Source organism: Viridibacillus sp. d25.2 (genome assembly GCF_055456015.2).
This window is the reverse complement of sequence record NZ_CM196652.1, coordinates 3344531-3402201: the sequence shown is the minus strand read 5'-3', so window position 1 is coordinate 3402201 and position 57671 is coordinate 3344531. Positions and strand designations below refer to the sequence as shown.

The 57671-nt window shown below is 35.1% G+C and carries 60 protein-coding genes, 2 pseudogenes and 1 riboswitch (2 of these 63 running past the window's edge); of the genes and pseudogenes, 49 read left to right on the top strand and 13 right to left on the bottom strand.

The window, feature by feature from the left end; genetic code table 11:
• On the bottom strand, nucleotides 1-577 hold the 5' portion of the coding sequence (locus ACZLO7_RS16800; protein ID WP_464937457.1) for an aldo/keto reductase. Its footprint begins 320 nt before the window's first position; 577 of the gene's 897 nt are visible here — the first part of the coding sequence; it begins with the start codon at nucleotides 575-577; its stop codon lies off the left edge, out of view.
• Between the two features lie 69 nt (nucleotides 578-646).
• Here ACZLO7_RS16800 and ACZLO7_RS16795 point away from each other — a divergent pair, with 69 nt between their 5' ends.
• From ACZLO7_RS16795 to ACZLO7_RS16740, 12 genes are all read left to right on the top strand, one after another.
• Nucleotides 647-1186 carry an NUDIX domain-containing protein gene (locus ACZLO7_RS16795; RefSeq protein ID WP_464937458.1) on the top strand — a complete coding sequence of 180 codons (540 nt, stop codon included), beginning with the start codon at nucleotides 647-649 and terminating at the stop codon, nucleotides 1184-1186.
• A gap of 62 nt (nucleotides 1187-1248) precedes the next feature.
• On the top strand, nucleotides 1249-1767 hold the full coding sequence (locus tag ACZLO7_RS16790; RefSeq protein WP_464937459.1) for a hypothetical protein: 519 nt from the start codon (nucleotides 1249-1251) through the stop codon (nucleotides 1765-1767).
• Nucleotides 1768-1861: 94 nt separating this feature from the next.
• Nucleotides 1862-2329 carry a ferric iron uptake transcriptional regulator gene (gene fur / locus ACZLO7_RS16785; RefSeq protein WP_427748655.1) on the top strand — a complete coding sequence of 156 codons (468 nt, stop codon included), beginning with the start codon at nucleotides 1862-1864 and terminating at the stop codon, nucleotides 2327-2329.
• Between the two features lie 75 nt (nucleotides 2330-2404).
• Nucleotides 2405-3310, top strand: a complete 906-nt coding sequence (gene xerD, locus ACZLO7_RS16780) for a site-specific tyrosine recombinase XerD (RefSeq protein WP_464937460.1) — start codon at nucleotides 2405-2407, stop codon at nucleotides 3308-3310.
• A gap of 83 nt (nucleotides 3311-3393) precedes the next feature.
• Nucleotides 3394-4578: a phosphopentomutase gene (gene deoB / locus ACZLO7_RS16775; protein ID WP_464937461.1), complete on the top strand. Its 1185-nt coding sequence runs from the start codon at nucleotides 3394-3396 to the stop codon at nucleotides 4576-4578.
• A 16-nt stretch (nucleotides 4579-4594) separates the two neighbouring features.
• On the top strand, nucleotides 4595-5899 hold the full coding sequence (locus ACZLO7_RS16770) for a pyrimidine-nucleoside phosphorylase (protein WP_464937462.1): 1305 nt from the start codon (nucleotides 4595-4597) through the stop codon (nucleotides 5897-5899).
• Between the two features lie 388 nt (nucleotides 5900-6287).
• Entirely contained in the window at nucleotides 6288-6641 is a 354-nt protein-coding gene (locus ACZLO7_RS16765; RefSeq protein WP_464937463.1) for an STAS domain-containing protein, read from the top strand.
• The gene (gene spoIIAB / locus ACZLO7_RS16760; RefSeq protein ID WP_427748645.1) at nucleotides 6634-7080 is read left to right on the top strand and encodes an anti-sigma F factor; all 447 of its coding nucleotides are present in this window, start codon (nucleotides 6634-6636) and stop codon (nucleotides 7078-7080) included. Before ACZLO7_RS16765 ends, spoIIAB begins: the two co-directional genes overlap by 8 nt.
• Nucleotides 7081-7084: 4 nt before the next feature.
• Nucleotides 7085-7873 carry a type II toxin-antitoxin system RelB family anti-toxin gene (relB, locus tag ACZLO7_RS16755; RefSeq protein ID WP_464937526.1) on the top strand — a complete coding sequence of 263 codons (789 nt, stop codon included), beginning with the start codon at nucleotides 7085-7087 and terminating at the stop codon, nucleotides 7871-7873.
• Complete coding sequence (locus tag ACZLO7_RS16750) at nucleotides 7870-9330, top strand: spore germination protein (protein WP_464937464.1); 1461 nt, start codon at nucleotides 7870-7872, stop codon at nucleotides 9328-9330. The genes relB and ACZLO7_RS16750 overlap by 4 nt, the downstream gene beginning before the upstream one ends.
• 100 nt (nucleotides 9331-9430) lie before the next feature.
• The gene (lysA, locus tag ACZLO7_RS16745) at nucleotides 9431-10756 is read left to right on the top strand and encodes a diaminopimelate decarboxylase (protein WP_464937465.1); all 1326 of its coding nucleotides are present in this window, start codon (nucleotides 9431-9433) and stop codon (nucleotides 10754-10756) included.
• 185 nt (nucleotides 10757-10941) lie between these two features.
• Complete coding sequence (locus ACZLO7_RS16740; protein ID WP_464937466.1) at nucleotides 10942-11313, top strand: GNAT family N-acetyltransferase; 372 nt, start codon at nucleotides 10942-10944, stop codon at nucleotides 11311-11313.
• Here the strand turns inward: ACZLO7_RS16740 and ACZLO7_RS16735 are convergent.
• On the bottom strand, nucleotides 11310-11810 hold the full coding sequence (locus ACZLO7_RS16735) for a DUF309 domain-containing protein (protein WP_464937467.1): 501 nt from the start codon (nucleotides 11808-11810) through the stop codon (nucleotides 11310-11312). The two genes, ACZLO7_RS16740 and ACZLO7_RS16735, sit on opposite strands and share 4 nt — an antisense overlap.
• Before the next feature lie 56 nt (nucleotides 11811-11866).
• Here ACZLO7_RS16735 and ACZLO7_RS16730 point away from each other — a divergent pair, with 56 nt between their 5' ends.
• The 14 genes from ACZLO7_RS16730 to ACZLO7_RS16665 all read left to right on the top strand — a co-directional run bounded on the left by ACZLO7_RS16730 (nucleotide 11867) and on the right by ACZLO7_RS16665 (nucleotide 25450).
• Entirely contained in the window at nucleotides 11867-12652 is a 786-nt protein-coding gene (locus ACZLO7_RS16730) for a segregation/condensation protein A (RefSeq protein WP_464937468.1), read from the top strand.
• Entirely contained in the window at nucleotides 12618-13217 is a 600-nt protein-coding gene (scpB, locus tag ACZLO7_RS16725) for an SMC-Scp complex subunit ScpB (protein ID WP_464937469.1), read from the top strand. Before ACZLO7_RS16730 ends, scpB begins: the two co-directional genes overlap by 35 nt.
• Before the next feature lie 17 nt (nucleotides 13218-13234).
• Nucleotides 13235-14236 (top strand): D-alanyl-D-alanine carboxypeptidase family protein, encoded by a 1002-nt coding sequence (locus ACZLO7_RS16720; RefSeq protein WP_464937470.1) that lies wholly within the window; start codon nucleotides 13235-13237, stop codon nucleotides 14234-14236.
• Between the two features lie 197 nt (nucleotides 14237-14433).
• On the top strand, nucleotides 14434-15165 hold the full coding sequence (locus ACZLO7_RS16715; RefSeq protein WP_038190931.1) for a pseudouridine synthase: 732 nt from the start codon (nucleotides 14434-14436) through the stop codon (nucleotides 15163-15165).
• Between the two features lie 253 nt (nucleotides 15166-15418).
• Nucleotides 15419-15949: a thiol-disulfide oxidoreductase ResA gene (gene resA, locus ACZLO7_RS16710; protein ID WP_464937471.1), complete on the top strand. Its 531-nt coding sequence runs from the start codon at nucleotides 15419-15421 to the stop codon at nucleotides 15947-15949.
• A 14-nt stretch (nucleotides 15950-15963) separates the two neighbouring features.
• A complete protein-coding gene (gene resB / locus ACZLO7_RS16705; protein ID WP_464937472.1) occupies nucleotides 15964-17655 on the top strand; it encodes a cytochrome c biogenesis protein ResB in 1692 nt (563 codons plus the stop codon).
• On the top strand, nucleotides 17652-18842 hold the full coding sequence (ccsB, locus tag ACZLO7_RS16700; protein ID WP_464937473.1) for a c-type cytochrome biogenesis protein CcsB: 1191 nt from the start codon (nucleotides 17652-17654) through the stop codon (nucleotides 18840-18842). The genes resB and ccsB overlap by 4 nt, the downstream gene beginning before the upstream one ends.
• A gap of 119 nt (nucleotides 18843-18961) precedes the next feature.
• A complete protein-coding gene (locus ACZLO7_RS16695; protein WP_464937474.1) occupies nucleotides 18962-19678 on the top strand; it encodes a response regulator transcription factor in 717 nt (238 codons plus the stop codon).
• Complete coding sequence (locus ACZLO7_RS16690; protein ID WP_464937475.1) at nucleotides 19671-21452, top strand: ATP-binding protein; 1782 nt, start codon at nucleotides 19671-19673, stop codon at nucleotides 21450-21452. Before ACZLO7_RS16695 ends, ACZLO7_RS16690 begins: the two co-directional genes overlap by 8 nt.
• 90 nt (nucleotides 21453-21542) lie before the next feature.
• Nucleotides 21543-21680, top strand: a riboswitch (FMN riboswitch).
• Between the two features lie 160 nt (nucleotides 21681-21840).
• Nucleotides 21841-22422: an ECF transporter S component gene (locus ACZLO7_RS16685; RefSeq protein WP_464937476.1), complete on the top strand. Its 582-nt coding sequence runs from the start codon at nucleotides 21841-21843 to the stop codon at nucleotides 22420-22422.
• A 211-nt stretch (nucleotides 22423-22633) separates the two neighbouring features.
• Nucleotides 22634-23053 carry a hypothetical protein gene (locus ACZLO7_RS16680; protein WP_464937477.1) on the top strand — a complete coding sequence of 140 codons (420 nt, stop codon included), beginning with the start codon at nucleotides 22634-22636 and terminating at the stop codon, nucleotides 23051-23053.
• A gap of 129 nt (nucleotides 23054-23182) precedes the next feature.
• Nucleotides 23183-23698: a sigma-70 family RNA polymerase sigma factor gene (locus tag ACZLO7_RS16675; RefSeq protein WP_464937479.1), complete on the top strand. Its 516-nt coding sequence runs from the start codon at nucleotides 23183-23185 to the stop codon at nucleotides 23696-23698.
• Nucleotides 23691-24647: a hypothetical protein gene (locus tag ACZLO7_RS16670; protein WP_464937480.1), complete on the top strand. Its 957-nt coding sequence runs from the start codon at nucleotides 23691-23693 to the stop codon at nucleotides 24645-24647. Before ACZLO7_RS16675 ends, ACZLO7_RS16670 begins: the two co-directional genes overlap by 8 nt.
• On the top strand, nucleotides 24644-25450 hold the full coding sequence (locus ACZLO7_RS16665; protein WP_464937481.1) for a DUF4362 domain-containing protein: 807 nt from the start codon (nucleotides 24644-24646) through the stop codon (nucleotides 25448-25450). The genes ACZLO7_RS16670 and ACZLO7_RS16665 overlap by 4 nt, the downstream gene beginning before the upstream one ends.
• 242 nt (nucleotides 25451-25692) lie before the next feature.
• On the opposite strand, the gene ACZLO7_RS16660 is transcribed toward ACZLO7_RS16665, so the two are convergent.
• Together ACZLO7_RS16660 and ACZLO7_RS16655 are read right to left on the bottom strand one after the other, a co-directional pair.
• The gene (locus ACZLO7_RS16660) at nucleotides 25693-26619 is read right to left on the bottom strand and encodes a GHKL domain-containing protein (RefSeq protein ID WP_464937482.1); all 927 of its coding nucleotides are present in this window, start codon (nucleotides 26617-26619) and stop codon (nucleotides 25693-25695) included.
• 254 nt (nucleotides 26620-26873) lie between these two features.
• Nucleotides 26874-27590, bottom strand: coding sequence for a LytR/AlgR family response regulator transcription factor (locus tag ACZLO7_RS16655; protein ID WP_464937484.1), 717 nt, complete (start codon nucleotides 27588-27590; stop codon nucleotides 26874-26876).
• A 413-nt stretch (nucleotides 27591-28003) separates the two neighbouring features.
• On the opposite strand from ACZLO7_RS16655, the gene ACZLO7_RS16650 reads away from it, so the two are divergent.
• From ACZLO7_RS16650 to ACZLO7_RS16625, 6 genes are all read left to right on the top strand, one after another.
• On the top strand, nucleotides 28004-28741 hold the full coding sequence (locus ACZLO7_RS16650; protein WP_464937485.1) for an ABC transporter ATP-binding protein: 738 nt from the start codon (nucleotides 28004-28006) through the stop codon (nucleotides 28739-28741).
• Nucleotides 28725-29513: an ABC transporter permease gene (locus ACZLO7_RS16645; protein ID WP_464937486.1), complete on the top strand. Its 789-nt coding sequence runs from the start codon at nucleotides 28725-28727 to the stop codon at nucleotides 29511-29513. The genes ACZLO7_RS16650 and ACZLO7_RS16645 overlap by 17 nt, the downstream gene beginning before the upstream one ends.
• A complete protein-coding gene (locus ACZLO7_RS16640) occupies nucleotides 29513-30232 on the top strand; it encodes an ABC transporter permease (protein ID WP_464937487.1) in 720 nt (239 codons plus the stop codon). The genes ACZLO7_RS16645 and ACZLO7_RS16640 overlap by 1 nt, the downstream gene beginning before the upstream one ends.
• 330 nt (nucleotides 30233-30562) lie before the next feature.
• On the top strand, nucleotides 30563-31222 hold the full coding sequence (locus tag ACZLO7_RS16635) for a CPBP family intramembrane glutamic endopeptidase (protein ID WP_464937488.1): 660 nt from the start codon (nucleotides 30563-30565) through the stop codon (nucleotides 31220-31222).
• Between the two features lie 300 nt (nucleotides 31223-31522).
• Nucleotides 31523-32485 carry an oxygen-dependent tRNA uridine(34) hydroxylase TrhO gene (trhO, locus tag ACZLO7_RS16630; protein ID WP_464937489.1) on the top strand — a complete coding sequence of 321 codons (963 nt, stop codon included), beginning with the start codon at nucleotides 31523-31525 and terminating at the stop codon, nucleotides 32483-32485.
• A 100-nt stretch (nucleotides 32486-32585) separates the two neighbouring features.
• Nucleotides 32586-32894 (top strand): hypothetical protein, encoded by a 309-nt coding sequence (locus tag ACZLO7_RS16625; RefSeq protein ID WP_464937490.1) that lies wholly within the window; start codon nucleotides 32586-32588, stop codon nucleotides 32892-32894.
• 68 nt (nucleotides 32895-32962) lie between these two features.
• Here the strand turns inward: ACZLO7_RS16625 and ACZLO7_RS16620 are convergent, their stop codons facing one another.
• Nucleotides 32963-33868 (bottom strand): LysR family transcriptional regulator, encoded by a 906-nt coding sequence (locus ACZLO7_RS16620; protein ID WP_464937492.1) that lies wholly within the window; start codon nucleotides 33866-33868, stop codon nucleotides 32963-32965.
• 299 nt (nucleotides 33869-34167) lie between these two features.
• On the opposite strand from ACZLO7_RS16620, the gene ACZLO7_RS16615 reads away from it, so the two are divergent.
• A complete protein-coding gene (locus tag ACZLO7_RS16615) occupies nucleotides 34168-34920 on the top strand; it encodes an alpha/beta hydrolase (protein WP_464937493.1) in 753 nt (250 codons plus the stop codon).
• Nucleotides 34921-35391: 471 nt separating this feature from the next.
• Here the strand turns inward: ACZLO7_RS16615 and ACZLO7_RS16610 are convergent.
• Nucleotides 35392-35571 (bottom strand): annotated as a pseudogene (locus tag ACZLO7_RS16610) (IS3 family transposase); the annotation flags it as partial.
• Nucleotides 35572-36281: 710 nt separating this feature from the next.
• The gene (locus ACZLO7_RS16605) at nucleotides 36282-37223 is read right to left on the bottom strand and encodes an NAD-dependent epimerase/dehydratase family protein (protein ID WP_464937494.1); all 942 of its coding nucleotides are present in this window, start codon (nucleotides 37221-37223) and stop codon (nucleotides 36282-36284) included.
• A gap of 540 nt (nucleotides 37224-37763) precedes the next feature.
• Between ACZLO7_RS16605 and ACZLO7_RS16600 the strand changes: the two genes are divergently transcribed.
• Nucleotides 37764-39518: a type I polyketide synthase gene (locus tag ACZLO7_RS16600; RefSeq protein WP_511261356.1), complete on the top strand. Its 1755-nt coding sequence runs from the start codon at nucleotides 37764-37766 to the stop codon at nucleotides 39516-39518.
• On the opposite strand, the pseudogene ACZLO7_RS16595 reads toward ACZLO7_RS16600, so the two are convergent.
• Nucleotides 39412-40038: pseudogene (locus ACZLO7_RS16595) on the bottom strand (IS4 family transposase); the annotation flags it as partial. The gene ACZLO7_RS16600 and the pseudogene ACZLO7_RS16595 sit on opposite strands and share 107 nt — an antisense overlap.
• Before the next feature lie 192 nt (nucleotides 40039-40230).
• A complete protein-coding gene (locus ACZLO7_RS16590; RefSeq protein WP_464937496.1) occupies nucleotides 40231-40827 on the bottom strand; it encodes a metallophosphoesterase family protein in 597 nt (198 codons plus the stop codon).
• A 325-nt stretch (nucleotides 40828-41152) separates the two neighbouring features.
• Between ACZLO7_RS16590 and ACZLO7_RS16585 the strand changes: the two genes are divergently transcribed.
• Both ACZLO7_RS16585 and ACZLO7_RS16580 read left to right on the top strand, forming a co-directional pair.
• Nucleotides 41153-42316 carry a C40 family peptidase gene (locus ACZLO7_RS16585; RefSeq protein WP_464937527.1) on the top strand — a complete coding sequence of 388 codons (1164 nt, stop codon included), beginning with the start codon at nucleotides 41153-41155 and terminating at the stop codon, nucleotides 42314-42316.
• Nucleotides 42317-42500: 184 nt separating this feature from the next.
• Complete coding sequence (locus ACZLO7_RS16580; RefSeq protein WP_464937497.1) at nucleotides 42501-43670, top strand: MFS transporter; 1170 nt, start codon at nucleotides 42501-42503, stop codon at nucleotides 43668-43670.
• A 131-nt stretch (nucleotides 43671-43801) separates the two neighbouring features.
• Here ACZLO7_RS16580 and ACZLO7_RS16575 read toward each other — a convergent pair whose 3' ends face one another.
• Nucleotides 43802-44155, bottom strand: coding sequence for a hypothetical protein (locus ACZLO7_RS16575; protein ID WP_464937498.1), 354 nt, complete (start codon nucleotides 44153-44155; stop codon nucleotides 43802-43804).
• Nucleotides 44156-44232: 77 nt separating this feature from the next.
• Between ACZLO7_RS16575 and ACZLO7_RS16570 the strand changes: the two genes are divergently transcribed.
• Nucleotides 44233-44850, top strand: a complete 618-nt coding sequence (locus tag ACZLO7_RS16570; RefSeq protein ID WP_464937499.1) for a LysE family translocator — start codon at nucleotides 44233-44235, stop codon at nucleotides 44848-44850.
• Nucleotides 44851-45268: 418 nt separating this feature from the next.
• The gene (locus ACZLO7_RS16565) at nucleotides 45269-45715 is read left to right on the top strand and encodes an SRPBCC family protein (protein ID WP_464937500.1); all 447 of its coding nucleotides are present in this window, start codon (nucleotides 45269-45271) and stop codon (nucleotides 45713-45715) included.
• Nucleotides 45716-45771: 56 nt separating this feature from the next.
• Here ACZLO7_RS16565 and ACZLO7_RS16560 read toward each other — a convergent pair whose 3' ends face one another.
• On the bottom strand, nucleotides 45772-46476 hold the full coding sequence (locus ACZLO7_RS16560) for a class I SAM-dependent methyltransferase (protein ID WP_464937501.1): 705 nt from the start codon (nucleotides 46474-46476) through the stop codon (nucleotides 45772-45774).
• Between the two features lie 475 nt (nucleotides 46477-46951).
• Between ACZLO7_RS16560 and ACZLO7_RS16555 the strand changes: the two genes are divergently transcribed.
• Nucleotides 46952-48136 carry a M20 metallopeptidase family protein gene (locus ACZLO7_RS16555; protein WP_464937502.1) on the top strand — a complete coding sequence of 395 codons (1185 nt, stop codon included), beginning with the start codon at nucleotides 46952-46954 and terminating at the stop codon, nucleotides 48134-48136.
• Between the two features lie 350 nt (nucleotides 48137-48486).
• On the opposite strand, the gene ACZLO7_RS16550 is transcribed toward ACZLO7_RS16555, so the two are convergent.
• Together ACZLO7_RS16550 and ACZLO7_RS16545 are read right to left on the bottom strand one after the other, a co-directional pair.
• The gene (locus ACZLO7_RS16550; protein WP_464937503.1) at nucleotides 48487-48702 is read right to left on the bottom strand and encodes a DUF3006 domain-containing protein; all 216 of its coding nucleotides are present in this window, start codon (nucleotides 48700-48702) and stop codon (nucleotides 48487-48489) included.
• 125 nt (nucleotides 48703-48827) lie between these two features.
• Complete coding sequence (locus ACZLO7_RS16545; RefSeq protein WP_464937504.1) at nucleotides 48828-49601, bottom strand: GNAT family N-acetyltransferase; 774 nt, start codon at nucleotides 49599-49601, stop codon at nucleotides 48828-48830.
• Nucleotides 49602-49883: 282 nt separating this feature from the next.
• On the opposite strand from ACZLO7_RS16545, the gene ACZLO7_RS16540 reads away from it, so the two are divergent.
• The 10 genes from ACZLO7_RS16540 to ACZLO7_RS16495 form a co-directional block, all read left to right on the top strand.
• The gene (locus ACZLO7_RS16540) at nucleotides 49884-50045 is read left to right on the top strand and encodes a hypothetical protein (protein ID WP_464937505.1); all 162 of its coding nucleotides are present in this window, start codon (nucleotides 49884-49886) and stop codon (nucleotides 50043-50045) included.
• Between the two features lie 13 nt (nucleotides 50046-50058).
• A complete protein-coding gene (locus ACZLO7_RS16535) occupies nucleotides 50059-51087 on the top strand; it encodes an NAD(P)H-dependent flavin oxidoreductase (protein ID WP_464937506.1) in 1029 nt (342 codons plus the stop codon).
• A 262-nt stretch (nucleotides 51088-51349) separates the two neighbouring features.
• Nucleotides 51350-51739 (top strand): MerR family transcriptional regulator, encoded by a 390-nt coding sequence (locus ACZLO7_RS16530; protein WP_464937507.1) that lies wholly within the window; start codon nucleotides 51350-51352, stop codon nucleotides 51737-51739.
• Nucleotides 51732-53237, top strand: coding sequence for a class I adenylate-forming enzyme family protein (locus tag ACZLO7_RS16525; protein ID WP_464937508.1), 1506 nt, complete (start codon nucleotides 51732-51734; stop codon nucleotides 53235-53237). Before ACZLO7_RS16530 ends, ACZLO7_RS16525 begins: the two co-directional genes overlap by 8 nt.
• Complete coding sequence (locus ACZLO7_RS16520; RefSeq protein WP_464937509.1) at nucleotides 53234-54904, top strand: acyl-CoA dehydrogenase family protein; 1671 nt, start codon at nucleotides 53234-53236, stop codon at nucleotides 54902-54904. The genes ACZLO7_RS16525 and ACZLO7_RS16520 overlap by 4 nt, the downstream gene beginning before the upstream one ends.
• Before the next feature lie 264 nt (nucleotides 54905-55168).
• Nucleotides 55169-55417 carry a class I SAM-dependent methyltransferase gene (locus ACZLO7_RS16515; RefSeq protein ID WP_464937510.1) on the top strand — a complete coding sequence of 83 codons (249 nt, stop codon included), beginning with the start codon at nucleotides 55169-55171 and terminating at the stop codon, nucleotides 55415-55417.
• A 203-nt stretch (nucleotides 55418-55620) separates the two neighbouring features.
• Nucleotides 55621-55956, top strand: coding sequence for a hypothetical protein (locus ACZLO7_RS16510; protein WP_464937511.1), 336 nt, complete (start codon nucleotides 55621-55623; stop codon nucleotides 55954-55956).
• 47 nt (nucleotides 55957-56003) lie between these two features.
• Nucleotides 56004-56282 carry a hypothetical protein gene (locus ACZLO7_RS16505; RefSeq protein WP_464937512.1) on the top strand — a complete coding sequence of 93 codons (279 nt, stop codon included), beginning with the start codon at nucleotides 56004-56006 and terminating at the stop codon, nucleotides 56280-56282.
• Nucleotides 56283-56332: 50 nt separating this feature from the next.
• A complete protein-coding gene (locus ACZLO7_RS16500; RefSeq protein WP_464937513.1) occupies nucleotides 56333-56674 on the top strand; it encodes a cupin domain-containing protein in 342 nt (113 codons plus the stop codon).
• 351 nt (nucleotides 56675-57025) lie between these two features.
• Nucleotides 57026-57671, top strand: partial view of an IS1182 family transposase gene (locus tag ACZLO7_RS16495; RefSeq protein ID WP_511261355.1) — the start only. Its footprint extends 1124 nt past the window's final position; only the first 646 of its 1770 coding nucleotides appear in the window; it begins with the start codon at nucleotides 57026-57028; the stop codon falls past the right edge of the window.

Here is a 57671-nt window from a genome sequence, read left to right as displayed (position 1 = left end):
TGGATGCATTATTTTCTTCTAATACTTCAAACCATTCTTCTGGTCTGCGGTCTAATAAGCTATATTGCATCATGACAGAAACTGCATCACTATTTGGTAAGAATCCCCTAATTACATTTGGTCGGATTGATGAAATACCGTATGATCGAATGACCCCTTCATTTTTTAAGTTATCAAATGCATCAATTATTTCATCCCACGGGTCCTCAATTGTTCCACCATGTAGTTGGTATAAGTCAATATAATCTGTTTGTAAGCGACGTAAGCTTTCTTTTACTTGTCGTTCGATACTTTTCTTTGAAGGGTCCCAGTGCCAACTTTTTCCGTCCTTATTCCAAACATTTCCCACTTTAGTGGCCAATATTATATCTTGTCGTTTACTGCTAAGCGCTTTGCCAACAAGTTCTTCGTTAATGCCCTTATCATATAAGTCCGCTGTATCGAAATAGGTAATACCTTGATCCACAGCCGCATCTACCATCCATTTCGCAGTCTGTTCGTCAGTTGGCAGAGACATACAACCAAGGCCAATTTCTGAAACAATTAATTCGCTATTACCTAACTTTCTACTCTTCAAAAATATCACTCCTCATATGATAATGGTACAATGTTTAATAACAAAAGCACAACGGAGAGGATTGCTATCATGAAAAAATTTGAAGAAAAAACGATTAAATCTAAAAAGATTTTTGAAGGCCGCGTTATTTCAGTAAAAGTAGATGAAGTCACATTACCAAACGGTAACATATCAACTAGAGAATTAGTGAATCATCCAGGAGCAGTAGCTATTATTCCAATTACAAACGAAGGTAAAATTGTTCTTGTGGAGCAATATCGCAAACCTTTAGAGCGTAGTATTATCGAAATTCCAGCGGGTAAATTAGAAAAAGGCGAAAAGCCAGAATATACAGCTATCCGCGAGTTAGAAGAAGAAACAGGCTATGGCTCGAAAAATTTCACGTTTGTTCAATCTTTTGCCACATCTCCGGGCTTTGCAGATGAAGTTATTCATATATATGCGGCGAGAGATTTATATAGAATTGAGAATCCAGCTGGGCTAGATGAGGATGAATTTGTCGAATTATTAGAAGTTACGTTAGAAGAAGCTGAACAAATGATTCGTGAAGAAAGAATCTATGATGCTAAAACAGTGTTTGCAATTATGTGGATGAAAAATATCTTATAAAAGAAGTTATGAAATGGGTCGGGACGAGCATAGGTTGTACGAAGTAAAGGAAGGTGACCTATATGAACCGATCATTTCAAATTATTTACTTTTTCTTAGTTATTGCAATTGGCTTTATCGGAGGAATTTTACTGTTGCAACTTTCTACTGTTGAACAAGCAGAATGGCTCATTCGTAAAATGGATAGTAGAGTACTTCTACAAGGGAAGCCATCTATTTGGCGATCTTTAATGCCAGTTGTCATTCCATTTGCTATTGTTTCGTTGCTTGCATCTCATAATTATTTAAGACATGTGACAAGGGTTGTTGTTGTATTAAAATCGGCGTTTTTTGGATATAGCGCTGGTTATTTAATAGACACACAAAATGCATTTTGGTCATATGCTGCATGGTGGTTTCCTTTTCAATTGCTTTACAGTATAGTATTATTGGTGTTTTGTATAGTACTTGTACCTGAACCAGTTTATGCTGTCAGGAAGAAGTTACCGATTTTACCGCGTGTAATAGTAGTACTCATCGTCACTCTAGTAATTTTTGCGGGCGAATTACTTGCAATTCACTTTATTTATAAATTAAAATAATTCTCAAATTATAATTATTATAATTACAATTAATTCAATCTTGTAATGAGAATTGACTTTTTGGTATAATGTAAGAAGTTTAGGGGGGCGTCGTATGGAAAGCCGTATTGATCGAATAAAAAAACAATTACATGGTGCGAGCTACAAACTGACGCCGCAGCGTGAAGCGACGGTAAGAGTGCTTTTAGAGAATGAGGAAGATCACCTTAGTGCTGAGGATGTCTATTTACTTGTTAAAGAAAAAGCACCAGAAATTGGACTTGCAACTGTGTATCGAACATTAGAGCTTTTAACCGAGCTTAAGATTGTCGATAAAATTAATTTCGGTGATGGCGTATCTCGTTATGATTTACGTCAAGAAGGAGCTGCTCACTTCCATCATCACCTCGTGTGTATCGAATGTGGTGCTGTTGATGAAATTCAAGAGGATTTACTTGAAGATGTAGAAGCAGTCGTTGAAAAAAGATGGAATTTTATTGTTAAAGACCACAGGTTAACATTTCACGGTATTTGCTGGCGTTGTCATGATAAAGAATCAGAAAACAATAGTAATCAATCATAAGTTTATAGCTTACAAACAAAGGATGGCGGAGGTGCTGTCCTTTTTTATTTACCTATTTTTAAGGAGGTTACCAAAATGAACCAAGATATATTAGATGCTACTCAAGATTATTTACACTTTTTACGTGTTGAACGCCAGCTTTCTGACAACACATTACAATCATATAAAAGAGATATTATTGCATATACTAAGAATATTTTCGTAAGCCAAGGTGTAGAAAATTTTGATGAAATAGACAGATTAAATATACTTCATCATTTACAGACGCTAAAAACATCGGGTAAATCTGCTCGTACTATTTCAAGGCATATATCATCAATCCGCTCATTTCACCAATTTTTGTTAAGAGAAAAAAGAGCTAGTGGAGATCCGACAGTACATTTAGAAATGCCGAAGCTAGAGAAGAAATTACCGAAAATTTTATCGATTGCAGAAATTGATAACTTAATTGCTATGCCAAATCTTGCGAAGCCACAAGGAATTCGCGATCAAACGATGCTTGAATTGTTATATGCAAGTGGTATGCGAATTAGTGAATGTATTGCACTGAATTTAGAAGATGTTCATATTACGATGGGCTTCGTAAGGGTTTTTGGTAAAGGTGGTAAAGAACGTATTATTCCGCTTGGACGGACAGCTATAGAAGCATGCAAGGCATATTTAGAAAACGGTAGACCAATACTAGAAGATAAGTTACATAAATCAGAGGCCTTTTTTATCAGCCAAAGGGGAGATCGCTTAACACGACAATTTTGTTGGAAATTAATGAAGGATTATGCAGAGAAAGCGGGTATAGATAAAGAGATTACACCACATATTTTACGCCATTCTTTTGCGACGCATTTAATTGAAAATGGTGCTGATTTACGCGCGGTTCAAGAGCTGCTCGGACATGCTGATATCTCAACGACACAAATTTATACTCATATTAGTAAGACACGATTATCAGAAGTTTATAAGCAGTTTCATCCACGTGCATAAAAAAAATCCAAATGTCAGAGGTCTGACATTCATTTTTTCGTATAGTTTGGTAAAATGAGTGTAAAGATAGAGGAGGAACACAAATGAACATAAAACCATTTAAACGCATTCACTTAATAGTGCTAGACTCAGTAGGTATTGGAGAAGCACCTGATGCCGAAAAATTCGGTGATGTAGGTGCAGATACATTAGGTCATATAGCTGAAAAAATGAATGGCTTAACTATGCCTAATATGGGAAAATTAGGTTTATCGAATATCCGTGAGTTACCTGGGATTACTCCTGTAGAAAAACCTGTAGCTTATTTCGGTAAAATGCAGGAAGCATCAGTGGGTAAAGATACAATGACAGGTCATTGGGAAATTATGGGTTTGAATATTGATAAACCATTCAAAGTGTATCCTGAAGGCTTCCCACAAACATTAATAGGACAATTAGAAGAACGTATTGGACGCAAAGTACTTTGTAATATGCCAGCGAGTGGTACGCAAGTGATTGATGATTACGGTGAAGAGCATATGAAAACAGGCGCAATTATCGTTTATACATCTGCTGATCCAGTTTTACAAATCGCAGCACATGAAGAAATTGTTCCATTAGATGAGTTGTATAAAATTTGTGAAATCGCCCGTGAATTGACTTTGCAACCTGAATTTTTAGTAGGTCGTGTAATTGCTCGTCCTTTCATTGGAACTCCAGGTAACTTTGAACGTACATCGAATCGTCATGATTATGCGTTAAAACCATTTGGCCGTACGGTTATGAATGAATTAAAAGATGCTAATTTTGATGTCATCGCTCTAGGTAAAATCTCTGATATTTTTAATAATGAAGGTGTAACAGAAGCAATACGTACAAAAGATAATACAGATGGTATGGATAAGGTATCACAAGTGGTTCGTAAGGATTTCCATGGTTTATCTTTCTTAAATTTAGTGGATTTTGACGCAACCTATGGTCACCGCCGCGATCCAATTGGCTATGGTGAAGCTTTAGAAGAATTTGACCGTCGTTTACCAGAAGTTTTGGAAGCGCTAACGGAAGAAGATTTATTAATAATAACTGCAGACCACGGAAACGATCCAACTTTCCCAGGTAGTGACCATACTCGTGAATATGTACCATTAATTGCTTATTCACCACGCTTTAAAGAAGGTCATGAATTACCATTAAGACTTACATTTGCGGATATAGGTGCCACTGTCGCAGAAAACTTTAATGTAAAATTACCAGAGTTCGGCACAAGTTTTTTATCAAATATAAAGTAAGTGAGGGAGAAATAATATGAGAATTGTTGATATTATTGAAAAAAAACGTAATGGTGGAGAATTAACTACTGAAGAAATTCGTTTTTTCATTGAAGGTTATACAAATGGTTCTATTCCAGACTATCAAGCAAGTAGCTTATTAATGGCAATTTATTTTCAGGATATGAATGATCGTGAACGTGCAGATTTGACAATGGCAATGGTTGAGTCGGGAGATCAAATTGACCTTTCTAAAATCGAAGGTATTAAAGTGGATAAGCACTCCACAGGCGGTGTAGGTGATACAACGACATTAGTATTAGGTCCTCTAGTAGCGGCTGTAGGCGTTCCTGTTGCGAAGATGAGTGGACGCGGTTTAGGTCATACAGGAGGCACTATCGATAAATTAGAGGCAATTGAAGGATTCCATGTTGAATTGACGACAGAACAATTTATTGAGCAAGTAAATGACATTAAATTAGCAGTTATAGGTCAAACAGGAAACTTAACACCTGCCGACAAAAAATTATATGCGCTTAGAGACGTGACTGGGACAGTAAGTAGTATTCCATTAATCGCGAGCTCAATTATGAGCAAAAAAATTGCTGCTGGTGCAGAAGCTATTGTACTTGATGTGAAAACGGGTGAAGGTGCCTTCATGAAGACTGTAGAAGATGCTAAGAATTTAGCACACGCTATGGTCCAAATTGGTAATAATGTCGGTCGTAACACAATGGCTATTATTTCTGATATGAGTCAACCGCTTGGCTTTGCGATTGGTAATGCATTAGAAGTAAAAGAAGCAATAGAGACATTACGAGGAGAAGGTCCTGAAGATTTAACAGAGCTTTGCTTAACGCTTGGCAGTCAAATGGTCGTTCTAGGTGGACATGCGAAAACAATCGAAGAAGCTCGTGGACAGTTATTAGAAGTTATCGAAAATGGTAGCGCTTTAGAAATCTTCAAGCAGTTTATTAAAGGACAAGGTGGTAACCCAGCAGTTGTAGATGACACTTCATTGTTACCTCAAGCTAAATATACTTTTGAAGTACCTGCAAAAGAAGATGGTTTTGTATCATTCATTGAAGCTGATGAGGTTGGAACTGCGGCTATGCTATTAGGTGCGGGTCGTGCTACGAAAGAATCAACTATAGACTTAGCTGTTGGCTTAATGCTACGCAAAAAAGTCGGCGATAAAGTAAAGCAAGGTGACTCTCTCGTAACAATTTATGCTAACAGAGAAGACGTCTCAACAGTGATTGATAAGATCTATACACATATAAAAATTGCTAAAGAAGCACCTCAAGCACCGAAATTAATTGAGGCTATCATTACAAAATAATTTATTAAAAAGCTGTTACTCATTTTTATGAGTAACAGCTTTTTTTGTGGTTTATATGATAAAAAATATGCAATAGGTAACTTTGTAGAGACAACAAAAATTCTATTTAATGAAAGATAAGCAGAAGGGATGAGTAAATAGAGTATTTTCTCGAATAAAGAGACTATTATTTGATTTCTGCCATTCTTCTCCCATACTAAATTACTTTTTTTCGAATAGCTATTTTTAGTTGATTAAAAATACCTCGAATATCCAATACTTACGGATATAGATGACATCCATTTACTGTCGATTTAGTTCTAATTTTAGAAGGTTTCTTCTTAAATTGTCATGAGAGAGGATAACGCAAAACAAATGTGGAATATGCTTGTGAAAAGGAGGTATGACTATGCAACAATTAATTCAATTGACAGTGGATGGCATTGCCGTTATTCGTTTACAAGGTGATTTAGACCATCACGCTGCAAATCGTATTCGAGAAGAAATTTCACAAGCAATTTACCAAGGTAGCGTTCACGCAATTGTTTGGAACTTAGGTGACTTACAGTTTATGGATAGCGCTGGTATTGGTTTGATTTTAGGAAGAATGCGTGATTTGGCGCCAATCAACGGACAAACCGTCATCTTAAATCCTTCTGCTACAATGCAGAAAATTTTCCAGTTTTCAGGGTTGTCCAAATATATTTGGCAAGGTACAGAAGATCAAGTAATTCGAACTTTAGGGGGGATTTTGAATGGATAATGAAATGACTTTATCGTTTTTAGCGGTCAGTGAAAATGAAGCACTAGCGCGTATGGCGATGACAAGTTTCATGACAGTGCTAGATCCGACGATTGAGGAATTGTCTGAGGTGAAAACTGTCATTTCAGAAGCAGTTACAAATGCAATTATTCATGGCTATGAGGAAAATCGTACAGGCGTTGTAACTGTATATGCGACTCGTGTTGACCGCGAAGTGACTGTGACGATTTCTGATAAAGGATGCGGAATTGAAGACGTAGAGCAAGCAATGGAACCTTTATATACGACAAAGCAGCAAATGGATCGCTCTGGCATGGGCTTTACAATTATGGAAAGCTTCACGGATCAGTTATCTGTTAAATCCGAGCGCGGGAAAGGGACAACGGTCACCTTCAAGAAGCAATTTCAACCAGTAGGTACACCGTTTGCTACTAGGTGAGAAGATGACATCTAAACCACAAGCCTCTTCCACATTGCTAACACAGGAGAAAATGCGAGAGCTTATATTACAGTCTCAAGCTGGCGATGCTAGCGCTAGAAAAGAGATGGTAGAGGGTAATACTCGCCTTGTCTGGTCAATCGTACAGCGTTTTGCATCACGCGGGGCAGATTTAGAGGATCTTTTTCAAATAGGTTGTATTGGCTTGATGAAGTCAATCGATAAATTTGATCTGTCATATCAAGTGAAATTTTCAACATACGCAGTACCTATGATAATTGGTGAAATCCAGCGGTTTTTACGGGATGACGGTATGGTTAAAGTAAGCCGTTCTATTAGAGAGCTTAACTATAAAATTCGCCATGCCTCAGATGATTTTCTTAAAATCAATGAAAGACCCCCTACCATGAAGGAATTGGCTGATTTGTTGGAAGTTACAACTGATGAAATAGCAATGGCTTCAGATGCTTTAAGGGACCCAGCATCATTACATGAACAGTTATTTGAAAGTGATGGCGATCCAATTACATTAATGGACCAGATGAGAGATGCTACCTCTGAAAGGCCTTTTGAGCATATACCACTTCGAGATATTTTAACGCGACTTGGTAAAAGGGAACAATCTGTAATTTATTTACGCTATTACTTAGATTGTACTCAAAGTGAAATTGCTGAGAGACTTGGCATCTCACAAGTACAAGTATCGCGACTAGAAAAACGTATTTTATCACAATTGAAAGTTTGGCTAGCACCAGGCCAATTGAAAGGATTAGAAAAGGCGGCAAAAAAATGACTGAAGAACAGAAACCTATTTTCGCAAGTATAGAAGAAGCAGAAAAGTTTATGATTTCAAAATTTGGTGAAAGTGAGAGCTTTGATATAGGGATGAAGCATCTGCATTTATACAAAATGCCGGTGTTCTCTATTTATATTAATGGGCTCATCGATAGTGCCAACTTCACAGAAATTCTTGTGAATATCCAACCGACTCAAGAGATAGAAGGGTATACACCTGAAACAGAGCCAGAATTCTTTCAGTTCTGTTTTCCATACTTTGCATGGGAACCGATGGCGAATCAGCAACAGCTATTAACTGCGATATTAGGGGGCCAGGTGGCGTTTATCACACCATCTGGCTATGCTTTTATAGCAGATTTAAGGGCTTATCCTGGAAGACAACCTGAAGAACCTGATAATGAAAAAGTTATTAGGGGATCACGTGATGGTTTTACAGAAAATATTGTGCAGAACTCAGGCCTTATAAGAAGACGTATTCGTGATGCAACATTACGTTTTGAACTGCATCAAATTTCTGATAAAGGGAAAACCGATACAGCAATCGTTTTTATGAAAGGCATTGCGAATGAAAAACATCTAGATTATATTCGTCAGCGTATAAAGAAAATTCAACACGATGGTTTAACTATGGCGGATAAATCCCTAGAGGAATGGTTATTTAAACAAGGTTTCCATCCATTACCATTTGTACGTTATACCGAGCGACCTGATATCACTGCCGCTCATTTATTGGAAGGTCATATCGCAATTATAGTTGATACGTCACCTTCTGTTATTTTAGTACCAGTGACCTTTTTTCATCATTTACAACATGCAGAGGAATATCGCCAAGCTCCTTTTATTGGGACAGCTGTTCGATTCTTAAGGTTCTCTGGTACTTTTTTAAGCCTATTATTATTACCTTTTTGGTATCTGTTAATTAAGCATCATGAATTAATTCCAACATTTTTAGATTTCATTGGAATAGATAAGAAATCCGCCATACCGATACTACTCCAAATATTACTAGCAGATGCAGGGATAGAATATTTGCGGCTTGCCTCCATTCATACCCCAACCCCCCTATCAACTGCGATGGGATTAATCGCAGCTGTCGTTATCGGGCAAATTGCAATTGATGTTGGACTATTTTCGCCGGAAGTTGTGCTATATTCTGCTATTACCGCTATTTTCACATTTGCAATTCCTTCGTATGAATTGAGTATCACTATAAAAGTATTTAGGATAGTGTTACTACTCATCACCGCATGGCTCGGAGTTAATGGATTCTTCCTAGGTATATTAGGACTTTTCTTATATGTTTGCTCGTTAAGACCAATGAAAGTACCTTATATGTGGCCAGTTGTTCCGTTCTTCCCACAAGCATTTTTACGTATATTCATACGATTCCCTATGACGAGCGATGCTTTAAGACCGTATATTGTAGGTGCAAAACAGCGAAAACGTTCATGATATGCCATTGCATACTTTTCTCTTTCTATGATAAAGTTCAATTAGTTATAGAAAATTCCGTTAATTCTTTTAAGTGATGCGGGTAAAGGGAGAGATTTGAATGCATTTATATGGAACGCAAAACGTAACTGAAAATGGTCATTTATCAATTGGACAAGTAGACGCAATTGACTTAACAAAAAAATACGGTACACCTTTATTCGTATACGATACAGCGCTTTTCCGTGAGCGCGCGCAAGGTTTTATTAATACTTTTAAAAATGCAGATGTTCAAGCTCAAGTTGCTTATGCTAGTAAGGCGTTTTCAAGCGTAGCGATTTATCAATTAGCGGCTGAAGAAGGACTATCAGTCGATGTTGTTTCAGGTGGCGAGCTTTATACTGCTTTAAAAGCAGGTTTCCCAAGTGAACGTATCCATTTCCATGGTAATAATAAAAGCTTGGATGAACTAAATCTTGCATTCGATTCGAAAATTGGTTGCATTGTAATTGATAATTTTGATGAAATTGATGCCCTAAAACAATTATCTGTAGCACGTCAACAAAAAATGCATGTTCTAATCCGTGTAACCCCAGGAGTAGAGGCACATACGCATGACTTTATTACAACAGGTCAAGCAGACTCTAAATTTGGTTTTGATTTGAATAATGGACAAGCAGATCGTGCATTTGCACTATTGCAAAATCACGCATATTTAGAATTACAAGGGATGCATTGTCATATTGGATCACAAATCTTCGATACAGCCGCTTTTAGCTTAGCAGCAAAAAAAATTAGCGATAAAATGGGTGAATGGCATAAAGAATTCGGCTTCATAAGCCAAGTATTAAATCTAGGTGGAGGATTCGGAATTCGTTATACAGAAGAGGACACACCATTGCAACCTGCAGTTTATATAGATGATATGATACAAGCAGTACAACAAGAGATGGCTGCTTTTTCAATGCCGATGCCTGAAATTTGGATTGAACCAGGTCGTTCTTTAGTTGGAGACGCTGGTACTACACTTTATACAGTCGGTTCTCAAAAGGAAGTTCCTAATACGAGAAATTATCTTGCGGTTGATGGTGGAATGTCAGATAATATACGCCCAGCTCTTTATGACGCCAAATACGAAGCAGTCATTGCCAATAAAATGAATGACAAATTAGTTAACACTTATACAATTGCTGGTAAGTTATGCGAGTCTGGTGATAAACTAATTGAGGATATTGCGTTGCCAAAAGCAGAATCAGGGGACATTTTGGCTGTGTTCTGTACAGGAGCGTACGGTTATTCAATGGCGAGTAACTATAATCGTATACCAAGACCGGCTGTCGTCTTTGCGGAAAAAGGCGCGTATCAATTAGTTGTGAAGCGCGAAAGTTATGAAGATCTTGTGAAGCTTGACCTTCCTCTAACGATTGGGAAGGAGGTAAATCGTTAAGTGAAGAAAAGTAATATACTATTACTTCTGTTATTCCTAATATTAACAACTGCATGGGGCGTTATTTATTGGCTTTATTTTGCTCCACCTAGTCTAGGTAAATAATGACGAATCTATTTGCGTAATTTTTGCTTTTCGTGTAGGATGTTGAAAGATACTTAAAGGCAAAAAGAGGGATCATATAAATGTTATATCGTTATAAGAAAGCATGCGAAAAAATTGCGATGGGGCTCTTGTCATTTATGCCAGATCAAAAAGATCTGAAATTACTACAAGAAACGATTCGACAATATGATACAGATCCAAACTGGCAACTGTTTTTATGGAAACAAGAGGACGACTTTATTGGTTTAGTTGGCGTAGAAATTGCTGATGGCGAATGGATTGTTAGACATATATCGGTTGACCCTTCACATAGAGGTGAGGGACTCGGTAAAGAGATGGTTAAACAGCTTTCTAAAATGGATATGGATTGTGTGATTGCGGCTTGTGATCAAACTGCACCGTTCATACAGAAATGTAAAGCGATGCTAGAAGAAGCGGACAAAGAAATTTAATGTCTGCTTCTTCTTTTTTCGTCTCTCGCTAGGAGAATATCCGAGCGGTCACGAAGCATATGCTTATGTTGTAGGAAATGAGCATCTGTTTTTTTCAATAGGGCAATTGATGTGAGAACTTGCTTCTCTAAAGTCTCCGAGGTAATAGGTAGAATAAATTTTTGGAAAGGCTCTTTTTTTTCTACTGCATCTCGTGCTTGTTGTATAAGTTGTAAAATTGCTATACCGTCCATTTCTTCCATAAATGAAGAATTGACGGACTGCTCTAAAGTAATATATGCTTTTTTTAAGATTGTTTTGGCACCACTAAAATTTTCTCGGCGCCAATGGTATAGGCCAGTCGCTAGTTGAATCCAGCCCGTTAAGGGGTGTGTTTTATCTCTAGGAGCTATTTCTTTCCAATACTCCTCTAACACTTCATGACACTCAAAGTAATCTTGATTACCATTGAAATATGTTAGAAACTGGACAAATAATGGGTGGTACATCGGATGCATTTCGAACACCATTCCTCTATACTGAATTTTGAACATAAACTGTCAGGTGGTTGACTATGTCATATGAAGTTAAACTCGAGGCCTTTGAAGGACCTCTAGATCTATTATTGCATTTAATTCATCGCTTGGAAATTGATATATATGATATTCCAATGGCCGAGCTTACGGCTCAGTATATGGAGCATATTCGTGCAATGCAAGTACTTGAATTGAATGAAGCAAGTGAATATTTAGTTATGGCAGCATCTTTACTTGCGATCAAGAGTAAGATGCTATTACCAATCCATGAAGGGGAGTTAGATGAAACGGAATTCGACATGGATGAGCCCGATCCACGTGACGAGCTCGTTGCCCGCTTAATTGAATATAGAAAATTTAAAGATGCTGCAGTGAATTTAAAAGATTTAGAATCTTCTCGTGCGCAATATTTTACAAGGCCACCAGCGGATCTTTCAGCATTTGCACCAGCAGAACAATTAGCGTTATTTGAAACGTCTGTGAATGTGTTCGATATGGTTGGTGCTTTTCAGAAAATGCTTAGACGAAAACATCTAAAGGCGCCCTTAACAACTAAAATCACTAGGCACGATGTTTCCATAAAAGATCAAATGAAAGCTGTGATGGGGGTGCTTAAATTGGCAGGAGGACGCTCAAGCTTTTATAATCTATTTCCGTATGAAGATAGATCGACTTTGGTCATTACATTTTTATCATTACTAGAGTTGATGAAACGTCAAGTAATTGCTGTAGAGCAGAATAATAACTTTGAAGATTTAATGGTGATTTTACGGAAGGAAGATTTGAACGATGAACAACTTGAATCAATTGATGAGCAAAATTGAAAGCTTACTTTTCGTAATTGGTGAAGACGGTTTAACTGTCAGACAACTAAGCTTCTTAACAGAAGAGCAAGAAGAGGAAGTTGCAAAAGCATTAGAACAATTAGCTCATCATTACAACACAGAGGAAGGGCGTGGCATTACACTGAAGGAATTGGCTGGTACTTATCAGCTTACTTCAAAACCTGCCCTTGCAGATACGATTCAGCGACTTGTTGAAAACCCGCCAAGTCAATCACTATCACAAGCCTCACTAGAAGTACTGGCCATTGTGGCTTACAAACAACCCATTACTAGAGTAGAAATTGAAGATTTACGTGGTGTAAAAAGTGAACGACCGCTACATACTTTAAGTTCAAAAGGTTTAGTACAGGAAGTAGGTCGAGCTGAAGGAACTGGCCGAGCAATTTTATATGGTACTACAAAAGAGTTTTTAAACTACTTTGGCTTGAAAGACTTAAACGAATTACCAGATTTACCTTCGGGTGAAACTGATTCAACCGATGAAAATCCAGATTTATTCATGTCTAAGTTCCAAGAAGCTTTCCAAGATTCAGATTCAAAATAGAAGAAAGGTGTGGGCGATTGCTTCGCCGATATATAATCGGATTATTAATGTTAGTTTTACTACTAATTACTACGACGCCTAGTTCCGCTTCATCAAGTTCCTATGCTGTCATCGATGCAGAGACAGGGAGATTACTAGCGGGATCTAATGAGAATGTTCCATTGCCAATTGCTAGTTTGACGAAAATGTGGACTGCGCTTGTCGCGATAGAGAATATGGATTTAAAAACACCTGTTACAGTATCTCAACGAGCTGCAACTAGCGAAGGGTCTTCTATTTACTTAACTGCAGGAGAAGAGACGACGTTAGAAACATTGCTCTATGGACTCTTGTTACGTTCAGGTAATGATGCAGCCGCAGCAATTGCAGAAGCTGCAGGTGGTTCTCTAGAAGGTTTTTCTAAAATGATGAATGATACCGCACTCTTTTATGGCTTGGAAAATACGCATTTTGAAAATCCGTCCGGTCTGCATAATGAAAAACATTTAGCTTCTGCGTATGATACTGCTCAAATGTTACGAATTGCTATGCAAAATGAGAAGTTTAAGAAGATTGCCTCTACAAAATACTTTAAAGGTACTACTGAGAACGGCATACTATGGGAAAACAAACATAAACTCGTTCGTAATAACAAATTTGCGTTAGCTGGTAAAACGGGCTATACGAAAGTGGCTGGTCGAACGCTTGCAACTTATTTTGAAAAAGACGGCAAAAAGGTAATTGTAGTAACGATCAATGAAGGCAATGATTGGGTTGTGCATAGTAATTTTGCTGATTACGTGTTTAAACACTATACTAACGAAGTAATCGCTAAAGCCGGTACGTATTCGGTACAATCAGATGTTGATATCAAATTAACAGAGTCACAGCACTTGCTTCTAACGAAAAAAGAAGTGAAAAAAGTGAAACATGTCTTACAGTTGCCTAGGTCCAAAATAAAAGACTCGATAGGTAGATGGTCATTTTATATAGATGAACAACCAGTAAAGGATGCAATCGTTGATGTAAAGTGGAAATGAATAGTTAAGTAGAGAAAAGGCTGCTTATATTAGCAGCCTTTTTCGGTATTAGTAAAAAAAAGTGATATAGAAAGCGGATGAACTGTATAAAAACATATTAGTTAAGGACTTATTTAAGGTACTAATACTTTTCTTCTAGTAGAAAGTGTGCCATAATTTTGGACAGGCTAATAGTATTTAACTTATGAGGTGAACGAATGGAAAGACTACAAAAAGTAATAGCGTATGCAGGGATTGCATCACGTAGAAAAGCAGAAGAAATGATTAAGCAAGGCTTAGTAAAAGTCAATGGACAGGTAGTTAGAGAGCTTGGTACAAAAGTTTCTCCTTCTGATTCAGTAGAAGTAGAAGGAGTTAAATTAGAGAAGGAACGTAAAGTATATCATCTTCTATATAAACCAAGAGGTATTATTTCAGCTGTAACTGACGATAAAGGTCGTAAAACAGTAACAGATTTATTCCCCGAAGTTGAACAACGCATTTTCCCTGTTGGTCGTTTGGATTATGAAACTTCAGGCTTACTGTTATTAACAAATGACGGTGAATTTTCTTACCAACTTACACATCCAAAATTTAAAATTGATAAAACATATGTAGCTCGTGTAAAAGGAATCCCTACAAGAGAAGCATTGAGACAATTAGAGCGTGGCGTTATGCTAGAAGATGGCAAGACTGCTCCAGCGCGCGTGAGATTAATGTCTTCAGATAGCAAATCAGGCAAGGCAATTGTGGCAATCACAATTCATGAAGGTCGTAATCGTCAAGTTCGACGTATGTTTGAAGCAGTGGGTTACCCTGTACAAAAATTAAAACGTGAACAATTTGCCTTTTTAACTTTGCATGGATTAAATGCGGGTGAGTCAAGAGAATTGACACATCATGAAGTAAAACAATTAAGAGTATTAGCTGAGACAGGTAAAATAGGTTAAAGCATATGTATATTAATAATCGTTAACATTCCAAAATAGGTACAAGACGTTTAGAAAGCACTTTCTAAACGTCTTAACCAATTTTACATAGCAGAAAACAACACAAGATAGCCTGTTATAGGTGAAACAAAAAACACTATGTACGGAATGGAAACGTTCACAAACACTTCAAATATATAAAATTCCGTCATTCAAAACTTTGCTATAATTAGGTAGATTGTTTTGGATGTTTTTTAGGAGGTCTGATTTGAGTATGGATAAAAAGAAAAAAAGATTTTATGTACGAACACTAATTTTAGCAATACTTGTTGCAGCAATAGGATATACGATATATACAACAATTACAAAGGATGAGATTCCGTTATTGAAAGTTGGAGCAGAGGCACCGGATTTTTCTCTAGTCGATCTTGATGGCCAAACTCATCGCTTATCTGACTATAAAGGTAAAGGCGTCATGTTGAATTTCTGGGGTACTTGGTGTGAACCTTGTAAAAAAGAAATGCCAGCAATCAATGACCAATATAAGGTGTTTAAAGAACAGGGGATTGAAGTGATATCCATCAACCAAGCTCAAACAGTTTTTGAAGTGGAAAATTTCATTTCTGATTTCAATTTAGAGTTTCCGGTTGTAATTGATAAAACAAAAAGTGTGACAAGAGCTTACAATGTGAATAGATTACCTGCATCTGTCTTTATTGACCCGAAAGGAAAAGTTGTTCGAGTTTTTGAAGGTGAAATGACGAGAAAAATGTTAGCTGAATTCTTTTCAGATATCCAGCCATAGTAAGGAGTTCAAGGATGAAAAAAATTATTTGTGAATGCGGTCACGAGAACCCAGAAGGCACAACTCTATGCGAAAAATGTGGTAATCCCCTTACTGTAGAGGAAAAGAATAGAAACTTAGCTGATATGCGTTATGAAGGAACCGCAATTCGATCGAAAACGTATAACAAAACGATTATTGATAAAATTTGGAACTTCTTTTCAAGTGTAAAAGTTGGAGTTGCAATTATTATTATTACGTTAGTTGCAGCAGGTATTGGTACATTTTTACCTCAAGTTATTTATGTATCGCTTACAGAATTTGAGGACGCTGCTGAAGCATATAAGGCCGCTTACGGTACATTCGGATCAATTTACTATAAATTGGGATTAGCTGATATTTATAGCTCATGGTGGTTCCAAACATTAATTGGCATGCTAGGTATTTCAATTATTGTTGCCAGTCTAGACCGAGGTATTCCATTATACAAGTCTCTAAAAAATCAACGAGTAAAACGTCATGAAAACTTTTTGAAACGTCAACGTATTTTTGCTTCGGGAGAAATGTCAACGGTAGAAGTTGATAAAGCATTCGATCTTACAGAAGAGAAAATGAAAGAAATGAAATACAATGTTCGTCGTGAAGATGGCGCATTATTAGCTGAAAAAGGGCGTTTTGCTAGATGGGGTCCATATATTAACCATGTCGGTTTAATCATCTTCCTATTTGGTGTTATGCTCCGCCTAATGCCGGGTTTTTACATTGATAAAACACTTTGGATCCGCGAAGGTGAAACAATGGCTATTCCAGGAATGGAAGGCTTTTATTTAGAAAGTAAAAAATTCACTTTTGAAACATATTCAAAAGACGAACAAAAAGAAGAATTTAACGAATCTAAAAAAGCGGTTAACGCAGTTGCGAAAAACTATCAGACAGATGTTAAGCTATTTAAAGCACCAGACGACGCAGTTCCTGGTGACACATCTAATTTAACTCTAGTAAAAGAAATGCCGATTATTGTAAATAAGCCGTTAAAATATGATGGTTATGCACTTTATCAAATGGATTTCCGTCTGAATGAGTTAAAAACGATGCATTTCAATTTAACGGATAAAAAGACAGAGAAATCACTTGGTGCTATTGCAATTGATTTAACTAACCCTGAAAAAGAATATAAAGTTGGAAAAGATAGTAAAGTTGTTCTGAAAAGGTACTTCCCAGACTTTTCAGGCTTTGAAGACGGTGAACCACAAACGGCTTCACCTTTACCAAATAATCCAGCATTCATTTTTGATATGTACACACCTGAAACACCAAAAGGCGAAACTAGCTTTGTAGCTATTAAACAAACATATGAACCATTGGGTGAAACTAAATATGCAATGAAATTTAGTTCAGTTGATACACGTAATGTATCAGGTTTAACAGTTCGTAAAGATAAGACACTTATGATTTTAATGTTAGGTGGCATAATCTTTATGTTAGGTGTATCAATTGGTTCTTATTGGAGTCACCGCCGTTTATGGCTATTAAAAACAAAAGATGGTCGTTTATTAATGGCATCACATACAAACAAAAACTGGTTCAGTATGAAAAAAGACTTGGATGCAGTTACAGAATATGCGCATCTTCCGGCATATATAGATCAACATGATGAGGATCAAAGAGCAGAGGATGCCGAAAAGAAATTGAAAGACAGAGAAAAGGAAGGTGACAACACCTTATGAGTTTAATTGATTTAAGCGGAAATTTACTATTTGTGGCATTCGTCGCATACTTAGTAGCTACATTACTTTTTGGTGGTGCAGTTAAAGGTGGTTCAAAAGATGAATCCGCTGATGCAGGTAAAAAATGGGGTACATTAGCAATTATTATTACGCTTGTTGGATTTATTGCAAACCTAGGTTATTTCATTACTAGATGGATGTATGCTGGACATGCTCCCGTTAGTAATATGTTTGAATTTACGACAGCATTCGGAATGTTCGTTGTAGGAGCATTTATCTTAATTTACTTTATTTATAGAGTGCCGGCACTTGGACTCTTTGCTTTACCAATTGCAATTATTATCATTGCTTATGCTAGTATGTTCCCTCGTGAAGTAAACCCATTGATCCCAGCGCTAAAAAGTTACTGGTTATACATTCACGTAATTACAGCAGCTATTGGAGAATCTATTCTAGCAATTAGTGCTGTTGCAGGTTTAATTTACTTACTAAAAAATATCGACCTTACAAAAAGGTCTAAACAGAGTTTCTGGATAGAAGTTGTTATGTATGCCTTAGTGCTTGTATTAGGATTCGTAGCGGTTACAACAACATTTAATGTAACAGGCTATGAATCAAAATTTAGCTACGTAGATAAAAATGGTGCACCTAAGGAAATTACGTATAATACACCAGCATTGTTCGGAATGCATCAATCAGAATTATTGACTTCAGATAAAATGGAGCCAATTGCTAACGTACCAGCGATCGTCAATGCGAAAAAATTGACTACAGTTGTTTGGTCAATCTTAATTGGTTCACTTTTATACGGTCTAATTCGTTTAATCATTCGTAAACCAATTGCAGTTATCATACAGCCATTCGCAAAACGTGCAAATTCACAACTGATGGATGAAATTGGTTATCGTTCTGTATTGATTGGTTTCCCAGTATTTACACTCGGCGCTCTAATCTTCGCGATGATTTGGGCACAAGAGGCATGGTCTCGTTTCTGGGGCTGGGATCCTAAAGAGGTTTGGGCACTTATCACATGGTTATTCTATGCGGCATTCTTACACTTGCGCCTTTCAAAAGGATGGCAAGGTGAGAAGTCAGCTTGGTTAGCGGTAATTGGTTTTGTTATCATTATGTTCAACCTAGTTGCTGTTAACTTAATCATTGCAGGTCTTCACTCATACGCTGGTTAGTAATCGGCTTAGGATTGTAGCAAAGCTAAAGCCTTTTCCTTTATAGGGAAAGGCTTTTCTTTTCATTTTGATAGCCTAATTGTACAATAGACATATAGATGGTTTTGGGAGGAATAGTTGTGAATGAGCAAATTTCAATATTAGTAGTAGATGATGAGGATCGTATCCGACGTTTATTAAGAATGTATTTAGAACGTGAAGGATACGAAGTAGAAGAAGCTGAAGATGGAGAAGAAGCAGTTGAAAAAGCATTAGCAAATGACTATCATTGTATTCTTCTTGATATAATGATGCCTGAAAAAGACGGACTACAAGTATGCGAAGAAATCCGTGATAAAAAAACAACGCCAATTATTCTTTTAACGGCGAAAGGCGAAGAAGCAAACCGTGTATCAGGCTTTGAACTGGGGGCGGATGATTATATTGTAAAACCATTTAGCCCTCGTGAAGTGGTTTTACGCGTAAAAGCTATTTTACGTCGTTCAGCGGCTTTCTCACCAATATCAACAACTTCTGCATCGAAAGACTTAGTTGTATTTCCACATTTAACAATCGATCATGACGCACACCGTGTCTCTGCAGATGGAGTGGAAGTTAATTTAACACCGAAGGAATACGAATTATTATACTTTTTAGCAAAATCACCAGATAAAGTATTCGATAGAGAGCAATTGCTAAAAGAAGTATGGCATTACGATTTCTTTGGTGATTTACGTACAGTTGATACACATGTCAAACGATTACGTGAAAAACTAAATCGCGTTTCAGAAAATGCGGCGAAAATGATTGTAACAGTATGGGGCGTAGGCTATAAATTTGAGGTAGTCAATGAATAGAATGTGGAACAGTGTTGTCGGGAAGCTATGGGTAACCATATTGCTTCTCGTTTCATTTGTATTGTTTGTTTTCACAGTGCTAATGCTCGAATTTTTATCAAACTATCATACTAAACAAACAGAATCTTCATTACGTCAAGAAGCATCTACAATTGCTCGGATCATCAATGACCGTGAAACAACAGATTCTACAAAGGCTATTATTTCAGATGTTCTTAGTGATGAAACAAATGCATTGATTGCTGAGAAACCAGGTAAGGTTTCCTTTGCATTACAAGCGGGGCTTAATCAGGAGGGAATTAAACAACAAATTCTTAATGAAAAAGCATTTGATAACGTATTTACATCGAATGCACCTGTTGTAAAAGAGATGATGCTACCTTCGACAACACAAAAAGAGCACATGGAGTCTTACATTGTTTTGGCTTTCCCGCTAAATGTTGAAAACAAAATACATGGGGCAATATTTATCTATCAGAGCCCAGACGCTATACATAGGACGACAAAGGAAACGACTAAAATTGTCTTTTTAGCGGCTGCAATTGCCTTGATGTTAACAACATTCTTTGCGTTTTTCTTATCAACCCGAATTACATCACCACTTCGTAAAATGAGAGAAGCAGCATTTGAATTAGCAAAAGGAAATTTCGAAACAAAAGTACCTGTTTTACAAAATGATGAAATAGGCCAATTAGCGACTGCTTTCAATCAAATGGGTAAACAACTCAAACACCACTTAGAAGTGATTAACCAAGAGAAAGAACAGCTATCAAGTATTTTGACATCGATGACAGACGCTGTAATTACGTTTAATCGAGATCGTACCATATTAGTAAGTAATCCACCTGCAGAGCTGTTATTACAAAAATGGTTTATTAATAAGAGTGCCAATAGCGAGAAACCGATTCCTCCTGAAATTTATCATATGCTTGATCATGTTTTAGATTTGGAAGAAGAGCTAGAAGTAGAACTTGAAATTGAGCGATCATACTATGCGATTTCAATTAGTCCATTATACAGTGGCAACTCTGTACGTGGTGCAGTAGCTGTGTTACGAGATAAAACGGAAGAGCATCGTTTAGATAAATTACGTTCAGACTTTATAGCAAATGTCTCGCATGAATTGCGGACGCCAATAGCCATGCTACAAGGCTATAGTGAAGCAATTATGGATGATGTCGTATCAAGTGAAGAAGAGCGGAAAGAGATGATTAAAATCATCTACGATGAATCGCAGCGAATGGGACGTCTAGTAACTGATCTGCTAGACTTAGCTCGTATGGAATCAGGACATATGCGATTATATAAAGATTCTGTTCCTATAACACCTGTTATTGAAAGAATTACACAAAAGTTTGTTCAAGTAGCAAAAGAAAAGCAAGTGAATCTGACATTTAATTCAACAATTGAAGATACACTTTATCTAGAAATGGACGAAGATCGTATAGAGCAAGTATTAACAAACTTAATTGATAATGCCATTCGTCATACACTAGTGGGAGGAAACGTAGAAGTTATTGTTGACCGTCAGCTATCCTTTGCCCGTATTCAAGTAAAAGATAACGGTGCTGGGATTCCAGCCGATGATTTGCAGTATGTATTTGAACGTTTCTATAAAGCAGATAAAGCTAGAACACGTGGCAAGGGTGGTACCGGTTTAGGACTTGCTATTGCCAAAAATATTGTTGAAGCTCATAAGGGTAGAATCACAGTAGAAAGTGAAGTAGATAAAGGCACGACTTTTACATTCTATTTACCAATTGAAAAAATGTAAATTAAATCTAAAAACGCGAATTGTAAGTTAGAAGACTTTACAATTCGTGTTTTTTTGCATATAGTTATAGTGTATTACAATTAAATTATGGTTCATCTTCGGGGCAGGGTGAAATTCCCGATCGGCGGTATTAGAGAACTAAGCAATACTCTTGAGCCCGCGAGCCGCAAGGCAGGATTTGGTTAGATTCCAAAGCCGACAGTATAGTCTGGATGGGAGAAGGTGAAGGTACGGTCGTCTTTTCAATTTGAGTATCAATTAGACGCTTATTTGACTATGCCTAAATTCTCCCTTAAGTACACTTTGTACTTAAGGGTATTTTTTTGCATAGCTACGACTATACCTTTCCTCTTTTTGAAGTGGATCTACAAAAGGAGAGAAAAGTATTATGAAGAACTTGAAATTGCAAAAGATGATTGCAATTGGGATGTTAAGTAGTATTTCTTTCGTATTAATGCTATTTAACTTCCCACTACCGCCGTTTCCGAACTTTTTGGAAGTGGATTTTAGCGATGTACCTGCTCTAATGGCAGCTATTACAATGGGACCTTTAGCAGGTATATTAGTTGAATTATTTAAAAACGTACTAGATTGGATTTTCTCAGGAAGTCCAACAGGTATGCCAGTTGGCCATATCGCAAACTTTACAACAGGAGTTCTATTTATCTTACCTGTGTATTTTGTCTATAAACGACTTTCAAGTGCAGCAGGATTAACTTCTGGGTTTGTAATTGGAACATTATCAATGGCTGTAGGTATGAGTTTACTAAACTATGTGCTATTCCTACCAATGTATACCTACTTTTTAAATATGCCTCCTACAACTGGAGCCGCATTAACGAAAATGATTGTATTAGGAATATTACCTTTTAATATTATAAAAGGATTCATCGTCATGATCATCTTCATGCTACTGTTCAATAGCTTGAGTAAATGGATTGAAAAACAACAAATGCATTATTTAAATTAAACCTTCAACCGATGTCTGTAAAAAGATATCGGTTTTTATGATTGAATAAAAAGGTAATTGATTGTATAATACTGTTAATAAAGCAGAAAATTCAGTACATTAAGCAAGATAATGATACAAAAACAAGGATATATAATCTGGGGTTTTACAATGTTATATATTTTATTCGATATTTCGTTACAAACTTCGATATAAGAAAGGATGTATGTAAATGGCGGAAAGAAAACTATTAAGTGCATTTTTTACATCGATTATTGCTTTCTTTACATTACCCTTGTTATTCATGCAAGCAGAAGAACAATTTCTTCAAAATGCTCTTTCATTGACCGTATATGTTGTTCCTTTGATTTTTACATACGGTTTGTTGGTTTCATATATAGCGGATCGAATAGCCGAGCGTAAAATGAATGTCAGAGGTTACTCGTTATTATTGCATATGGCGTTCGGGACAGGGATTGTGATTCCAGTCGCTTTTGCCTATTACTCACAAGGTGGAGTTTGGTCACTTCAAACAATAACATGCGCTACAGCAGGATTCATTTTAGGAAGTGTATTCTTTTTCGTGGATTTAACGTTACGTAAAATCGCTTCTCGAATGACACCATATTCTTATGAAGAACAGAATGTATAAATTTACTATTAAAAAGCAATGAGGTACTGAACCTCATTGCTTTTTCGTTTTGAAAAAAATAAAGTATAAAAAAGAAAGCTAAAATAGATTGCCGTCCATCTAATAACTAAAGAGACAGGAGGTGTATAAATGTATCGCTTAATAGAGAAGGCGCGAAAGGGCGATGACATGGCCTTTTTGCAGCTATTTCAAACATATGAAATTGAAATTTACCGTATGGGATATACATATGTAGGAAATAAGGAAGATGCACTAGAGGTTGTGCAAGAAACTGCCTACAAATCATTTAAAGCAATTCAAACATTGAAAAACCCAACTTACTTTAAAACATGGTTATTGAAAATTGCGATTAACTGCTCGCTCGATATTTTACGGAAAAGAAAAAAGAGGAATGACTTTCATGAAGATGAAATAATGCACGAAAATTTTGCGGAGCATTTACCGGAAGTATTTGACTTACAGCAATGTATAGATTATTTATCACCTGATGAAAAAAGTGTCATTCTCCTAAGGTTTTATGAAGACCTTACAATTAAGGAAGTAGCGAATCTTCTAGAAATACCACTGGGGACGGCAAAAACGATTCTTTATCGCAGTTTACAAAAACTGCGACAACAACTACAAGAAGGAGGTTCTTATGTCTAATCGGTTAAAAAGAGAACTAGAAAATATAGAGATTCCAAATGAACTGCATGAACGTGCAGTAAACGGTGTAAACCGTGCTAAGTGGGAAAAAAGAAAAAATAATAAAAGCCAATTAAGTTGGCTAGCTATCCCAGCTTTGATTGCAGTTAGTGTTTGTAGCTATGCTATATATAACAATACAACTGAGAAGAGTAATGCGGTAGTAGTGGATTCGATTGAAGATTCATCACATATTGAACAGAGAATCTCATCCGATCAAAGTAGCATAACCATTCCAGCAATTAAATTACCTAATAATAGTCAGAATGCAGATATGATTGGCTTAATCGTTTATAAAGGAAAAATCTATACACAAACATCGACAAAATTCAGCGGTGACAGCCCGAATGCATTGCGAGGAGAGAAACTAGGCAGTACTAAGGGGTCAATCGATGAATGGAGCAAACAAGACGACTATGCTAGTGAATTTGCTTCGTCTATAGGGAAATGTGACGTCTACACTGTGAAAGGCTATGATGAATCATTTCGTATTATGACATACAACAAGAGTGGTGGTGCTTTAGATACTGAGATTTATGAAAATTTGAATGATAGAACGATTTCTTCAGGAAGGGATATATTCGACTTATTAAAGATAGAGGGGAATATAAAGAAAGTGCAGTATCAAACGTATGATGACTGGAATAACAGTACTGGGAATAAACAAGATTTAAAGGACATCGAAATAGTAGAAGAACTAGTTTCTAATTTTAAAACTGCAATTCCTTTAGTACGAGACAGTTCAGGCGTGACAGAAACTACTCGTTTTATAGATGTTACATTGAATGATGGCACTGTCGTTAAAATAATGTTAGACAAAGAGGGACATATCAATTATGGTCCAATTAATGTTGATTTTAAAGTACAAGATATGCAAACTTTTGAGAAAGTTTGGAGGTTGATGGAATGAGGAGATTCGGCTTGTTTTTGATAAGTATATTTTTCCTAGCAGGATGTAATCTACCAGATAAAGATGTTAAAAAGCTACCAACAAAGTTATCACAGGAACAGTTAATTAAGCAACAGCATAAGAATTTGAAGAGATTTGTAAAAAAAGTAGAAGAGAAAGAGACTGCTATATTAACTATAAATAACTTCACGATCGAGGGTGACCCGGTAACTGAAACAATCAACTTTGATGGGGAAAAACTGATTGTGAAAAGAGATAGTACAAAGGATACTTTCGGTAGTAAAGAGATAATCACATATCATTGTGAAAAGCTTGAAGAAGTGTCAAAAGATATTTATCAATTAAACAATTGCTCAAAAGAGGGCTCAAAAGAAGGAGAGTTTTTTGATTATTATTTGGGGAATGTTACTGAACAAACAGATGAAGAACCTCCAGCTATTTTGCTTGAAGTAGCTGGAAAAAGGTATACAACTTTCCGGGGAGCTTACTGCTGGTCGAAAATGGAAAAAAACACATGCGTAGATCATGCAGGACCATTAGAAACATTAGCGGATAAAAAACCCATTAAAGTACCGGCAAATACGCAAATTATGTTCAGTATTCAAAGTGATAATTTACCCAATACAGTAAATCTATATGAACTTAAACATGATCAACAAACAGCTGTTACAATGCAAGATGAAGGCTTAATCACACCAAAAGAAAAAGGTATCTACTACTACTCTTACGAAGCAGAATGGGGAAAATCATCATCACATGCTTACGGAGATGTATCCTATGCTTTTGTAATAGAAGTGGAGTAATATGATAATCGAATTATTTATAAGGAATAATGATATTTTGTTGCTCATAAATAAAATCATAGAACAGGTAGAAAATAATCAAACATTTTTATAAAAACTATCAATATTAAACCCACTCATTCTCTTTTTTTCAAAATGAGTGGGTTTCTTCTATTAAACAAAATATTTCTAGTTTATAAGAAATAGCGAATTTTGGCGAAAAGTATTCATTCGATTCAAGCGCAGTTTCTGTTGATTCTATTTTAGCTGTTACATTCATCTTCTTTTTCATATACATTGAGTAAAAGTATACTTACGATATACTGATTATCTTGAATCCATTGATTATAAATTCCACCATGCTCTTCTACAATTCTTTTCACATTTTTAATTCCTATTCCCTCGAATCGTCTATTCTTTCGAGTTTGAAGCTCCGCAGTATCAAATATATTTAAAATTTCTATAAGTAGGTTATTATCAAATTGTTTGATAAGAAGTGAAATCTCTTTTTCTTTAGAATTAGATAAACGTAAGACTGCGTTTATAGAATTATCTATTAAATTTCCTAGCACAACTGCAAAAATATCAGTTTCTAATTTAATCTTTTTAGGAAAAAAAGATTTAACTTTCAAAGTTATTCCATTACTTTCAGCAATAGACACTTTTTCATTCAGAAGATAATTTAGCACATAGTTATTTGTAAAATAATAATCAATGTGTTCGATTTTCTGTATCGAATTTTGAAGATGTTTTTCAGCTCCAGCAGTATCTCCCTGACTTAACATCCCCATTAGAACTACGTATTGATTTTTTAAGTCATGCTTCATTGAATATAGTTTAGATTGTGAATCCTTTAGTTGTTTGAAAAATTTCAATTCGGATTCAAATACTTTTTTTTCCGTTTTAGTTTTTTCAAGCTTTTCATAATAATTTCCGAGGGTTATATAAAGATAAAGTATGCATAAATTCATATAAATAATACAAGTAGTAATCAATATAAAAATAAAATTAGGTTGATTAATAATATGAATTTCAGATACTACAGCAGTACTTAACACAAATATCGATATCATTGGTATAGAAATTAGTGCCATTAGGAGAAAAACATTTATAGGTCTCTTTAATTTACGCTTTTGAAGAAAGATAATTTTAAGAACAGCTACAGCCATTAGTTTTAAAATTATAGCCATAGCTCCCCCTCCAGCCATAAAGAGGAAATTTGAATCATAACTTTCTAATCGTGTTACCACTTTCGTAATAAAGAACGAAACGGAATCACAGATTAAAAACATAAATAGTAAATAAATTACCCAAAAGAACTCTTTTCTCAAATCTATCTGAGTCCTCTTTGCGATAACTAAAAACAATAAAGCAGTGAAGATGATATTGATAAGTATATAAGGAAAATTGTTAAAGTTGAATAATGTAACGATAGTATCATTCATTATATTAAGTCTCTTAACTTCATCAAAATTTGTTTTCTAGCAATATCTATAAATTTACGACTTATTGGTATTTCAACAGTTTGCTTATCATTTAAATTGACGGTAATTGTAGTATTGCTAATTTGTTTTACATATCTAACATTAACAATAAACGAGTTGTGGACCTGCACAAAATTATCATTAACTTTAGATAAAAGGGCTTTTGTTTGAAGAATCGTTTCATATATATCAGAGGGTGTGTGAATAAGTACTTTCCTTTTATTTTTTTCAAAGTAAATAATTTCACTAAAAGAAAGGCTGTAAAAAACTTTGTTAAATGTAAACATAAATTTTGAATCATCTAAATCTAAATATTTAATAGTGCGATTCAAGGTAGGATATAGTTTGTCTTTTGTTACTGGTTTTAAAATGTAATCAAAAGTGTTAACCTTAAAAGCCTTATCCATATATTCTTTGAAATTTGTAATAAAAATAATTGGACAATTATAATTATTCTTTCTTATGGTTTCGGCAATCACTATTCCCGATAGATTTGGAAATTCAAGATCTAAAATAAACAAATCATATGTATTTTCTTTAAGTAATTCAATTAAACGAAATGGATTGTAGAATATATCAATATCAAATAACGAGGAGTCATATTCTAACATTAAATCTTCGATAGCTTTTGCAATAACTGGAATATCATCACAAATAGCAACTTTTATTACCATCATTTCACTCCTAAATTCTTACTATATTTGTCCTAGATTGAAACCTGAGACATTCTGAAAATGCTTGTTATTTTTATAGTTTACCACCATTCAGGAAGAAGTTGTAAATTAGTTTAAATACCTAGCCACCTCCACCATTCTACAAACATCTTCCATAATCAGTTTAATTAGACATTATTCTTATTAGAAAAGATCTTATTCTCTATATCCAATCATTAGACTAGAATAGAAATAATGTCAAAAATTACATATAACTTGCAATTTGTTACACAAAAGAAAAATAGTTTAAAAATAGATTATTATTAAGACAAATATTTTTAGGTATCTGAAACATTAACGATGTTAAGTTCCTATTTGTATGTAGAAACTGAAATTCTGTTAATCAATACTAATTTATTTCAAAGGAGATATTTATATTGACGAATACTACAAACAATATTGTTATATCACAATTATGTAAGCGACATGGAGAAAAAGATGTTTTAAAAGATGTGTCATTTGAAGCAAAACAAGGGAGAATCACAGCTTTTCTTGGGCCAAATGGTGCAGGAAAAAGCTCAACACTTCGTATTTTGTTAGGACTTGATCGCTCAACAGGAACGGCAACTTTTGGAGGAAGTAACTATGTAACATTTGATACTCCATTGAAAGTGGTAGGAGCAGCATTTGACGGTATAGGAGGCACTCCTTCTAGAAGGGTAGAAACCCATCTGAAAATCATAGCACAAAGCAACAACATCTCTTTCCAGCGTGTGTCTGAAGTATTGAAAATAGTCGGTTTATCAGAAAAAGGCAAAGCGAGGCTGGGAACTTTATCATTGGGTGAAGGTCAACGGCTTGGACTTGCGGCAGCTCTTTTGGGAGACCCACAATATCTTGTCCTTGATGAACCAACAAATGGACTTGACCCAACAGGAATTCGCTGGTTTAGAAAATTTATTCGTCAGCAATCAGACTTGGGAAAGACTATTTTGTTGTCATCACATCTACTTTCTGAAGTGGAAGCTGTGGCGGACGATGTAGTTATTATTAATCATGGAAAAATAATAGAGACAGGTGAACTTCATCATATTATGAAGAATCTGGAATCATTGGAAGACGTGTTCTTTTCTCTTACGGGAGAAGGTGAGGTAATAGATGAAGACTTTTTCTAGAACCATACGATTTGAACTGATAAAGATTTGTTCAAGTAGAGTGTGGTGGGTAATTTGTGCTTTAGTTGTCGTTATTCAACCATTACTTGCACTTATCACAGCAAAAAGCTTCGCTCTGATGGGTTTAGACGCGACACCAGAAACTCACCCGGAATTAGCAGAAGCTTTACCCCCTTTGGATTATTTTGGATTTGATGTCGTGTTATTTGGTTTATTACCGATGGTTGTCTTTGGAGGTATTATAGGGGCAAGTGAATATAAACATCATGTATTACGTACAACTTTACTATGTCAAAGTAGTCGTATTCAGGTTTTTTGTGCGAAAGTACTTGCACTTTTAATATGTAGTACAGTTATATCATCTTTGACAATTTTCGCCACGATTTCTATTACTCACTTTGGTTTAGGGGAACTAGGATTACATCCATTTTATTTAAGTACAATAGCTTGGCGGTTTATTGGCTTGTCAGTACTGGATTGGATTTTACTAACAATGCTGTCTTTTGGGATCGGAATGCTCTTTAGAAATGCTATAGTACCTTTAGTGTTTTTGGTTCCTCAAGTTTACAATCTTGGGAATTATTTAGCGCAAAAATGGGAGTGGGGGGAGTATCTTCCTGTGGCAGCAGGTAATCTTCTCATTGCAATACCAACAGCCCCTTTTGAACATGATCCATTAAAAGGCGGTAGCATACTGCTGATATGGGTGATATTAACTTTAATCATATCTTATTATGCTTTTATTCGTAATGATGTAGGGGGGGAATATTGATGTACGCTGCGTTGCGTAGTGAGAAAACTAAATTTTTTTCTTTTGGTTGGTGTATTTTAGGTGTAATCGGAGCTATTATCGTTCCCTTACTCTTCTTATTAACATCGGATACACCAAAGATAGGGAGAGAGAAGGAGATACTTTCTCTTTGCTTGCAAGCCCTCTATTTAGGTCAACTAGGAATTATTGTTGCCAGTGCAGGTTATTTTGGACAAGAATATTCGCACTCTACTCTAAGAACAACACTCCTCACACAACCATCAAGATTAAAATTATTATGTGCGAAATTTGTGAATATTACCATAGTTGTAGTATTTACAGGAATAGTTTCAAGTGTTCTTAGTTTACTTGTTCTTTTCTTTCAACATGATATGGAATGGACAGGTACTTTAATGATACGGTTACTTGGAAGTATTTCTCTTGGCATACTTAGTTGGATTCAATTAGCTTGGATTACCTCTGCCTTATCTATTATGACAAAATCGCTTATAGCACCTATCGCTATCATGTTCCCGCTTATTTTGGGACTTAGCCAAATGTTGTTTACAATTTCTCAGTTGGCAAAATTTTTACCTACTCTTGCTACATTGAATCTTTTTTCAATACCTGCGGTAAATACCTTATTGGATAAATGGTCGGGGCTTGCGGTTCAATTTTCTTGGGTAGTATTATTATTTACTATTTCTGCTCGGTTGTTTTTATATCGTAATGTTCGTTAATTTGGTATAGACTGATTCTATTAATAAAGTGCGATTATACTGAAGATTTTGTTGCAAATTCTTCAGTATAATTACGTAATTTATTTTATGTAAAGATTCCTGAAAGACTTTTTTATGGATTAACTAGAGGGCTTTGAATGCACATGCAATATTATGTCAATAATGCTTGGTATAAAAATTCACATAAATCAATTCCGATACAAATTGTTGTTTTCTAATGGAAAAGTCATACCTGAATATTGATGATGATAATAAGTTTACACGAAAAACATCAAAACCTACTTTAACTTCAATCGTATTAAAGATAAAACGTGAAAGAGGTGGTCAAACTTGAGTGCCGCATTCAAAGAAAAAAATAATGATGTCAATATAATTATAGGCTTTCTAGTCTTTTTTTACTTAGCTTGGACCATTAAAGAATCATGGTTAATCGAATACATATATTCATTTGGTGAAATAATATCCCCTCTATTAGAAGCATTGGTTAAGAGTCTCATTTGGATTGTTCCAGTATGGGTTTATATAAAAATCCATTTACATTCAGATCCAATCAGCTATCTAAAAATGAATGTTAATGTGAAGGAAGGTGTATTTTGGGGAATTCTTCTTTCGCTACTGTTAGGGGCCGGTTTAATTTTAGAAGCATTCCTCTTTAATGGTGTTTCTTTTCATTTTTCATTGGCTTTTGATGACTATCTAAATACTGTTCTAATGGCGGGGCTTGCTGAAGAGATTGTATTTAGGGGATTAATTTTACAAGAGTTCAATAAAAAATTAGCTTTTTGGAAGGCGAATATAATAACGGCTTTATTATTTTTAGTCATACATTATCCAATTTGGATATACAATGATGTCATTTTTCAATTTGGGTCTCATATTTACGTTTTTCTTATTGGCTTACTATTTGGATTTGTTTTTAAAAAGACGGGTTCATTATGGACTGTCATCTTACTACATGCATTTCATAATTATGTTCTTAGCATCATTTAATCAGTCGTATTCAACATTCGGGCGCGATTCTTCAAAAGATTTGTACTTATTCTTTAGTGTAAGGGCCATATTGTTTACTAAATTTCATAGGATTATTTTGATAATAAGGTGTAGCCTGCAATTTGTATTTAATTATTTCATGTTTCCCAGAAAGTTCTCCAATCTTTCCCCAAACATAAAAGTAAATAATGATGTATAATGATGTAGGTACTTTTGTGAAAAGTGCTTTAAACTAAGGACTGCAAGAATAATGCTATACATTAAAACCCTATAACTATATCTTGCAAATATACACGATAGGTGGAAACAACATTGAATTACCGCGTTTTACTTTATTATTTTTACACAACAATTGAAGACCCAGAGGCATTTGCTGCAGAGCATTTAGCATTTTGTAAATCAATTGAATTAAAAGGGCGTATTTTAGTCGCTTCAGAAGGAATAAATGGAACTGTCTCAGGAACTGTTGAACAAACAGATGCTTATATAGCTCATATGAAAGCAGATCCTCGCTTTGACGGCATCGTTTTCAAAATTGATGAATCAGAGCAACATGCTTTTAAGAAAATGCATGTACGTCCAAAACCTGAGCTAGTAAACTTAAGCCTAGAAGACGATGTTAACCCACATGAAATTACTGGTAATTACTTAGAGCCAGCTGAATTCTTAGAAAAGATGCAAGAAGATAATACCGTAATCGTGGATGCACGAAACACGTATGAATTTGATGTAGGTCACTTCAAAGGTGCGATTCGCCCAGATATCGAAACGTTCCGTGATTTACCAGACTGGATTCGCGACAACAAAGAGTTACTAGAAGGTAAGCAAATTTTGACTTATTGTACTGGTGGTATCCGCTGCGAAAAATTCTCTGGCTGGTTAAAACGTGAAGGTTATGAAGACGTTAGCCAACTCCATGGTGGGATCGTTACTTACGGTAAAGATCCTGTTGCTAAAGGTCAACTATGGAATGGTCAATGTTACGTTTTCGATGAGCGACTAACTGTTCCTGTGAACCAAGTTGAGCATGTTATCGTAGGTCGTGATCATTTTGATGACGAACCTTGTGAACGCTATATTAATTGTTCAAATCCTGAATGTAATAAGCAAATTATCGCTTCAAAAGAAAATGAAGATAAGCATTTAGGTGGCTGCACTCATGAATGTCGTGTACACCCTCGCAACCGCTATATTGCTCGTAATGGTTTAACAGAGGTAGAAGTTAAAGAACGATTAGCACAAATCGGCGAAGTATTCGCTTAACTATATGTATCTATATAAGGCTGCCAAATGTCGGGTTCTCCCTTACACTTGCAGCCTTTTTCTCTGTTGATAATGCTGAGATAACAGAAAGGAATTTATTATGCCAACATTAAAAGGAACAATTAATATTCAAAAAATGAGAGGACCCAATATTCTTTATATAGATAACAATGTACTAGCAAAACACTTCGCTGATTTTGATGGTGAAGAGGTTCAAATGACCATACATATGCAAGAGCAAGAAAAAATACAATATAGAGGAGTAGCTGAAATCTTCTATTTTGAAGGAAAAGATGGTTATGGTGGAAACAAATATGCTAATGATTTCTATATTGGAGATCAGGATGTTTTAGAAATACTGGAAGAACAAGAGGATCAAGTGGTCGAATTAATCGTTGAATTAACATAATAAAATAGAATATAGCAGTTAAATCTATATTTAATAACTTTTACACCAAAGAAAAACAGCAAGAGAGCTTATTTACGCTCTTTTGCTGCTTTTTTACGTTCCTCAAAGAAATTCAGTATAAAATTTTGGAATTGTTTTGCGGCAGGGGATAAATAGCGACCCTCAGCCCAAGCCATGCCGATAATTCGCTCGCATTTCACATCACTGATACTAATTTTAGCTATTTTTCTCGGATTAATCTCCTCACCATCGGGTAACAAGGAAAAACCAAGTCCATTGGCTACAAATCCTGCCACAGTTCCTACTTCATCACCTACGAATGTGATTTTAGGTGTAATTCCGACCTTCTCGAAAATTTCATCAACCGTAATACGAAGGGCATACCCTTTTTTTAGTAAAATAAATGATTCATCAGCTAGTTCTTTCAGTGTAATGCACTTTTTCATCGCTAGTGGATGATAAATCGGCACGATTAGATACAATTCATCTCGCCATAACTCAGTCCATTGAATAGGTTTATCGACTTCCATCTCTGCTAGTAAACACAAATCAAGCTCACCAGATTTTAATTGCTTCAATTGTGTATGTGTATGATTTTGAATTAATTGAAAATGGATATCAGGAAATTCTTTACGGAATAGTCGGATTAAATCTGGTACTACATTTGTGCCTAAAGTATGTAAGAAGCCGAGAGAAACTTCACCTTGATTTGGATCGACAAGTTCTTGAATTTCATGTAAGCCATCATGATATTCCTGCATAATATTATTTACTCGTTTTAAAAACATAGCTCCGTAACGATTTAAAACAATAGAGCGTCCCTGTCTTTCAAATAAAGGCACACCTAACTCTTCTTCAAGTCGTGCGATAGAACGACTAAGTGCAGGTTGTGAGATAGATAAAAGCTCAGCTGCTCGAGTCATATGTTGAATATGAGCAAGCTTTTGGAAATATTCGAGCTGTTGCCATTCCATTTAGAAACCACCTCTTTTATAGTGAAACGATTGATACCTTTTATGCATGATAATGATGAGAATTATAAATTATACATTATTAATCGTCAATGTTAATATGAAATAGACATAAAATAGACACAACATAAAGATAGAATTTTTTGAAAGAATATGGCTTTTAAAAAAAATCGACTTTTATTAAATATTAAATGCAAACATATCTCACATTATAGAAAGTCATGGAGAAGATATGTTTTACTATAAACGGAATGGCTTAGACCAAAATTAATTATTTGTCTATTAAGAAGGAGACAGTCAATATGAAATTAGTTGCCCCTAAATCTTTTACTCTCGAAGGAGGAAATAAAGCAGTATTATTACTTCATGGCTTCACAGGAAGTACAAAGGATGTAAAGAGATTAGGAACATATTTGCAAAAACAAGGATATACTGTTCATGCACCAATGTATAAAGGACATGGTGGAACACCAGAAGAATTACTTGAAACAGGTCCAGAAGACTGGTGGAATGATGTTGTTGCAGGATATAATTATTTAAAAGACTCAGGTTACGAAGACATTGCTGTAGTCGGTATTTCACTTGGTGCTGTTTTCTCATTACGCGTAGGTGAAGAGTTCCCAGTAAAAGGAGTCGTATCAATGTGTGCACCGATTAAACGTGACAGTACTGATGGGCTTTTCGATCGTCTTTATGACTATGCTAAAATCTACAAATCTTTTGAAGGAAAAACAAGAGATGAAATTATTGCTGAGCTTGAAACACTGAAGGCAACACCGAAAGGCTCATTAAATGATATACAGAGAATAACAGAAGAAACTTGTGAGGATTTACACGAAATAAAAGCACCAATATTAGTAATGCAAGGTTCACTAGATGCGCCAATTTATCAACAAAGTGCACCTTTTATCTATAATAGCATAGATGTAGATGACAAAAATATAATTTGGTACAAAGAGTCAGGCCACATTATTACAACTGGTAAAGAACGAGACAAAGTATGCGAAGATGTAAGATATTTCCTTGACCATATTGACTGGTCAATCGCAAACTAATTATTTCTAATAAAGAAAGCACTTGTGTTAGTTAACTTATCAAGACCTAAATAAAAAAAGATAAATAAATAAAAGGGCATTACATATTTTATATGACCAATATGTAACGCCCTTTCCTTTTTATTAAACTAAAGTCCCCGTTCGTATTATAAGGTCAGCCAGAAAATATTTCTGGTTGACCATTTTTTATATCGATATATGATAACTGTAGCCGGGGTAGAACGTAAGCACCCGTGGGACTTGATCCCGTCAGCTAAACAGTTCGCCCCCTACTTGTAAAACATGATTGAGGCTGGTTGGGACACGGATCTCGCATAACAAACGAAGCTATGAAACTACATGGAGGATAGGGGTAACAAGCAATACCCGTAGAAAAATGGGTGTCTAATTAACGGACAAAATCGGGTACCCATCCCTGTCTTAATTAAAGGGGACTGACCCCTCTAAATAAGACAGGGATCATAAAAGCATTTATCCAGCCAGTTGTCGGTATAGTATCGGCGACTGGTTGTTTAGTTTTGTATGAATTCGGATATGGTTATAATAAGTTATATAGTCTTTGACGGTTTGTTCTACGATTGCAGTCGTAGTACTTCTTAAGCTGTCTAAGTAGAGCGTTTCAGACTTTAATACGGAATGAAGCGATTCGAGGGGGCATTATCAGCTGTAAAAGAACTGTTCAAAGAACCAGAACGAACCTCTTGCGGTCGCCGAAAAATACGGCATCAACAAATTTTCGAAGAAACCTTAGCACAGTATGAATCCGGAACGTTCGAACATTTAAATGATGTAACCTACAATCCGATATGTTAAATATTTAATGCACCAAAAAATGGATGAAAGGCTACCTTTAAAGGAGGGTTGTCTTTTTTTCTTGTAATTGAACATAATATATATCTGAACATTGCAACTATTCAATAAAATGAAATTATAACATATTTATAGTCAGTTGACTTCGCATTGATCTTTTATGCAACGCTAATGAAAATTTATATAAATAGCGTAACCAATTAACACTGATACACAAACAACAATTGTCATAAAAATCACATTCCGAGGTCTGAAATTTCGAGCTTCCATTGATGGATTCATCTCCTTTTAATTTTATGAATATTCTGTCAATTCAACATATGTTAAAGAAGCTTGAGTATGAGTTCAATATAAACATTTTTTATTTAAGATGGTTGTCTAATAGGTCTATAAAAAAGTAGGTGATGAAAAACAATTCGTTTTTCATCACCTACTTTTAATAGAATTAGGACCATCGCAACAAGTCAAACTTCGGGTAACGGTTGTTGTCTTATTGGTTTGACTGGGGAGTTACTACATGATTTTTTTGTTCATCGACAGTTGTGATCAAATTATTTATATGCTGTTTTATACCAATCAACCGTTTGCCGAATCGCTTCATCTTGGGGGGTAATTGAAATTGGAAAATTTTTCTGGAATTTTTTTGAGTCTACAATAAAATCGTATAAATGCTGGTACATCAATTCTTTAAGCTCTCTCATGTCGGAATTAAATAATCCTGCAATATTAACAATAAACTTCCCAGCAACTCTATACTTAGCTGTTGTACCAAGCTCATCTGCAACTTTTTGTACAATTGTGCGTGTAGTATTAGGTTCGTTAGTAGGTATATGCCAAATTTCACCTAATGCATCTTGATGTTCTCCAAGCATTATAAGTCCTTTAGCAAAATCACGTATAAAAATATAGGAGTGTTTTGTATCAGGATTTCCCAAAACATCTGCTGGCTTTCCTTCCATTAAATTTTTAATTACCTGTTCCCCTAATGCTGAAGTTTTGACACGTGGTCCATAAAAATCCGTACCTCGCCCAATCGTTGCTTGAACCTTACCAGATTTATGAGCATTCATTAATTTTGTTGCTACTTCAGCCCGTACTTTTGTTTTCATACCAACTGTATTATACGAAGCATTTTCATGAAGCGGTTCGTCATGAGGACCGTATGCATAGAGATTATCTGCGTAAACTATTTTAATCTGATGAATTGCCGCTGCTTCGATAATATTATCCATCATTATTGGAAATAACTCTGCCCAAGATGAATAGGGAAGTCCTAGGCAATGATAAAGGACTGAAATTTCATGAGAATTACAAATATCCATTACACTTTCTAGTTTCGTAGCATCTCCTTTTATGACCTTTACAGACTGAGGAACATCCGCTTTTCCACTCGTATTCACTAAAAGTACATTTTTACCGTCTTGAATAAGCTGATCCATTATCGCTAGTCCTAGTGGACCTGTTCCAAAAATTGCATGATATTCATTTTCCATTTAGAAGTACCCCCAAAAAAATAGTTTGTTTATTCTTTTTAATCAAAAATAAAACGATGTATCTTTTCTCTGAAAGAGAATGTTTGTTTGTAAAGTTCAATAACTTTTTGTTCCAACTCTAATTGATCGACTGACATTCTTTAAAAGACAAGGTGTTATCATATGTTGTTAAAAATACCCCCTCCAATAGAAGTTGCTGAATTTCTTTGTAAATACCCCAATCATTGTGGTAATTTCATTTAATATTTTCAAAACTAACATTTTTGACTGCAAGTTCCTATTCTTTGCAATTTCAAATTTTGTTTATTATGCAGACAAAAATGATTTTACAATTTCAAAATTTAAATGGATAATAAATATAAATGTAAATAATTTCAATAACAGGTATTTGGTTGAAAATTTTTAGCTAATAAAATTTTAAATTACAGCTCATTATTTTTCAATATATTTCCACTTATAGACATAAATATCTTAATTAAATATTACAAATTAATGGAAAATTTAATTTTTTATAACATATTTTGGGAATAGTGTAAAATTATGTTGCATCTTATTGACAATCTTCTACAATCAGTAAAAGGAGAGATAGGCATGAATGAAAAAAATGAACCAATTGCTATTATTGGAATGGGTTGTAAATTCCCTGGTAATGGTAATGATCCGGAGCAATTTTGGCAAAACATTTTAGATGGAAAGGATTCCATAACGGAGATACCAAAAGATAGGTGGAACATCAATCATTATTATGATCCTAATAGTAAAAAAAGAGGTAAAACTAGAGCTAAATGGGGAGGGTTTCTCGATAAAATTGCAGAGTTTGATGCAGAATTTTTTGGAATATCGCCAAGAGAAGCCAGCTTATTAGACCCGCAACAACGTTTGTTATTAGAAGTGACACATGAAGCATTTGAAGATGCCGGACTACCAACTGAAAGTGTAGCAGGGAAGAACGTAGGCGTTTACATAGGAGCATTTACTCTTGATTGGAAATTGCTACAATTTACGGATAAAAATAGGGGTGGCATTGACTCGCATTCTGCTACAGGTTCAATGATGACTTTATTATCGAACCGCTTATCCTATGCATTTGATTTGAAAGGACCATCACTCTCTGTGGACACAGCATGTTCTGCATCTTTAGTAGCATTACATCTTGCTTGTCAAAGTATATTACAAAAAGAATCTTCAATGGCAATAGTCGGCGGTGTCAATGTAATGTTAAAGCCGGAATATTTTATCGCTGAATCAAAAGCAGGAATGCTTTCACCAGATGGTCGTTCAAAAACTTATGATAGTCGTGCAAATGGGTATGTTCGTGGGGAAGGTGCGGGAGTAATTATATTGAAACCCCTCTCTCAAGCAATTGCAGATGGAGATCATATTCATTCACTCATTCGTGCATCAGGAAGTAACCAAGACGGTCATACATCCAGTATTACTGTACCAAATGGTCAAGCCCAAGAAAATCTAATGAGAAATATTTATGAACAAAACGGAATTTCACCTTCTAGCATTCAGTATGTTGAAGCCCACGGAACTGGAACACCAGTTGGGGATCCAATTGAGGCTAAAGCAATTGGAAAGGTCTTTTCAGAAGGGCGTATAGATGGTGAAAAAACATTAATAGGTTCTGTCAAAACAAATATTGGTCATACTGAAGCAGCGGCTGGGATTGCTGGTGTTATTAAGACTGTTATGAGTATGAAAAATAACTTGATTCCAAAACATCTTCATCTAAATAAAGTCAATCCGGATATTGATTTTGAGGAATTGGGCCTAACAGTCCCTCGAGAAAACACGCCTTGGCCAGAAACAAATGGTCCCAAAAGAGCTGCAATTAATTCCTTCGGTTTTGGCGGAACTAATGCACATGTATTAATTGAAGAGTATATCCCTAAGCAAAATAATCACTATGAAAATACTCAACTTGAGAAAGATTTATTAATACCATTATCTGCAAAGAACGAAAGTGCATTACATGACTTTGCAAATCAATTAAAATCATCTCTTACTAACAATCAGACATCATTGGAAAGTTTAGGATACACTTTGGGCTGTAGAAGGGATCACCACTCACATCGATTAGCGATTATTACTAATTCAATTAGAGACTTACAGAATAAACTTAATGCCTTTTTATCTGATCAAACAAATTCCTGTATATGTGAAGGGGTTGTATCTAATACACAGAGACCACTGTGGGTTTTGATTGGATGGCTTCTGCTCGACGTTTATACCCGGAAGTTCGTTTATCAATCGCGTCGTTTATATCTTGGACGCGATTCTCTTTTTTAGAGGAACTCATCAAGGCAAAATCAACAGGGATAAAGGTTGCGCTATCTGTCCAGCCGAGCGTCAACATTTGGAATCCTTTTAAATATTTGTGGGTGGAATGATCGAATACCTTCGCAAGTAACTCCACGGATTTACTGCGATTGCGAGAATAAACAGAATCATCAATGACAAAAGCCGTCACTCTTTGGTCGGATGTTAAAGGTTTGATCAGCCGTATGATTTCACTACTAAGTGATAATAGGAACTGGCGCCAATTAAAGGTGGGTGTGTTTAAAAAGCGGTAAACCGTATCCTTACCTGGCAAATCCCCAGCTTTTTTACTCTGGTGAGCTCGAAACAAATTTTTATATTGAAAGACGAGTAAGAAAATCAGCTTGAACACGTTGAAACATGAATAACCTGAAAGTTTATTGATATTTGCTTTTCGCAGATGGTAACCCACATTTAATTCAGAAAAGCTCTGTTTTATTTCTTTCGGACATTGCGTAAAGTAAACAAAAAAAGAGGTGTCTTTTTTTATGTGCAAGCAAATTTTAAAAGTAAAAACAAATATATTTCTAAAACCGTAAAAAGCTAGTTATACTAAAGGTTTTAGGTGGGAATTAGACTGCGAAAGTTGAGTAAATAATGATTTTAATATGAAAGAAATAGAGGGTATATGCTCATATATTGAACATAAAATCCTCTTATTAGTTTAGTCTATTTAATTAGTCTAACTCGAGTGCTTTTTACGTTGTGTTGCCTTCATAAATGTAACCGTTCGCTCCGTTGAATCATATAAACACCATTCTCGTGTTCCTATAACAGCACCGACATTGACACCATATTTCTTTTTCTTCAATTGAATAGGTTTACCATATGTGAAGGATTTTTTTTGACCTTTTTTATACAATGCAGCATCATGGCTATGTCCAAAAAAGACGATTGATTGTTCTATTTCAGTTAGTAACGGTTTCCAATCAGAAGGCCAATTAAATTGATGTCCGTGAATAATATTGGCACCTTCAATTTGTAGCGTTTCAGGTAATTTTTCAAATGTATGTAGACCTGTTACTTGCATAATCCGTTCTTCTTGATTCCCCCGAACAGAAGGAAACTGTAACAGATTGCTGAAGAGCTCTGAATGCTCCGCCGCCTCTTCAAATGCAAGACCACTAATGTTCTTAGCCTTTTTTTTACCGATTTTACATTCAAATAAATCACCTAAACCAATGATTGTGGCATCTTGAGCCGTTTCATTTATATGCTTTAAAACAGCATTCGTATCTTCAAAACAAGAGTGTAAATCTCCAATCAATGCATACTTCATTTAGGTAACCATCCTCTCAAAAATATAGTAGAAATAATAGCATAGATTAAATCCCCAGTAAAATAACAACTTTTAATTAAAAACAGTATAGCTAATTGTCGATAAATGTAATCATTTTAAAAAGTATTTTTTAAATAGATATGTAATCCATAGATATTAGTGAAGTGACAAAATTATCTAATTGTTACAGAAATATGACACGAATTACGCTTTCATTAAGCTTGAAATATAGCATGCCCATTTTTTACAAGCCATGGTAGAATAGACAAGGTAGATATTCGGATTAAGAAATAATGATAAAGAAATGAGTTGACTAAGTTTGAAGATGAATACGAAATGGGGCCGCACAGCGGTTATGACATTAGCGCTAACAAGTGGCTTTATGTATACCACACAACCTCTACAAGCAGATGCAGCAACATCACAAGAAATGACACACAAAAAAGTAAAAATAGATAAGAAAATCAAAAAACTAGATAATGAGATTAAAGATTTAAAAAAGAAACTACAAAAAAAGATGAAAGACTACAAAGTAACACAAAAAGACTTACAAAAAGTTAATGCATCTATTGTGGAAACTGAAAAGCGAATCGAAAATCGTTCTGAAATTATTGATGATCGACTTAAAGCCTATCAAAAAAATGATAGCACAGTTAGCCCGTATATAGAGGCAGTGCTTGGTTCTGACAGTATTACAGACTTAGTCAGTAGAGCAATGAGTGTTAAAACAATTATTGATGCGGATCAAAGCTTGCTAGAAGAACAAGAAGAAGATAAACAAAAGTTAGCTGATCAAAAAGATGATTTAGAAGAAACACAAGCAAAATTGCAAAAACAATTCCAACAAATGCAAGAGGAAGAAAGTGCACTGGAAACAAAAAAAGCTGAAAATAAAGTGAAATCTTTAGAACTTAAAAAACAAATTGCCTCTAAAAAAGAGGAAGAACGTATTGCAAAAGCGTTGAAAGAAAAAGAAGAAGAAGCGAAAAAATTAAAGGATCTACAAAAAACAAGATTTGTTAGCAATGAAAATAATATTGGTGATGGAAATAATGCTGGAAACGGAGATAATGGCGGTAGTCCAGATGACGGCGATCAATCTAAACCAAATGTCTCAGGTTCTCAAGCTGCTACAGAAGCCATTGCAGAAGCTAGTAAATATTTAGGTACATCTTATGTATGGGGTGGTAGTAATCCAGGTTCCGGATTCGATTGTTCTGGTTTAACACAATGGGCATTCAAGCAAGCTGGGTATTCACTTCCAAGAACAGCTGCATCACAATATTTAGCAACCCAAAAAATTGATCGTAGCAGTGCAAAAGCCGGTGATTTAGTATTCTTCAGTTATGGCTCAGGCGTAGCACACGTTGGAATATACTTGGGGAATAATAGAATGCTAGATGCACAAAATAATGGTGTCGTTGTTGAATCATTAGATTGGTGGAACCAATATTTAGTAGGATTTGGTCGTGTATCAGGTGTAAACTAAACAAGCTTAAAAGCTCTTTGTTTAAAAAAGAGCTTTTTTTTATGAGAGAAATAATAATAAAAAAGTGATAAATGCCCAAGTTTACATAAAAGTATAGTAGGATGGAGAGAATAAAAGTTTATAGGAGAAGCATTTTATATGTTTGGTAAACAGTGAGCAAATGATGCTGAATAGGTGAACAGATATGAAGAGTGATAAGAAAAAAGCACTATATTTAGTGTTGACAAATTTATTAGTTGTGTTTTTAGGAATAGGTCTTGTTATTCCTGTTTTACCGACTTTAATGAGAGAAATGCATTTAAGTGGAGCAACAATGGGCTACTTAATAGCTGCATTTTCTTTTGTCCAATTATTAGTATCACCAATTGCTGGTAGATGGGTCGATCAATTTGGTCGAAAAAAAATGATTGTCATTGGAATGTTTATATTTGGATGTTCTGAATTATTGTTTGGATTCGGTCATGATGTAAAAGTTCTATATGCTTCACGCATGTTAGGTGGTATAAGCGCGGCATTTATTATGCCTGCTGTTACGGCATATGTTGCGGATATTACGACATTAAAACAACGTCCAAAAGCAATGGGGTATGTGGCAGCAGCCATTAATACAGGTTTCATAATTGGTCCTGGAATAGGCGGTTTTTTAGCCGAACTTAACACAAGATTACCGTTCTTTTTTGCGGCTGGATTAGGATTTTCGGGAGCAATTTTCTCCTTATTCTTTTTAAAGGAAACTGCATCTAATTTGGATGAGAACAGTAAAGCGCCAGAGGCAATAACAAAGCCAGGATTTAGAAAAGTTCTGGAACCAATGTATCTTATTCCAATGCTAATCATATTAGTATCTTCATTTGGACTAGCAACATATGAAACAGTGTATGGACTGTATTTAGACCATCAATTTGGATTTACAGCGAAAGATATTGCACTACTTATTACAATTAGTGGTGTGTTAGGAACAGTTGCTCAAGTTTTTGCATTCGATCGTTTAACGAGTTGGCTTGGAGAAATCCGTTTGATTAGAATATGTCTAGCAGTAGCAGCTGTATTTATGATTGCCATGATACAAGTTTCAGCTTATGCATTAGTATTATCAGTTACTTTAGTCATCTTCTTAACGTTTGATTTAATAAGACCTGCACTGACGACATACTTATCGAAAATAGCCGGCAATGAGCAAGGATTTGTAAGTGGCTTGAATTCTACATTTACAAGTGTCGGAAACATTATCGGACCAGCTATAGCGGGTATTCTGTTTGATATCAATATCCAATACCCTTATGGTTTTGCTATGGTGGTACTAGTTATTAGCTATGGTATGGCATTCTTTTGGAAAAAACCACAACAAGCATAAAAGAGGTCCTATACTATTAATGAGTATAGGACTTTTTTGATGTGTTAAAAGATGGAGGAGTAACAGAAAATACTTTACTCCCTCTATCTTCAAGTGGGTTCGAACATTTAGGGTGAAAAAAGATGGAATCTTCATAATGTCATCTTCATGGAGGGGATTAATTTGGTCTTTAATTTGAATTTATACTGCACTGTACCTTTTAAAATAATGGCTAGCTCTTCACCTTTATTTGAGAGTGTTTGACTAGAAGTTCCTCCATGTGATGAGATATGTAAGATAGAGCTCGATGGTCCTTGCATATCCGGAGAATGTAGTTCATAACTTAATTCATCAATAACTAATTTTTTGCAGTTTAGAAATTTTACGATTAATTCAACCTTATTTATATCTTCCAGCAAAAAATAGTAAGTGGGCATCCTAATGTCTTTGTTAATACCTTTTCCTTTTCGAAGCTGTTCCACTTTTTTAATATCTATTTGCTCCAATTTGTAATTAATTTCAATGGGTTAAAGATAATTAAATTTAATTAAATTATTCTTTATTTTCTAAGGAGTTGAAAGTGATGGGGGATTGGACATTTGTATTGCTAACGCTTTTTGTTATAATGAGTCCGGGTGTTGATACGGCGTTAATTACAAAAAGGACACTTCTAGAAGGTCGTAAAGATGGTTTTCAAATGGCAATGGGGCTTGCTAGTGGGGGGATGGTACACACTATAGCAGTGGCATTTGGCTTATCTGCCATATTGTTAAAATCAGCATTAGCGTTTGAAGTAGTAAAATATATAGGGGCCTTATATTTAATCTATTTAGGACTTAGTACGTTTATAAGAAGAAAACAAAGACCTGAGGAATTAGATACAGGTGAAGATTTTAAAAAAGTTTCTTCTGCATTTAAGCAAGGATTTTTATCGAATATATTAAATCCAAAGGTAGCAGTGTTTTTTCTGACGTTTTTACCTCAATTTGTTACAAATGATAATGCTGCTATGTGGCAATTAATTGTTATGGGTTTAACTTATACCGTTCTTTCAATTGTATGGTTTTTATTTTATGTTTATTTCATCAATTACGTACGCAAATGGCTTATGGCACCGCGAGTACAAAATATAATGGATAAAGGAACAGGGCTTGTTCTTGTTGGCTTTGGCTTAACTTTAGCACTTGAAAAAAGACCTTGATGTAAAAATTGTCAGGATCTTTGGTTTATTTATATAATAAACGGGTATAAGTCTAGTGAAAAATAGAGTGCTATTTAGCGAAATGATTATTGAGTATAAAAGCCAAATAATATATATGTAAATAATATCTTTTGATTCAAGTTAAATTGTATTGGACAATAATTAGCTACTACAATGGAACTCGTCGTTATTAAACATTGACTAACAATTAGGCATTTTGGGTATTAAGACATGTTAATTAGAGATGTAGTAGTTAATAAACTTATAAATATGCTATTGTAGCTATAAAATTGTTTTACTTATTAATCAAAAATAAGGATAAAAAGTACTTTGGATATGTATTTATTTGTCGATTATTTGATAAAATTTCGCTATACTAGTAATTGTAAATATTCAATAGAGAAAGTAGTGAACGATTATGGCAACAGCATCACATGCAGTAGAAATTCCATTACCAGCAACTGAAGTTTGGAACTTTGTTAGCAAGATGGAAAAATGGGCGACACTTGTACCTGGATATAGAGAACATGAAATCATTAATGATCGTCAATCTACTTGGACATTTGCTGGCAATGTAGGTGTCTTGAAAAAAACTGTAAAAGTACAAATAGATATTATTGATTGGGTAGAACCATCTAAAATTACATTTAACCTTATTGGTTTAACAGATAAATTTACTGGAAATGGCTATTTTGAAGCAACAGCATTAGAGGCTGAAAAAACAGAAATGGTCGGTTTCTTAGAAGTAAATGCTGGAGGTTTAGTAGCGCCAGTTTTAAATCCAGTATTCAAAGCGGTATTACCAAAAGCAACAACTATGCTAACTGAACGTGTAGCAAATAAAATTAGATTAGTTCAAGTTTAACAGAGAATTTTTTCAAAAAGCCTTTCCAGTTGGAGAGGCTTTTTAAGTAATTAGTTTCAACCCTTTTTCTGAAAGATACCAGTTAGTAATCCGTCTGCGCCAAAAACGGGTTCGTTTGATTCGGCTGGTCTCATATTACGTACTTCAATACATTCAAAGTCTTGAAAGATACGCCTTAATTTTTCTTCAGTAAATCCTAATCCTCCCTGCAAACTTTGTATTCGATATACTTCCCAATCCGAGATACTAGAGCCCCCTAGAGGTCCATCTTCAATAAAACAGTTAATAACAAAGTATCCTTTTGGTTTAAGGGCTCTTTTTATTAAATTAATGTAATCGATTCTTCTATGTGGAGCAATATGATGAAAACAACCTGAATCATAAACTAAATCGTAATTAGAGTTCTCTATATGCAAATCAAAAATATTTTTTTTAATGAAATTAATGGAAATATCTTTATCTATCGCTCTGTCCTTAGCCCATTTTAATGATTCTATAGATAAGTCTACTGCATCTACTCTATAACCTTTTTCAGTTAGGTAAATTGCATTTCTACCTGGTCCACATCCCAACTCTAATGCTTTCCCAGAGGTTAATAATTTCCGATCGAAATAATTTACTAGGTTCTCATCTGGTTTATTTTCGAAGAAAGGGATCCTCTTTTCAAGATTTGAATAAAACTCATCCCAAAATTGTTCAGGTTCCCGTAGTAAATTATCTAACATATTTTTTATATCCTCATAATTATTAATGTCCGCCATATGGTATCCTCCTTTAATGTGTTTCTTACTAATTTAGCTTATCAATAAATAGGGATATTATGGTTACAAATACATTAATTAAGCATTAAATATAAGTGCAATTAATAATAGAAGGTATATCGAATAGCTATTTAAACAGGTATAGCAACTCTTACATATTGCTTAATAGGGAAATATATATGATGGTACTAAGGGTGTGTAAAACATTAAGAATAGATATATAAATCTGTTTTAGAGAGCGTGGCCTAAATTAACAATAGGATTATTTTTACAATTATTACATTGATATTTCAGTGGTTGCACTACGCTAGTTAGTAGCCTGTTTTTATTTATCATAGTTTACACTATATCAATATTACCGATTATTCATTATAATTTAAATATTCCAAAAAAGTGGTTCGATAACGAAAAGGATGAAAGAAAAACCAAAAGAGAAGATTAAGATATTCAATTTACTTTAAGGGAGGGAATTTATATGGAAAAATTATATGATTTACTGAAAGAACATTATAGTGAAATGATAGAAATAAGACGATTCCTACATGAAAATCCAGAATTATCTTTCGAAGAAGTAAATACACCTAAATATATTGCTGAATACCATCGTAAGCTTGGGCATGAAGTGACTGAAGGTGTAGGTGGCCGAGGTGTAGTTGCAAAATTACATAGTGAAAAACCAGGTAAAACAATTGCACTTCGAGCTGATTTTGATGCTCTAGCAATTCAAGAATTAAATGATGTACCATACAAATCTAAAGTAGATGGCGTCATGCACGCGTGTGGGCATGATGGGCATACTGCAACCCTATTAGTATTAGCAAAAGTATTAAATAAGCTTCAAGATGAGTTGGAAGGAACAATCGTATTCATCCATCAGCATGCTGAAGAACTTGCTCCTGGTGGGGCAATTGCAATGATAGAAGATGGTTGTTTAGAAGGAGTAGACGCAATATTTGGTACACATTTGTGGGCTACTGAACCATTAGGTAATATTTTGATAAAAGACGGTCCTTTAATGGCAGCGGCTGATGGTATCTATATTACGGTAAAAGGAAAGGGCGGTCATGGCTCCGATCCAAGTAATACAAAAGATTCTATCGTTATTGCTGCTCAATTTATCACAAATCTACAGCAATTAGTAGCTCGTCGTATTAATCCGATTAAACCTGCAGTAGTATCAATTGGACATATTGAAGCATTAAATCCTTTTAATGTAATAGCAGATTCTGTATACATGAAAGGAACTGTACGTACATTCGATGAGGAAACACGCGATTTATTAGAACAAGAAATTGAAGACGTTCTAAAAGCATCATGTTATTTAACAAAAGCGGATTATGAATATAATTTTGTGCGTGGGTATCCTGCTGTTGTTAATCATACGAGAGAAACGGAATTTATTATGGACTTAGCACCTCAAGTTCCAGGAGTTGATGAACTTCATGTTTGTGAGCCTATAATGGGTGGTGAAGACTTTGCCTATTATCTAAATCATGTCCCAGGTACTTTCTTCTTTACAGGTGCAAAAGACCCAAATTCGGAAGAAGTTTATCCTCATCATCATCCTAAATTTAATATTGATGAACGTTCAATGTTAATTGCTGCAAATACTTTAGGAACGGCAACATTAAAATATTTAGTTGAAAACAAGAAAAACTAATTAAATAGTTAATATAAAAATCTACGAGAGATATAATCTCGTAGATTTTTTTATGTACTTGTTCCAATTTTATTTTACTCAGAGGAATAGATTTTAATAGCAATAAACGTAGGTTGGCGTGGCTCAAGGTTTGTCCCAAGGAAAGCGTCCGCCGGAACTTAAATTAACGGCATCGAAGAAAAAGCCCTGGTGGAAACGATTAATCGTTTCCACCAGGGATAAAATTGTTTTATGGACTTTTTCAGTGCCCTCGCATTATACGAATGGACGTTTTTTCCTCGCTTGATTATCGGGAATTTATAATTATAAAACAATGAATGTTGTGTGTTTAGATAGTATAAAAGTTTAAATTAATCCTTAAATAACTCATCCATTAAATCAGCTATTTCATTTTCTAATTGTTTTTTGCCTTCTGGATCAATTGTAATTTTTCCACTTTCAAATAGTAATACATCTCCTGCTTGAACACCTTTAGGTAATTGAGTAAGAGGAAAATCTTCTATACCATTTTCAAATTCAATAACTGCAATTTCCCTTTCAAACCGATCAATGATTCCTTTTCTCATGCAGAATCACTCCTTTAAAATAGGGTGAAAACAAAATACCGGAATAACAGGTTTGTTAAAACAAATACGAGTACTTTATACTCTCGCCAAATTCTTCTTCGCTTAAACGAAATTAATCTTTTGACTTATTTTTTATAATCAATAAAGTAAGTATCATAAGACTCTTTGAAAATGTATCCGAGCTTTTGGGCTAATTTAACAGATTCTATATTAGCTCCATCCCAACTAGGATATATTCCTCTGTCAAGGCAATCTAATATCAAGGCAGAAGCGGTTATTGTTGCTAAGCCTTTTCTTGTATGATTAGGGTGTGTAGCAACTTCAATCTCAATTCCGTCATCATAAATACTATATGATGTGGCCCCACACACAGTTTTCCCATCATTTAAAACTGCATAACCTACGCCTCTATCTATAAAGTCATCTATAGTATTAAACTGACTTATAAAGTCTTCGGAAAGTTCATGAAGAGATGGATCAATTGCTATAGCCTCATCTATTTTTTTTAATTCATATCCTTCTGGTAGTGTAGATAATAAGTTCTGTAGATAGCTCTTGACCAGATGTTCAGGTGCCTTTTCAAATCTATATCGTTGAAATTTTTCTATAGATTCATTATGTATTTTTTCAATTAGTATTTTCCAATCATCCGTATTAACAATTGCAAGTGTATAATCGGGTAGATTATATAGTAGTTCTTCAGCTTCCTTTGTATTAGGGTTTCCAGCATAAAATACAAAAATCCCGACCGTTATTTGTGCCACTTTAGGATTTTCAAGATCATCTACCCAAGCAGTTCCCATATGTCCTTGTAAACATGAAAGAATGATAGTGCTATCCATATTTTCAAAAAGTGGTACTAACTTTTTTCTTACATTGATGTCTGCTTCATAAATCATTCAATTCCTACTTTCTCTCAAAATGTTGTGAATAACTATATTTATCAATGTTATCATTATTTTTCCAGTTTGTATAACTACTTAATTTTTTCACATGATGATTACAAGTTTATTTTAGAAAATTAAATAAATATCATATTGCATTTCCAACTCAAATTGTAGAAAAAATGAATAATAAAATGCAAATTAAACAGAGAATTGTAAAGGATTTATAAATGATAAAATATTGGCATATAGCTATAATAAATGTGATAAATAGCCGTACAGAAGGAATGTGATAGTATGAATCGCAAAACAGTCGGGGCCATTATTTTAATTATAGGTATACTAATTATATCTGGTAAATTTTTCTTCCGTAATTTTGAGTATCATGAAGTGTTATCTTGGGGTGGACTAGCGCTGACTATATTAGGCGCGTTATTATTAAGTGAGAAGAAAACGTAAAGGGGTGTTAGTAATGGGAGCTTTATTTGTTCGAAATACGTTAGGGGTAGCTAAGCCAATCGTACAAGCACCAATGGCTGGAGTAACGACGCCTGAATTTGTAGCAGCAAGTGCCAATGCAGGTATTTTAGGTTCTATAGGGGCTGGATATTTAACTGTAGAAGCAACTAGAAATTGTATTCGGGAAGTAAAATCGTTGACGGACAAATCATTTTCTGTCAATTTATTTGTTCCAGAAAAAGTAGATGCATCAGATGAACAAATTGCACAAGCGCACGAGGCATTAAAGCCAATTCTACAAGAGCTTGACTTATCAGAAGAGCCAGTAAAGTTATCTTCCAGTGAGTTTGCAGAGCAAGTAAAAGTTGTCGTTGATGAAGGTGTGAAAATTTGTTCATTTACTTTTGGAATACCAGATCAAGAAACAATTTCCTATTTACATAAACATAAGGTTTATTGCATTGGTACTGCAACGACCGTTGCCGAAGCAATTGCGGTTGAACAAGCAGGATTAGATGCGGTTGTTTTACAAGGAGGAGAGGCAGGAGGGCACCGTGGAACGTTTTTAGAGCCATTCGTTTTAATCCCTACAATTGAGTTATTAAAAACAACTATCGGAAAAATAAAATTGCCCATTATTACTGCTGGGGGTATTATGACAAAACAGCAAATGCATGAAATGCTTGATATAGGAGCAGATGCTGTTCAGATAGGTACAGCCTTACTAGCAACAGAGGAAAGCGGGGCTCATTCTCTACATAAAGAAGCCATTTTACAATCAGAAAAAGACGTTACAGCTCTGACAACTGCTTTTTCAGGAAAAGCAGCAAGAGGGATCTTAAATGATTTTATGACTTATATGAAAGATCAACCGATTGCACCATATCCAGTACAAAATGATTTAACAAAGGAAATACGTAAAGCAGCAGGTCAACAAGGAAAGGCAGAATATCTATCAATGTGGGCTGGGGAAAATGTATTTTTAGTAAAGGAAGGTACAGTAGAGGAAGTTGTAGAGCGTTTTCTAAGTGAGGACTGCTAATTTAGATAATTTATTGGGCGTACTACATGTTTGTAGTACGCCTGTCGTTTAATGATTTTTTTGAGTGCAGGAATATATGTGCTGTGCACAAAAATCAATTGTTTAATATCAACATGGTTAGTTTCTACAAACAGCTAAATAGTAAATAACTTCAGTGAAATAAAAAAATATTTTTCATAGAAAACTAGAGCAGTTATTGATTGAACTTTACGTTAACGTCAATGATATACTGCTTCTAAGTTCTTGTAGGGATGGTGACAACTTGAGAACGATTACAGAAATTGCAAAAGAATTCGATGTTACGACAAGGACCATTCGCTATTATGAGGAACTTGGACTGTTATCTCCACAAAGGACAGATAGCAATAAGCGAATGTATACAAACTCGGATTATGCAAAGTTAAAACTAATTTTCAGAGGTAAGAAGTATGGGTTTTCACTCGAAGAAATCAAAGAAATGGTATTACTATTTGACAAAGATCGAACAGGTATTAAACAACTTGAAAGAACAGTTGCATATGGAAAGCAAAAGATATCTGAAATTGATGAGAAAATGCGGGAGTTGCAGGAAATTCGAGATGAATTGGAAACTTTGTATCTTAATTTTACTGAAAAATTAATTAATTCAAAAGGGGGCAGACGTATTGAATAGTTCACAATTATTAGAGCAAAATGCAAGGAAGTATCCACATGGGGAAGCTGTTGTGAGCCAAGGCAAGCGTGTCAATTTCAAAGAGTTAAATCAATTAGTCAATCTATTCGCTAATGCTTTACACGAGAAGCAAATTAAACAAGGTGATAAAGTTGTCTTATTTATGCCGAATGTTGTGGAATTTGTGATTAGCTATTTTGCAGTACAACGTCTTGGAGCCGTAATTGTACCAATCAATGCAAAGTTCTCTACAAAAGAAGTGGAATATATTCTTGATCACTCAGATGAAACCGCTTTCATCGCTCATGAACTTCTGTTTCCAGTAGTCGAAAAGCTACAAAATCCGGGTTTACTTATTAAAACAGGAGATGAAGTAGATGATTGGTTAAGCTACGAGAAATTAGTAGCAACTAGTAAAGATAACGAAATAATTTGTCCTTTAAAAGAAGATCATGAATCCACTATTCTCTATACTTCTGGTACAACAGGTAGCCCAAAAGGTGTTCTATTTAGTTATCGAAATATCTTAACAGTTGCCCAAATGATTTGTGTTGAAATGGAAATGAAGCCAGAGAGTCGTTTATTACTTATGATGCCATTAAGTCACTCTGCGCCACTACATTTATTTTTGATGGCCGGAATGATAGTTGGAGCAACGGCAGTATTAACGCCAACTTTCACACCAGATCTTTTCATCGATACTGTTATCGAAGAGAAAACGACGCATTTCTTCGGAGCACCAGTTGCTTATCTATTAACAGCACAAAATTCCAAATTAAAAGACGCAGACCTTACTTCGATGAAATGGTGGGTATATGGCGGTGCGCCAGTATCTAAAAAAGAAGTAGAGTTCATACAACAAGCTTTTCAAACAGATCATTTGGTATGTGTCTATGGTTTAACGGAAGCAGGGCCAAGTGGTTCCATTTTAATGGCACCTGAACATGAATACAAGGCAGGAAGCATCGGACACCGAGCACCACTCCATACAGAATTGAGAATTGTTAAAGATTCAGGTGAGGATGTAGCTGTAGGAGAAGTAGGTGAAATTGTTCTTTTAGGTGAAGGCAATATGCTAGGTTACTATAAAAATGAAGAGGAAACGAGAGCTGCCTTCATAGGTGACTGGTTGAAAACTGGTGACTTGGCTAAATTTGATGAGGATGGGTACATTTGGATTGTTGATAGAAAGAAAGATTTAATTATTTCTGGTGGAGTTAATATATATCCGAAAGAGATTGAAGAACAGATATTGCAATATGGTGGTATTCAGGAAGTTGCTGTAGTTGGAGTTCCTCACCCTGAATGGGGAGAAACGGTCAAAGCTGTATTCGCCTCATTTGGACAAGTTGATGTAGAAAAGCTGAAGCACTATTTAACGGAGCATTTATCTAAATTTAAAGTGCCAAGACTATTTGAACAAGTCGATGCACTACCAAGAAATGCATCAGGAAAAATATTAAAACAGTCTTTAAGAAATGTTGGTGTAGTTCAATGAAAGTATTACAAGATGTGACAGAGAAAACAACGCGAAATTTCTTTCAGGATAATAAAACTTTGCAGCTAATATTAGAAGATACATTAGACACGGACTTTTTAGATTATGCTACTCGAGAATTAACTGTATTTGGCGAATTATGTGCCAATGACATCGACTTACGTGCAAAACATACTGATCGTGAAGGCGAACCGAAATTGAAAAGGTATGACAAATATGGTGAAGAAGTTTCGGAAGTATGGGTTAATGATGGCTATAAAAAAACGGTACAAGAAACGTATGATACTGGGATTGTCAGCTATGTTCATAAGGAGATTCCAACGCTTGGATTCAAAGGGAATTACACTTATAGCTTCGCACAAGGCTATTTATTATCCCATGCTGAGCCTGGATTTTATTGTCCAGTCACATTAACTATGGCTACAGCCTATTTATTAGACCATTATGCTGATGAGACATTAAAAGAACGATTTTTAACACCCGTTTGTTCTACAGGTGAGGGTCCATTATTTGAAGGTGCTACGTTTTTAACGGAAAGACAAGGTGGTTCTGACGTTGGTGCCAATGTTGTAAAAGCAGTAAAAGAAGGTAACAACTACCGACTCTATGGTGAAAAATATTTCGCATCGAATGCTGGTATGTGCGGAGTTGCTATGGTGCTAGCACGTATAGAGGGGGCACCGGTGGGTTCAAAAGGATTAACATTATTTGCAGTACCTTGGCGTAAGGACAATGGTGAAGTCAATCATCTACGTGTGCGCCGTTTGAAAGATAAACTAGGTGTTAGGGCAGTACCATCAGGAGAAGTTGAATTTGACGGGGCTGAAGCTTTTGTTGTTGGAGATCCTACTAGAGGATTCTATTATATGATGGAAGCTTTAAATCTATCAAGGATTTGTAACGCGGTCGCTTCTATAGGTATTATGCGTAGAGCGCTACTTGAGGCAAAGGACTACGCAACTCGTAGAAATGCATTTGGCAAGCGGTTATCGGATTTTCCAATGGTACGTGATACTTTAGGAAAGCTTGCAGCAACGCTTCATGTAGAAGTAGCAACAGTTTTTGATTTGATTGGGTTGTATGAAAAAGTAACAGCAGGTGAAGCAACGGAACAAGAAATGATAATGAACCGCTTGTATATCGCTATTATGAAAAAGGAAACAGCTGAGCAAGCTATTCATTTCGCACATGAAGCGATTGAAATGCACGGTGGAAATGGTTATATTGAGGATTTTGTCGCACCAAGGTTATTACGTGATGCACAAGTTCTTACGGTTTGGGAAGGTACTTCAAACATTCTAGGGTTGGAGATAATTCGTCTAGTTAATAAATATTCTGCACATATCGTATTCACTGATGTTATGCAAATGCGCTTACAGCAAATTGCAGATAATGAGCTAAAACAAATTGTCGTTATTCAGCTAAAAATATTAACAAAAGAACTTGCCAAATTCGCGAATTTAGAAACTGATTTACAAAGTTTTGAGGCGAAAAAAATAGCTAAGAAAATGGCACACTTATATGAAAGCGTCGTAGCAGTTGAATGGGCTGCAAAACATGGTGGACGATACAAGAAACTTGCTGAAGTATATTTAGATGAAGTGTGGGCTTTAAGAGAAATAGGAGATTTAATGAAAACAGTACAATATTTTGAGGAAATTGTATAAAGGGAAACTGCGGGAAATATTCTCGCAGTTTTTTGTTGAGATTATTAGTAACGTCAATCAAGTATTGTGAAATACCTCTAGGGCTGCAAAAGCTCTAGGAATAGAAAATTATCGACTGAATTCTATTAATTGAGATGTAATGATTTTGAAAATATGGGACAATAGGAACAGTGGGATCTCAATAGAAAAAAATTGGTATAGGATAGAATGATTGATCAAGCAAATAGATGAAAAGAAATTTTAGTAAAAGGGAGAACATAAATAATGACAATACAACAACATAATACTGAGGAATATGATAATCCAACCTTATATGATAAAGAAAACAATCTTTATACGGAAGATATTCCTTTCTTACAAAAATATGCGTCAAAAGCAAAAGGGACAATTCTTGATATCGCATGTGGAACTGGTAGAGCAACGATTCCGCTAGCAAAAAGTGGTCATAAGATAGTGGGGGTAGACTCACATAAAGGTATGCTAATTAAGCAACAAAGAAAGCCAGTAAACTAGATTTACCAATCGATTGGATTCAGCAAGACTGTACGAAGTTAGATTTAAATTTTAAAACCGATTTTGCATTCTCTGTAGGGAATTCTTTTCAACATTTTCTAAAAAATGAAGATCAAGATGGGTTATTATCCTCAGTTAATAGACATTTACTTCAAAATGGTATTTTCATTTTTGATACGAGATTTCCGAGTGTTGAGGAATTATTGCAGCCTGAAACAGAAGAATTCTGGCATACATACATTGATAGTGAAACACAATATAAAGTAGATGTGTCGACAATTGCAAAATATGATGCTCTCAATCAATTGCAATATTATACAACAATTCGAAAATATAAAGATGAAACAAATCATATAGTAAATGAAGTGCGTACTAATATTACATTAAGATATGTTTACCCAAAGGAGATGGAACGATTGCTTGCTAATCATGGGTTTGAAGTAATTCAAATATATCAGGACTGGCAAGAAAACCTAATTACAAATAATAGCTATGGTATGACCTATGTATGTAAAAAGGTCAGTGAATCTTACAAGTGACGTTTCTATTTTATCAATTGTAAATAACTTTACAGAGGAGAGAATATGTGTCCGTTATCCCTTATTATCATTATTTAGCTTTTTTGATTGTTTTCATTTCAAGCTTTATTGGTATTTTCAAGCATAAAAGTATCTTATTTTCATCTATTGTAACAATTATTTTATTAGTAATACCTAATGTTTTGCCGATTTTCGAAGCTTCTGAAAAAAAAGTGGCTATAATATATGCTATTTTTTATGCTTTTAATGCAGCGGTTCTTTCACTAGTATTATTACAATTGCAAAGAGGTTTTTTGGGTAGGCATGAAAAGAATTTTGAATTATGAAATTCAATGGGATACGATAGATAGCTTTCAACATTTAGGGGTGTGAGTAAATGCAACTATTTAAAACGACTAAAAGGCAGATGAATGTGTTTGATTCAGATTTTCAACTATCGCATATTTGCCAAACTTCTACAGCGGCAAATATTAGTTTAATGACTTTAGGTGAAAATGGTGTAATTGGTAGTCATCAAACAGTTACAAATCAATTGCTTATAGTTTTATCTGGGTCAGGTAATGTTGTTGGTGAAGAAGGCAAAAAAAATGTAGGTCCTGGTGATGTCGTGTTTTGGGACAAGGGTGAATGGCATGAAACTTCTAGTGAACAGGGTATGCAGGTAATGGTCGTAGAAAGTGAAGAATTAAGACCATCTCATTTACTGACATTAAAATAAGATTTTTGTTTTGCTTAAGCTCATTAAGAATTTTAACCGTTGATTAAAATAGTAAAGTACCAATAAGGGAACCGCTCTTAGTAGAAAATTCATCTAAAGAAATAAAGATTTTATCTATGGAGCATTTTAGGAATAATACAAAGCGTCAATTTATAATGATTGAAGATTGGAAACAACCGTTATTGGGTATGCGACATAAGTTAACTTTTAAATGTAAGGGGCTGTCCCAAAAGTCGGTGAAAACCGACTTTTGAGTGCAGCCCTATTTCTTTAAATTTAAATACAAAAAAATCGCCTTTTCTTGTAAAATGTAAGTGACAAAACAAACAATTACGGAAAGGGCGATTTTTTATGAGCAATCCAAAGACTACTAACGAAAATTATAACATGACTCAAACAACGCTTCCACTAGAAATTGGAGAAGAAACTCTCGTTTCTAGAAATCAAAATGAAAACCCTACATTCATTCCATATAATAACCAACAAAGTATATGCCTCTTCGATCTTCAAGACCTTATTCCAATTAATCATATTGCGCGAGTAGTGGATGAAATGATCGAAGGAATAGACGATGAATACTTCTTCGAACCATACAAAGGTGGTGGTCGCAGTGCATATCATCCTAAAATGATGGTAAAAGTCCTTCTCTATGCGTATTCGCAAAAAGTATATTCTTGCCGAGAAATCGCCAAATTACTGAATGAAAATCTCCCAGCAATGTGGCTAGCTGCGATGCAAAAACCAGATTATCGTACAATTAACCGTTTCAGAACATCGTTTATGGTTGAACGAATTCAACTATTATTTGAAAAAATGATTCATCAACTTATCGAACAAAAGTATATAACAATGGAAAACTACTTTTTAGATGGCACAAAGATTGAAGCTAACGCTAATAAGTATTCTTTTGTATGGAAAAAAGCAACAACTCGTTTTGAAGAAAAACTGAAAGAGAAAATTGATGAGACTTATCAATTTATTCAATCTGTCGTAAAAG

Coding starts and splice junctions, on each gene's coding strand:
- ACZLO7_RS16795 (WP_464937458.1), top strand. CDS start 647: ATGAAAAAATTTGAAGAAAAAACGATTAAATCTAAAAAGATTTTTGAA.
- ACZLO7_RS16790 (WP_464937459.1), top strand. CDS start 1,249: ATGAACCGATCATTTCAAATTATTTACTTTTTCTTAGTTATTGCAATT.
- fur (WP_427748655.1), top strand. CDS start 1,862: ATGGAAAGCCGTATTGATCGAATAAAAAAACAATTACATGGTGCGAGC.
- xerD (WP_464937460.1), top strand. CDS start 2,405: ATGAACCAAGATATATTAGATGCTACTCAAGATTATTTACACTTTTTA.
- deoB (WP_464937461.1), top strand. CDS start 3,394: ATGAACATAAAACCATTTAAACGCATTCACTTAATAGTGCTAGACTCA.
- ACZLO7_RS16770 (WP_464937462.1), top strand. CDS start 4,595: ATGAGAATTGTTGATATTATTGAAAAAAAACGTAATGGTGGAGAATTA.
- ACZLO7_RS16765 (WP_464937463.1), top strand. CDS start 6,288: ATGCAACAATTAATTCAATTGACAGTGGATGGCATTGCCGTTATTCGT.
- spoIIAB (WP_427748645.1), top strand. CDS start 6,634: ATGGATAATGAAATGACTTTATCGTTTTTAGCGGTCAGTGAAAATGAA.
- relB (WP_464937526.1), top strand. CDS start 7,085: ATGACATCTAAACCACAAGCCTCTTCCACATTGCTAACACAGGAGAAA.
- ACZLO7_RS16750 (WP_464937464.1), top strand. CDS start 7,870: ATGACTGAAGAACAGAAACCTATTTTCGCAAGTATAGAAGAAGCAGAA.
- lysA (WP_464937465.1), top strand. CDS start 9,431: ATGCATTTATATGGAACGCAAAACGTAACTGAAAATGGTCATTTATCA.
- ACZLO7_RS16740 (WP_464937466.1), top strand. CDS start 10,942: ATGTTATATCGTTATAAGAAAGCATGCGAAAAAATTGCGATGGGGCTC.
- ACZLO7_RS16735 (WP_464937467.1), bottom strand. CDS start 11,810: ATGCATCCGATGTACCACCCATTATTTGTCCAGTTTCTAACATATTTC.
- ACZLO7_RS16730 (WP_464937468.1), top strand. CDS start 11,867: ATGTCATATGAAGTTAAACTCGAGGCCTTTGAAGGACCTCTAGATCTA.
- scpB (WP_464937469.1), top strand. CDS start 12,618: ATGAACAACTTGAATCAATTGATGAGCAAAATTGAAAGCTTACTTTTC.
- ACZLO7_RS16715 (WP_038190931.1), top strand. CDS start 14,434: ATGGAAAGACTACAAAAAGTAATAGCGTATGCAGGGATTGCATCACGT.
- resA (WP_464937471.1), top strand. CDS start 15,419: ATGGATAAAAAGAAAAAAAGATTTTATGTACGAACACTAATTTTAGCA.
- resB (WP_464937472.1), top strand. CDS start 15,964: ATGAAAAAAATTATTTGTGAATGCGGTCACGAGAACCCAGAAGGCACA.
- ccsB (WP_464937473.1), top strand. CDS start 17,652: ATGAGTTTAATTGATTTAAGCGGAAATTTACTATTTGTGGCATTCGTC.
- ACZLO7_RS16690 (WP_464937475.1), top strand. CDS start 19,671: ATGAATAGAATGTGGAACAGTGTTGTCGGGAAGCTATGGGTAACCATA.
- ACZLO7_RS16685 (WP_464937476.1), top strand. CDS start 21,841: ATGAAGAACTTGAAATTGCAAAAGATGATTGCAATTGGGATGTTAAGT.
- ACZLO7_RS16680 (WP_464937477.1), top strand. CDS start 22,634: ATGGCGGAAAGAAAACTATTAAGTGCATTTTTTACATCGATTATTGCT.
- ACZLO7_RS16675 (WP_464937479.1), top strand. CDS start 23,183: ATGTATCGCTTAATAGAGAAGGCGCGAAAGGGCGATGACATGGCCTTT.
- ACZLO7_RS16670 (WP_464937480.1), top strand. CDS start 23,691: ATGTCTAATCGGTTAAAAAGAGAACTAGAAAATATAGAGATTCCAAAT.
- ACZLO7_RS16665 (WP_464937481.1), top strand. CDS start 24,644: ATGAGGAGATTCGGCTTGTTTTTGATAAGTATATTTTTCCTAGCAGGA.
- ACZLO7_RS16660 (WP_464937482.1), bottom strand. CDS start 26,619: ATGGCTATAATTTTAAAACTAATGGCTGTAGCTGTTCTTAAAATTATC.
- ACZLO7_RS16655 (WP_464937484.1), bottom strand. CDS start 27,590: ATGATGGTAATAAAAGTTGCTATTTGTGATGATATTCCAGTTATTGCA.
- ACZLO7_RS16645 (WP_464937486.1), top strand. CDS start 28,725: ATGAAGACTTTTTCTAGAACCATACGATTTGAACTGATAAAGATTTGT.
- ACZLO7_RS16640 (WP_464937487.1), top strand. CDS start 29,513: ATGTACGCTGCGTTGCGTAGTGAGAAAACTAAATTTTTTTCTTTTGGT.
- ACZLO7_RS16625 (WP_464937490.1), top strand. CDS start 32,586: ATGCCAACATTAAAAGGAACAATTAATATTCAAAAAATGAGAGGACCC.
- ACZLO7_RS16620 (WP_464937492.1), bottom strand. CDS start 33,868: ATGGAATGGCAACAGCTCGAATATTTCCAAAAGCTTGCTCATATTCAA.
- ACZLO7_RS16615 (WP_464937493.1), top strand. CDS start 34,168: ATGAAATTAGTTGCCCCTAAATCTTTTACTCTCGAAGGAGGAAATAAA.
- ACZLO7_RS16605 (WP_464937494.1), bottom strand. CDS start 37,223: ATGGAAAATGAATATCATGCAATTTTTGGAACAGGTCCACTAGGACTA.
- ACZLO7_RS16600 (WP_511261356.1), top strand. CDS start 37,764: ATGTTGCATCTTATTGACAATCTTCTACAATCAGTAAAAGGAGAGATA.
- ACZLO7_RS16590 (WP_464937496.1), bottom strand. CDS start 40,827: ATGAAGTATGCATTGATTGGAGATTTACACTCTTGTTTTGAAGATACG.
- ACZLO7_RS16585 (WP_464937527.1), top strand. CDS start 41,153: ATGAATACGAAATGGGGCCGCACAGCGGTTATGACATTAGCGCTAACA.
- ACZLO7_RS16580 (WP_464937497.1), top strand. CDS start 42,501: ATGAAGAGTGATAAGAAAAAAGCACTATATTTAGTGTTGACAAATTTA.
- ACZLO7_RS16570 (WP_464937499.1), top strand. CDS start 44,233: ATGGGGGATTGGACATTTGTATTGCTAACGCTTTTTGTTATAATGAGT.
- ACZLO7_RS16565 (WP_464937500.1), top strand. CDS start 45,269: ATGGCAACAGCATCACATGCAGTAGAAATTCCATTACCAGCAACTGAA.
- ACZLO7_RS16560 (WP_464937501.1), bottom strand. CDS start 46,476: ATGGCGGACATTAATAATTATGAGGATATAAAAAATATGTTAGATAAT.
- ACZLO7_RS16555 (WP_464937502.1), top strand. CDS start 46,952: ATGGAAAAATTATATGATTTACTGAAAGAACATTATAGTGAAATGATA.
- ACZLO7_RS16550 (WP_464937503.1), bottom strand. CDS start 48,702: ATGAGAAAAGGAATCATTGATCGGTTTGAAAGGGAAATTGCAGTTATT.
- ACZLO7_RS16545 (WP_464937504.1), bottom strand. CDS start 49,601: ATGATTTATGAAGCAGACATCAATGTAAGAAAAAAGTTAGTACCACTT.
- ACZLO7_RS16540 (WP_464937505.1), top strand. CDS start 49,884: ATGAATCGCAAAACAGTCGGGGCCATTATTTTAATTATAGGTATACTA.
- ACZLO7_RS16535 (WP_464937506.1), top strand. CDS start 50,059: ATGGGAGCTTTATTTGTTCGAAATACGTTAGGGGTAGCTAAGCCAATC.
- ACZLO7_RS16520 (WP_464937509.1), top strand. CDS start 53,234: ATGAAAGTATTACAAGATGTGACAGAGAAAACAACGCGAAATTTCTTT.
- ACZLO7_RS16515 (WP_464937510.1), top strand. CDS start 55,169: ATGACAATACAACAACATAATACTGAGGAATATGATAATCCAACCTTA.
- ACZLO7_RS16500 (WP_464937513.1), top strand. CDS start 56,333: ATGCAACTATTTAAAACGACTAAAAGGCAGATGAATGTGTTTGATTCA.